Genomic DNA, 46,377 nt, shown 5'->3' with positions numbered 1-46,377 from the left:
GCCTTTTTTAATCCAGAGGGAATTCTTCTTCACTTTGATTAAAAAGATCAAGTAATTCTGTTTTTGGATCGAGTATAAAATGCTCTAATTGTTTTAAGGCTTTTTCTTGGATTGCCCCGAAACTTTCATACTCTAAAGATCCAGCAGCAATATAGTCTTCATCCAAATCTAGCACTTGAGACAAATAAGTATCATCTTCACCATAATAATAAATGATAGCATCAGAGCCTAAAATATTAAGCTCTAGTGAATATTGAACATGCTCAAAATGCTCTTTAGTGAAAAATTCGGGTAATCTAAAAGATATTGTTTTGCTTGATGGATCAAACGAAAGAATGGTAGGGATATAGAGTTTTCCAAGATCAAACATCAGATTAAGTGTTTTCAGTTCATCTTATACTAATGTACTAAAAGAATCGTATACCTAAACCAGTTTTGGCCATCTGGAAATCTAATTTTAACGTTGATTTAAACTCACGATTAACTCACAGCTATAATGAATTGATTCTTAGAAATCTTTAAATAAACCTAGATAAATTAACAAACCTCCATATAGTCATTTTACATAGATCATTCCTCCATTATATTCACTAGAAATATTTCCTTCTGTAGGTAAAAAAAGGGTTATAGCGTATTTGTCATCATAAGTTTGAACTATAGATGGATTTGCGAAAGATTTAGAACCTCCAGGAGTAGAAATTAAAACTTCTGTATAGAATCCGTCTCGACCTAACATAATTTTCCAAGCGCTCCAATCTCCTTTTACAAGTTGAGCCTCTTGTAAAGTCAAATCCGTCTCGTAGTAAAGAAAACTTTTTCTACTTCCTATATTTCCTTTAAAATTCATTTCTCTCAAATTGTATTCGGATATAGCGTCTTTCCATGCTTTCCAGTTAATACCATTTTTTAAAATACCCATTGCTATTCTATCTATATCTCCATCATAGTAATGAAATCCAATTTGAATATTACCGTTCATCGGAGAGGTACCTGAAACTGCCCTAATATCCGGAGTACCCTCGACACCTAAATCATTGACAGAGGTTTTTATACTTTTCCGGAAAGAACTTGTATTTAAAGTCAAGTCTTGATAGTTATTATAATATTTAAATGCAATATTGTTTTTACCTTGGTGTTTGTCTTCTTCATATGCAATAAGATATCCTTGGCCCCATTTTATAATGTCTCCTTGATGAGCATCATGGTCTAATTCTATTAAATGGATCCAATTGAATAAATCATTTGAGCCAGCTAATTGTAGATTGTAATTATCATTTGATGTTCCTATATGATAAACTCCCAAATATTTAAAATGATTTTTGGAAGTTTCATTAGTTTTAGCAATTTTAAGGACATCCATATTTTTTCCTTTGTTGTCTTTCAATTTAAATTTATAGGGAGAAATAATTTTTGATAATTTACCATCGCTATAATTAATCAATGAATCAAACTCTAGTGGTAAATACCAGCTATATCCCAGTTGAACTAGTTTTTCCGTAGGTAGTTTTTTAAGATCGCTTATATTTTGATTTTGTAAATAATTTGCATTTTCCACAATTATAGTATTCCTGAGATCATCAAGACTCATATTTCGTAATTCCGAGGGTTTACGTATTGATGCCTTATTTAAAAAAGTATATAACAGACTATAATTAGATAATTCCAAATTAGACATTGCCTGCAAGTTGGAGATACTTTCAGAAGTTTTAGTGTTAAGTTCTACTATTAAGGTGTTCCTAATATCCTCATCTGACATATCAACAATAGAATTAAAATCTCTCCAATGTGTATTTAAAATTGTTGGTATGAGAATTTCCTGATTATGTGTAGAGCTTATTTTTTTTGGCGAATTGGATGCAGCAAATAGGGATGTCTCAGAATTAAGAATCTTTTCATCTAGTTCAAAATCTTCTTGACAACTAATAAGAGTTAGTAAAAAAATGAACAGTAAAATGCTTGAATTTCTCATACCGTTGTTCTTTAAGGATTAGTTTTCATTACGAAGTATCTTGAAATTCTATGATATACTGCCTGAGAAGTTTTTATATTTCATTTTCAGATATAAAATAGCTTTTACCAATACATTTTTTTTGATCTTTTTGAGCTCTCTTTGGTTTCTATGAAATTCATTTAAAGAGTTCAAATATTGATTTCTGAAATAATTTATTTTACACTTGAAGCCTTTAAAATATTCCATATTATCGTGTATAAAATGAAATCTATTTTCGATTATTCGCCCAACATTTTCGTAAGATAAATGCTTGGCGATATCCTGTTTTGCAATCTTTCCTTTTTGAAATGCTAATTGTTGATTTGAAAACACCTCTACTATACAATTAACAGAATTTTCTTCAACTGGATTTCCCCAAATTGTGCTTTTATCAAAATGATTATCGATAGTAGCGTTTGCTTTAACCATAGTCTCTACTAAAAAACTATTTGAAGAGCTCATAAATTCGGTATTTCCCGAATAATTGGTGGCGATCACTGGTTTTCCATATGCCATAGCTTCAGCTAAAGTGAGTCCAAAACCTTCAGCATGATGTAACGAGATATAACAATCGCAATCTTGTATTAATTGCTCCAATTCTTTCCGATTTATATATTCATTTATGATTTTAATATTTTCATAATCTTCAATGAGTTCCATCAATCTTTGATAGTCTTTTTTATGATGATGGGAGTTGGAAGTTTTTAAAACTAATTCAATTTGGTGATTGACTATTTTACTCGCTTTTTTGAAAACTTCAATTAAAAAATAAGGGTTTTTTCGCAACGCCGAGCTATTGAAATCAAAAACGAATAAAAAACTAAATTTTTCTTCATTATAAATAGATAACTTAGTTTTATTGAATTCATTACGTATAATAACTTCTATCGGATGAGGCACTACCGTAATTTCGCCTAGAAAGAATTTTGAAAAAATGGACTTACAATATCCTGAGGCAGTCCATATTTCATCAAAAAAATTAATGCTAGAATGGTTTTTTTCCGGTACAATCTCAGATTCCCAAACCAGGTAAAGTATATTGTATTTATTTTGAAAAAAATCTAAAGGTACAATATGAAACACTTCGTTTACTTCATGAAGCGAAATTTGAAAAAGATTGCAGTCGTAAGCCAGTTCATCTAAATTGGTCTTGGCTATTGTTTTATAATCGTAGATTTTAAAAGGAATAGTGGTTTTCTTTAATGCTTTTATATTTAATTGTAATGCTTTTCCTAAACCAAAGTTTCCGTTTACATGTCCAATGACGTTTATTCCTTTCATATTATATTCTCGTAGGTTCGTTTATTATCTTGATAGCCCGATCAAATTTATCTACTATTTTATTCCATGTATAGTTTTGTTGAATATATGTTTTTGCATTTTCGGCGTGCACATTTAAATCATCAGTAGACATATTAGTTACGGCATCAAGAGTTCTAAATAAATCATGATCGGAATGATAAAAGAATCCAGAATTACTATTTATAATATGATCTTTTAAAACTTCACAATCACCGTTTGAAATTACAATTTTGCCACGACTCATAGCCTCCAGAGCAACCATAGATAAACTTTCAAATTTTGAAGGAATGATAAGGGCTTTCGCGTTACTTAACAGATTAATTTTATAATCTTCATCCACAAAACCAGTAAATAGAATATCACTGGTAGGTTGCAGTTCGGTATGATTTTTTCCTACAAAAATCAGTTTAAGATCGGAAGAGTTTTTCTCTTTGTAGTCTAAAAATTGCTTATAGAGGGTATGGCAATTTTTAACTGGATCTATCCTCCCAATATATAAGAAATAATCGCCATCCATTTTTGCTTTCATTCTCTCTATTTTCTCACCTATTACGGGATCGATACCAATACCTGCAACATCAGAATATGGTGTTAGATTTTTAAAAGTTGATTCCACCAATTTTTTTTCGGAAAGCGTATTGTACATTATAAACCTTGCCGATTCGAAAACACTCTCATAGGTTATAGCAAATAATTCAGGTTCATTATGAGCGGTTGGAATAAAAATACTTTTCTCCTTAACTTCTTTCATGCCAACAGCAGTTGGATAATATAAATACGTAAAAAAAATAAAAGCATTATATTCCTCTTTATTATTCTGTAAATACGTAATCATATCCGGACAATAAGGTCCCTGGGCATTGAGCCAATTTTCACTTTGCTTGGAGCTAGCGCTTATTAGATGAAATCTTTTATCCAAATAGTTTACAAGAGAATGTTTATTTAATAAACGCTCGTATCTCTTATTTTTTAAAATTTTTCTTCTAAACTTTCTTAATTTTTCGTGTTGTCTACCATAATCTGTTTTAAATCTCTTAACGATGACATCATTGATTATTTCAATATCGTTTTTATAGTAATTATCCCAAGAGACATAATCTACCGATTTTGTAGTAAGCACAGCAACATCATACTTTTTCTGAAGCTGTTCGGCTAGAATTCTAGCATGATATTCTGCTCCGCCGTTTACTTCAATTCCATATCGCTGGACGATTATTGCAATTTTTGACATTATGAATTTTAATGATTAGAGTGAAAAAAATAGAAAGGATTTTTAAAAAATAGATAATAACAGTTCATAACTTATATCGTTTAAGAATTTTAAAACTTGATCATTTTTTATAATATTCCAACCTAACAATATTGAGGTGCATAAACCATCAAAAGGTTGCTTAAGAACAAGCAAAACTTTATATGACAAATATAGAGTTTTGAAAATTTTGATCATTATAAGTTTAACTTTAATAATAGGGAATAGAATTTTTAGAAGTATGAAATTCGATTTTGTACCTATTAATCGGATGAAAAATGAATAGCAAGAGGATAACACGCAGAGCGATGTTATGGAATTATAATTAATTGTAATTCAGTAAATTAAATATTTTTATCCTATTGTTTTTCACAGAATTTGCGACAAATGCTCTAGAAAGCCCTATAAACAGGCAATTTCTTACAGCAAATTTCACGGAAAAATGAAAATTAAGCTATGATTTGGATAGTCCTCACCATATTTCCTTTCACTACGCTACAGTCAAAACGGTTCGTCAAAATGATCTTGAACATAAGCCAAAAGCAAATAAAAACACTAATAGATTGAAGTAGAAAATTTGCTTTTGACTCACGTTCGCTTTAGCAACATTCTGGTAAAATTGACCGATCTATATTTCATAGGTATAAGCTTACTTTGAATGTTACAGCCTTACCTTTTTGATCTCCAAAAGAACAGTATTTAGCATTAGCGGGCGCATAAACCGGTCAGCTACGCTTTTCTATTTATAGCCCTTTCCTAATCCTAAATCCTGTAGATAAATAAATATCAAAAAGGTAATGTGACGGCTCTAAAAGAAGTAAATGGAGTTAATAACGTTTCCCCTTAAACATCTCTTTTTTTAATTGCGACCGTGGGGAGCAATCAAGATTGTGTCCACAGACACAAATCTTGAAGTTCCCTAAAAGCCTCGTAAATTTTATTATAAATACGATCTAAGGACTTGTTGACTTGCAGGCTTTATTCAATATAGCCTTTTAATAGGCTACGTTTCTCATTCCAGAGGTTTAAAGTAATTCTGCGTTTGAGGCTGAGTTCAATTCGTTCTCCATTGACGGTAATTCGTATATAAAGGGGAGCAAAACCATTTTTGGTTTTGGATGATTTTGGAATAAAACGAATTCCAAAGCTTACGGCATTTTTCATAGTGTTTCGTTTTCAAATTAGACAAAAGGCGTGAAAACAAAAGTCAAATCAATATAAACAACAAGATAACCAAAAAAAGGTCACCGAATAGGACTAATTTTTTTCAATATTAATTAAGCCATTTGATATTAAACTAATTTTTTTCTGATTTGTATACTACAATATCACTTTAAAGAGATTAAATTCATTTTCAACTTCTTAAAGATCCTTGTATTTTTGTTTAAAATTAAATATTTCCAATAATACATATGAGAAATACAAAACATCAAGAAGCCGTTTTAAATTTTTTAAAAGAAGCAGAAAAGGCCGTAACCGCAGATCAAATACGTGAAGGTATTTCAGAAAAAATTAATAAAACCACGGTTTATCGAATGCTCGATCGTTTTGTAGAAGCAGATAAAGTACATTTTGTTACTGGTCAAGATGGTAAAGCTTACTACGCACTTTGCCAACATCAACACAATTCTAAAGAAAATCATCTTCATAACCACCTTCATTTTCAATGTAATCAATGCGGAAAAGTAGAATGCTTACCCGAGAAAATTCAGGTTCCAAGACTTAAAGAATATCACGTAGAAGAAACTCAACTTTTACTTATCGGGACTTGCAAAAGATGTAAAATTTAATTCAATAAATATATTGCAACTTTGTTGCATTAATAAGGTTTTTTGTAATTTTGTTTTTTAAAGCAAACAAAAAATTCTATGAATAAACTTCCTGTGACAGTACTTAGTGGTTTTCTAGGTGCTGGAAAAACCACCTTACTTAATCATATCTTACACAATAAATCTGGACTAAAAGTAGCCGTAATTGTAAATGATATGAGTGAAGTAAATATCGATGCTCAGCTAGTTGAAAATGAAAATACCCTTTCTAAAACCGAAGAAAAATTGGTAGAAATGAGTAACGGTTGTATTTGCTGTACACTGCGTGAAGATTTAATGATAGAAGTTGGCAGACTAGCTAGAGAAAACCGTTTTGATTACCTACTAATTGAAAGCACCGGAATTTCAGAACCCATTCCGGTGGCGCAAACCTTTACTTTCGAGAGTGAAGAATTAGCCACTCAATTAAGCGATTTTAGTTATATAGATTGCATGGTAACGGTGGTAGATGCTTTTAATTTTATGAAAGATTTTAGCAGTCCAGAGTTATTGCAACAACGCGGTATGGGCAACGATGAATTTGACGATAGAAGCATTGTAAATCTCTTAACAGACCAATTAGAATTTGCCAATGTAATTTTAATCAATAAAACGGATTTGGTAAACAAAGAAGAATTGCAACAGGTAAAAGCTATAATTCGTGGACTTAATGCAGAAGCAAAACTTATTGAAACCGCCAACTCTCAAGTAGATCCTAAAGAAATTATAAATACCGGCTTATTTGATTATGAGAAAGCCGAAGCATCAGCAGCTTGGATAAAGGAATTAGAAGAAGAACATACCCCCGAAACTGAAGAATATGGTATTAATTCATTTGTATTTAAAGCGAAAAAACCTTTTCATCCAGAACGATTATATGAATATTTAATGAAAAACTTTCCTCCCAGTGTGATTCGTAGTAAAGGCTTATTTTGGATGGCTTCTCGACCGTCACAAGCACTTATATGGAGTAGTGCAGGAGGATCGTTTAAAACAGATCCTGCAGGAGTTTGGTGGGCATCAATGCCTTTTCAAGAACGAATAAATTATGCAGCTTTTGTAAGTAATCAAGAGACGATCGAAAGTGATTGGGAAATAGATTTTGGAGATCGAAAAAATGAATTGGTTTTTATAGGCTTTCATTTATCGGAAGAAAAAATCACCCAACAGCTAGAAGCGTGCTTATTAACTACAACAGAGCTTCACCTTTGGGAAAAAGAGATGATAAAATTCGAAGATCGTTGGCCGATCTAATTGAAAAACAATCCCTTGAAGGTTTAATTTTCATAGGGATTGTTTATTTTTTTGCTTAAAATTTATCTTCTACTTCTGCAGCTTCTAATAAAAAATGATGAAGTTCGTAATTTTTAATAAACGGATTTAGGTTTTCACTTCCGGGACCATAAGCTGCTAATTCTACATAATCTCCAGAATGATCCATACTTATCCAACCTATAGAGGTGTATTGTTCTTGCATTTTAGCTAAAGTAGCAAAAGGTAAATTTCCGGTATTATATAAACCGCCATTGTTACTATTATAAAAAGCCGCTAACTCTTCAGCTTCTATTTTATGAAGGGTTTTCCCATTATTATTGCTTGCAATAAGATCTCTTATTTGTGCTGGTCGAGAAGAACCGTTTAATTGAGAAAGTATCCATTCATTGGTATGCTTAAAACCCAGAAGGTTGCTAAAGTTTTTATCTACCACATCACTTTTTATGAGCCCGGGATTAGCATTTCCGTGATCGGTAGTAATAATTACTAAAGTGTTTTTATCTTTTTCTGCAAAATCTATAGCTTCTTTTACCGCTTCATCAAAAGCAATTTGATCGTAAAGTAATGCACCGGGATCGTTTCCGTGGGCAGCCCAATCTACTTTGCCCCCTTCAATTTGTAAAACAAAACCTTTAGGATTGTCTTGTGCTAAATGCTGAATGGCAAATTTCGACATCTCTGCCAACGAGGGTGTTTGTTCTTTTAATAGAATATCGTTTTCTCGGTCTAGTGCATAAGGAAGTGCATGCTCAGCAAATACACCTAATATCTTTTTATTGCCTTGATAATTTTTCATTTGTTTACGCTCCCTAAAGATTTGATAGCCTTGCTGTAGAAAACTGTTGTAAATATCTTTTTGGTCAGCCCTTTTAGAAGCTTCAAAATGAATATTACCGCCACCCATCATCACATCAAATTCAATTTCAAGATAATCCTCTGCAATTTTATCTTGATTACCACGATCTTTTTGCATTACACAAAAACCAGCAGGCGTAGCATGTGTGATTGGCACTGTAGTAACGCACCCCACTTTTTTACCAGATCTTTTGAATTTTTGTAATATAGGAAGATTTTTTTCTCCAGTTGCTGACACATTTAAGGAACCGTTTGGAACTCTTTTCCCCCCACCCCAGGAAGAACTTGCAGCGGCAGAATCTGTAACCATAGAGTCCGCAGAGGCTGTGTCCATAAGAGATCTGCTAATTTTTCCATCACGGTATAAATTTAACCAATGGCTCCCATTACCAGTTTTTAATTGTAAAAGTCGATCGGCCATATTTAAAGTTCCGGTACTCATACCATCACTTACCATAAAAATTATATTTTTGGCTTTTTTTGATCCAAAATCATTTTTTTGATCTACCCATAAATTGGAATGAAAGTCACTTACTAATCCCCCAAAGGCAAAAAGACTACTATTTTTAAAAAAATCTCTTCTCTTCATTTAACGCATATTAGTTGCGTTAAAAATACTAGTTATTATAAGATAGTTTTTTATGTTAATGTTAAATTTTAATAAGGATTTAGACATATCTATTTTTTATTTCTTAAGAGAATATTTTATAACTTAATAAGTCAAAATAAAAAACAAGGACTAAAATTTATTCGGATAGTTTCAAGTTATTATAACACAGAATCGTTAATTTAATTAAAAATCTCTATTAAAGTTTTTAATATGAAAATTATAGTATCGATCGATTTTGAGAATTCTATCATTATTGAAAATATTTTAAAAGATTAAAATGTTGAAGCAACTCTATTTAGATTATACAATCAAAGTAGTCGATGTATCCCTAAATCATCTAGATAATTATATCTTTATTACTGCAGCAGATTAATAAATAGACAACATAATATCACTTGATTGAATAACTCTTTTAGAAGTATATTTATATAAAGCCCATTTCATTGAACATCTAAAATTATCACTAGACTGTATGTAATATCCTGAATTATAATATTGCATATTACCAATATAATGCTCATTCAATATTAAACAATTATTAAAGATGCTTTACTGATTTAATCGCAATTCAGCAGATATTCCACCGTCGGAAATGCAGGTTGAAAAACAATCAAAAATGCGAATATTGGCAACAAAATTTTAGGCTGCAAATATATAAAACCCCACATGTTTTTTTAAAGATGTAAAAAATTTGATCAAAATTAATATCTAAAAAAAACAGTTTACAAAGCAGATTTCTAGTTATTGGTTGTGATCCATACCCATTTTATAAAACTTATTATCTTTCTAATAGTTTGCCGTCTTTAATATGATAGATCCAATCTTCGGGATTCGTATCATTATATGAAAATATCCCCACCAGGCTTATATATTGATCTGTTTTTAAAAGAGGGGTATCATTTTTAAATTGAATTCCCATAACAGATTCCGGTCCTGCCATACCGCAGAAAAAGCAGGCCGACATCACATTACTGCTTAAAGCGTATGAATTTTCATCCATAGGGACGACATATCCTGAAATTTCTATATAATGATTTTTTAAATTTTTTAATTGAAAATTGATGATAGGGTTTAAAACACCACCTGGATAATCTTCTGTTTTCTCTTCAACATAATCAATATTAGCCAATAATTGCCAGCTCAGCTTTACCGTATCACCAGATATCTCAGATGCTTTGTTTGCTGTTTCAGAAACATCATCAATTGTTTCTGAAGAATCAGCTATAGTTTTATACCCCAATTTATTCGTTTTATTCGGAGTAAAATATACATATTCCACTATAAATAAAACACTGATAACCAAGACTAATAGCACCCATTTAGTTTTATTCATAAGACAATATTTTAGGAATATTAAGTTTATAGGCTTTTATAGCTGGAATTAAAGCTGCCAGTACCCCCAAAATAAGGCAGGCACTCAACAAGTAAACCTCTTTAGTTAAAACAACTGACATCGGGTCTATACTTAAATGAAACTCATTATCGGTATAATGCCCAAAAAACAGGATTACGAATCGTGCTAACAAGCTTCCTACTATATAACCTGACAGACATAAAAACAGACTTTCCTGCACCACCAGCCAAAACAACTGAAATTTATTACCGCCACTCACCCGCATCAACGCAAACTCTCTCTTACGGTTATTTAAACGAGTATATAGTGAGATAAATATGCTTAAAGCCGCAAGAATCATGATCCCATAAGCCAGATAACTAAGCATAGCTATTCCAAGACCCATTAATGAAAATAGCCGATTTATTTCTATAGCAGGTGAAGCCACCTGCATATCCGTGGCATTGGCTATTAATCTTGGCCAGGTAACTAGGCCCATTTTATTTTTTAATTTTAAAAGTACAGCAGTGGTCTCTTTACCTTCCCCTTCCTCTTGCTGAGAATTATGTTCACTATGATGCTCGTCATTTAAAGAAACACCGGATGTTTCGCTGTGATGTTCTTCCATTTCATGCTCTTGATGCTCCTCATGATCAGCATCATGGTAGTGCATCTCCCAAACACTGTCGATATTACATAAAATCAGATAATCTAAAACTTTACCTGTAGGATTAGCTATCCCCACAATTGTATAAGGATGTTCGTGGTGAACATGACCTTCGGCATTTTGTCCGTGAGCACCGTAAAATTGATCTCCGATTTTAAGGTTCAATTTTTCTGCCAGGTTCTTCCCTATTACGACTTCAAAATCAGCATTAAAAAAACGCCCGCTTTCTAAACCATTTCCATAAAACTTCATATAGTCTTTGGTAGTCCCTACAATTTTGTATCCCTGATAGTTATCGCCGTAAGCTAAGGGTACAGCATGTTTTACAAAAGGATGTTCCATCCATTGCTGAGCTTCTTCATAAGTTATATTCCCGGTAGGCGCATCAATTTGATAGACCGCAGATAAAATAAGTTGTAAAGGACTTCCTTTGGCTCCAAGCACTAAATCGATATTATTTAAATTAGCAGCATAGTTGTTTTCAAATTTTTCCTGAACGATAATAAGTAATGATATCATCGCTACGGAAAATGAAAGCAACATCATACTTAATGCAGTACTCAGTGGGTTATGCCAAATATTTTTCCAGGCTAGTTTACTTATCATATTATAATTTAATTTCGCTACTAAAAAAATGTTTTAAGCGCTGATCGTGAGTAACCACCACCAGGGAAGTATTAAAACTTAGTGTACAGTCCAACAATAGTTTTGCAACCTTATCTGTGTTTATATCGTCTAAACTGGCTGTGGGTTCATCGGCTAGTAGAAGTGCAGGTTTATGCACTAAAGCCCTTGCGATACTAACACGCTGGCGCTGACCGGTACTAAGCTTTTCAGGAGATTTATGCGCGATATCGTCTATTCCCAAATAGTATAAAAAATACATAATTTCATCTTTTCGTATTTTCTTCTTACTGGCCAACCAACCAGACAATTGAACATTTTCATAAACACTTAAACTCTGAATAAATGACGTGCTTTGAAAAACGACCCCCATTTGCGTTCCGCGCAGGCGATCACGTTCATTTTCAGATAATGATGCAATAGAGGTATTCTTAAAAGTTATTTCCCCTTTCGAGGGTTTCAACAAACCGCTTAATAAGTATAACAATGTAGATTTTCCTTTACCCGAAGCGCCTGTTATCAATAAAGATCCTCCCGACTTAAGATTGATATTCGGGAAATACTGTTCCTCATGTTTAGGATATTTGAACGATACATTTTTGGTTATTAGCATAATCGCTCTTTTGATAATTTAAAATCTTTGGTTTTATGACGATATGCATTGATCACATGAGAAGTGATCAAGCCTAAAGAACCCAAATGTATAAGCCGACTATGATAGTTTTGAAAAAACGACAGTAAAGCACTCACCAGGATTACCGATATAGAGAACCATAATGCAAATTGTAAATTTTTTGAATCTAGGTTTTTAGAAATCTGTAAGACGATTACCAAACCGATCATCGCAAAGGCAAGATCTATCCAGTGATTATGCTGCCATTGGATAGGGATAATTGTTATAATTGGCAACGCTAAACAATGTATGGAACATAAAGTAGCTGCCGAGACCCCAAAATAATCGAACATAGACTTTTTCATCACTCTGACTTTTTTATAACAAAACTAGTATATTTTACTAAAGCAACAAAGTTGCATTTAATAAAATTAATTCTATTTTTGCCGAAAATTGAACTGATGAAATTTCTGCTAGTGGCAGTAGTTTACTTTTATAGTATCGTCCCTATTTTATCTCAGGAAAATAGAATGAACGGTAGTATTCGAAATGCAGAAAATGAGCCTTTAGTAGGCGCATTAATTTTGGAGAAGAATACTAACTATTCTACCATTAGTGATATAGATGGAGAATTTTCGTTAAAAATAGATCCTACTAAAAACGAATATGCTTTAAATATATCCCACATAGGTTATGTTAGTTTAGATACGATTATTTCAAGCAATAATAGCTCCCATATTCAGATAGCACTTCAAAAGAGAAATCTTGAAATTGATGAAGTAATTGTCACTGCTAAAGAAAATCGAAATGGATTGGGCACACGTTCACTAATAGAAAAAACGGCTATCGAACATGTACAGCCTTCCAGCTTAAGAGATGTTTTACAGTTATTACCAGGACAACTCGCCATTAATCCCGATTTAAGTTCCCCTCAACAAATCCTGCTACGGCAAACTTCTACAAATTCAGAAGGGAATGCGGTTGCGCAACTGGGAACTGCTTTGATTATGGACGGTAGTCCGATTTCAAATGACGCTAATCTTCAGTATAATGTGAATATATTGAACTCAGGCCCCGGCTCTTCACCTCCATTTCAGTCGGTAGTAAACCGCGGATTTGATTTAAGACAAATCCCTGCTGATCAGATTGAATCTGTAGAAGTTATTAGAGGGGTACCTTCTGCCCGTTACGGAAATTTTACAGCTGGTGCCGTTTTGGTAAATACCAGAATCGGCGAATTTTCACCCAACCTAAGACTAAGAGCCAATCCAAACCTATTTCAATTTGCCGCAGGATTTGGCACAAAACTTAATTCATCACAGCAGGCTTTAAGTTTCGATTTTGATCTTACCAATTCAAAACCAGATCCCAGAGATGTTTTAAATGAGTTTAATCGAATCTCTGCATCCGTAGGACACAAATTTAGCCTATTAAACGATAAATCACTGCTTATAAAAAATAAGCTAAATATCAGCAGCAATATTGCAACGCGAGGGCAGGATTCTGAAAATGAGCCTTCCCAGCGAAGTTGGGACTCTAAAGATTACAGGTTTAGATGGAATACGGATATCTCTTATACTCCCCAAAATAATAATATTTTTGATCAATTAAATATAGACGCTTCCTTATCTTACGGTATTCAGGATTCTTATTTTGAAGAATTTATTACAACCAACGTAGGTCCAAGACCAACCTTCTTGAAAGACACTATTGGTGAAGTACCTTATGGAACCGCTAGATATAGAAACGAAACTACAGTAAAAGGTCGCCCACTAAACTATTATCATCGTGTTGAATTCAGTAAGTTTTTAAATTTTCTAAATAGCACTCATAAACTACTTCTGGGTACTGAATTCCGTTTGGATCAAAACAACGGCCCCGGCAGACAATTTGATTTACTTACCCCTCCGCGACAAAATTATAATGCGGGTGACCGGCCACGAACTTTTGATGATGTTCCTAAACTTAACCAATTCAGTGCATATTTGGAGGACCAGTTCTCTTTTAATATCGCAAACAAAAATTGGATATGGCAGCTTGGAATAAGAGCAGATCGTTATTTTTTATCAGGATCAGAACATCGATTAATAGCACAGGATATTCAACCTAGAATTAATAGTGCTTTTGAAATCATTCCTGAGCTTAAAATTAAAGCGGGTTATGGTATCAACTCAAAAACACCGGGCTTAAGTTACCTATTTCCCGGACCAAGATTTTTTGACCTTATCAACTTTAATCATTATGCCATAAATCCCAATGAAAGGCTGTTGATTGTTACTACGAAAAAAATCAACGTTAACACAAAAGATATCTCCAGTTATACCTCCAAAAAATTTGAAATCGGCTTAGATGGAAGGCTTCAGGATATTGATTTTCTATTGACTTATTTTAAGGAAACGACTAAGAATGGCCCTGGCTTTATACGCTATCCTTATATAGCAAATACGCCAATTTATGATATAAAAAAGCGTGTTGATAATTCTCCTCCTATTTTAAATGATACGCCAAGTCGATACGAAAAAAGATTTTTAGGTTACGATGCGCCTACGAATAATCGGGATATTGAAAATTCGGGGATTGAATACACGATAAACTTTCCTGAATGGGACGCTATTAATACTGCTTTAAACATCAATGGTGCCTATATAAGATCTAAAAGTTTTACAAATGGAGAGCAGGTAGAGCCCAACTTTATTTATCAGGATCCCAACTCAGAATTTATTCCATACTTTCAGGCGGGGCAGGGAATTTTATCCAGCCAGTTCAACACTTCTTTCCGATTCATCCACCGTATTCCAAAAGCAGGAATGGTCATTTCATCATTAGCTCAAATCACATGGTTGAAAACAGAAAAAATTATTGGTTTCAGTCCTTACCCAACAGCACTATTAGACTATAAGGGCAACAAAACTAATTTGAGTTTGGAAGAAGCCCAAAATATTAAATATGAATCCTATTGGAATCTTCTTGCTGAGGACTTGTTATTACAGGAAAAAATGCCGCCTCTACTCTTGTTCAATATAAGATTAAATAAGGAGTTTCAACCGGGTCGTGGCTTTGCCTTTTATGTAAATAACCTTAACAATCACAGGCCGCTATATCAAAGCATAAGAACTGGAAATTATACCGAAAGAAATCTTGAACTTTTTTTTGGAGCCGAAGTTTTTTATCAATTCTAATTTAATTTTTAATCACAATGAATCACAAAACAAACAAATCAATGATCTTTCTTTTATCTTTTCTATGGCTATTTACGGCCTGTAGTTCTGATGATAGTGAGCGTTTAGAACCATTAGCACTAAGTATGCATGTGCTGTACCCTGAAGATTTCCAAACTCAATCTGCAGCGGGGGTAAATGTCACATTAACGGATAATGCCTCCGGACAGGAATTTCAAGCAAGCTCGAATGCTGATGGTGTAGTGACCTTCTCTGATTTGGTTCCAGGAACGTATAATATTCAGGCTAACAAACTACTAAATGGACAGGAAGCGCTTGAAATTATTGGGAACGAAGTAAAAATCAATTTAAATTACCTGAATACTAGTTTTAATTTAAATCGCGAAACCTCGAGTGATATCTTAGATATCAAACTGGCAGGATCGATTACAGGAAACCTGGTTATAAGTCAGTTTTACTATTCCGGTTCTAAAACTCCGGAAGGTTCAAATTATTTCTTTGATCAATTTTTAGAAATCTATAATAATTCTAGTGAACCAATTGCTTTAGACGGACTTATAATTTCTGATGTATATGGGACCTCTGGATTAATTAATCCTGCAAATGAGCCAACCCCTTTCGCCGATGATGAATCATATGTCTATATTAGAACCGCATGGCGAATTCCAGGATCTGGAGAAGAGCATATCCTCGAACCCTTTTCTAGTATTACTATAGCTCAACAAGCTATTAAACATCAAAGCGAAGAGGCAAATCCCGGCAGCCCAGTTAATTTAAGTGATGCTGATTGGGAATTTTTCGTACAAGGATCTACACGTGATATTGATGCTCCGGATGTACCGAACTTAGAAATGCTTTACCATCCGTTTAATTCAACATTTTCACTGGTTTCTGTATTTGGACCCGGAACGATCATATGGAGAGGAGAAGATATAGCTGATTTAGAGCGCGCAGCCATTCCTGATGAAGGCCCTAATTTTCCTGAAGTTCTTAAAGTTCCGGTAGGTGATGTTATCGACGCCGTAGAAGCACTGAGAAGTCCAGAAGACAGTAATTTTAAACGAATACCTTCGAGCTTAGACGCTGGCTTTTTCAATGTTTCCAATATATATAGCGGAGAATCTATCATTAGAAAATCAACAAGTGTTGATGGCAATATTTTGCTTGAGGATACCAATAATAGTAGTGCTGATTTCGAACTAAGCACAACACCAGAACCAGGCTCTTACTAATTAATAATAAGGATGAGAATTTTAAGTACTATTTCTATATTGGTCTTCTGTATTACTGGTAAACTAGTTGCTCAACATACAAATGAGGAATGGTCTTTTTATAGCAGACAAAAAATACTGGAATGGAATCATTCTCATCCTTATTTAATGGCATCAGGATTCCGAGAATTTTACCTGGCCAATCTTGGCTATAATTATGGAGAAGGAGATTTACACAATGTATTTGCCCCTTCAAAATTTAGTACCCTACAATTTAATTCGCAATCTCAAAAATCTATAGGTGAGTGGTCATTTAATGGATCGTTTGATTATCAGAAGAACTTTAAGAGTGTACGATCTTATTTATTACAAAGTAATGATAATATTCAAAACCCATATCAGTTAGCCGATATTAACAGTGGACCATGGTCTGGAGATAGGGTTAATTTTTCTATCGGAGCATTAAGCCCTTCATATATTGGAATCACCCAGTCATTTCTTAAAGTCGATTATATGGTTGGGAGTTCTAATAGAAACAGTGAACCCCGACCTCTATTTAGAAACAATCATATTTTTATTCAATTTGGGCAATTAGTTGAAATTAAAAATTGGCTTGCCCTTGGAGTAGCTGGCTTTTACAAACAAAGAAAAGAAGAGAATCTTATTGGAAATTATGCTACGCAGGATTTACAGCTCTACCAATTTCGTGGTATCAGTACATTTAGTGAGAACACATTTAGATCTTTTCAGCGAAATCAGCAATTTGATACCTACGGAATTCATCTTTTCTCCACAATAAACCGAAGAAAATATACGAGCTTTATTGATATTTCTTTTGCGCAAGGAAACTTTTCTGCTAGGAATGCTATAGTCAGTCCTGTAGATTCAGGCAAATTAAATATTCTCGAAAACCATATTACTGTTGGCAACAGGATTGTCCTCAATGAAAAAAAAGAGTGGCAATTTGACCTGAAAATCGACTATGAAAAAATAGAGGGAACTGACCCTATATTTAAGTCTATTAACTATGAATCAGAAAAACAGGAGCTTACTTTTTCAAATCTATTTTTATTCAAGAATAAAAATCAACAACTTGGAGCTAATGTCTCCTACAGTAATGATGAACGATTAGATTTAGCCGGTAACGATGAGATAAAATATCAGTTCTTCGAAACAGAAGTAAGCTATTTACTCCCTATAAAAAAAATATGGAATCAAAATTTATATCTAAAGCCTATGATAGGCTACCGAAAGGCGATTCATACTTTTCTTTCAACTTCGGCTAATGGATTACTCAACGAAATACGCTTTAGGGAACTGGATTTTGTAGGGGTCGACTATCTAAAAGGAGCTCTGGAATTAGAATGGAAAATGCCACTACACGAAAAAAGCTTTTTTATTAATTCTAAAATAACAAGAAACCAAAGTGAGGATATCGCCTACTCCTCTTTTCATTTCAAATTAGGCCTGATCTTTTAATATCTATTCCATGAAAATAACTAAATATATTATTTTAAGTTTTGTTCTCCTTCTTACAAATTTGGTATTAGCACAGGAAGGCACCCAAAAAGATATACTATCCTATGCCGATTCCATTGCGAAACAAGTACTTGAAAAAGAAGGCTTACATACCGTTTATAATGGACTAAAACCTATAAGTACGGTACAATATCTCGATTTTAAAATTGACTCTGTAACTACGGAATTTATTGCTCCTAAAAAAGTAAAAGAACAATTAGAATTTATTCAAAAAACTTTAGATCTATTAGAAAATGAAAATATAGGCTATGTACTTTTACCCTTCAAAGCCGTTTACGGAACTACAAGAAACTATGAAATTTTAGTATATCATCGAAAATCTGTGGAAGAACTAATAAAGAAAAAATCTGATTTTTTTCTAAAAAGAGGAATTATTGAATCTATTTCACCAGAAAGGCTTCTCACATTATATGAATTTGAAGAAAAATCAGATAGATTTAGGGCTTATGGCTATTTCTTTGGATATCCAGATCATGCGGTAGATTTTTTCGTTGAAGCTTCTAAATCTTTTCAGGAAACTGGTAATTTTGTAGAAAGAGATTTTTATCAATTACCCGTAGCAAACGGAGAAGATGGAAGGTTTGTATACGCCGTACCCAAAGGACTTATCCCCAACGAAATAGATAAAGAAATTAAAGAAGCGGCAGCTAAAAATGTGGAGCAATATCTAAAATTAAAGAATAAAGAAAACATTCAGTCATCACAATATCCGTTTTTAGCACTTTTATTATCCTTAAATCGATAACATTTGACTGCTAATCAGCCCTTATTATTTTAACCATTCGAGTAATTCGAGGTCTAAGAATCAGTAGTACTATTCCAAAACTTATAATCAAAAAGCCAACTATAGCTCCCCCAACCTGAATAATGTATACTAGCATAAAAAAGGTACAAACTTGAGCAGCAAAATAAAAATGGTAAAATAGGATATAAAGGAACCGAAAATGGTCGCGCTACTTTTGGTTCCTTAATTCTTAGTATAATGAGTGATAGCCCAGTCATAAAAAGAAAAAACCAAAATATCGGAGCAGTATAATCTATCATTGTCTCAAAACCATTTCTGGAATATTGCCCCAAAAATACGAGTAAAAGAGCTAATACTGCCTGTAAATAATAGGATTGAGTGGACTTCTGGATCTTAGATTTAGGCCTCGTTAGTAAAAAAGATATTTCTAGATCCTTCTTAAATGATCCTAGAGATTTAGCGCCGGTGAAAATTGTGGCGTTCGTTGAAGTTATCGTTGCAATAGTAACAATAATAACTATAGCCCATAACCCTATTGAATCGAATGCCAGGACTGCCAGGTCTACGGCAACACTTTTAGAGGCGCCCATATTCGCCAAACCAAGCCCCCTCAAAAAGGATAAGTTTACAAGGAGATAAAGTACTGCAATACTCATAAGGCTAAAAATAAAAGCTAGTACAAATTTTCTTTTTTTCTTACTTACAACTCCAAACAAATAAGCTGCTTCATTCCAGCCCCCGAATGTCAATAAAACTAAAATTAAACAATATCCCCAATTCGTATCAATATCAGTCTTTTGGTGAACTAAGTATTGAGCTTTAAAAGAGGGCAGATAAAATAAACCTAATATTATAATTATTGCAATTCCTAACAAAAATGCAAGTAATGCTATTGATCCTGTTTGTATCACGCTAATCCTACTCCAGGCATAAACAAATGCAAAATCCCTTCCAAAAGCCTTTTTTAGGAAGAAATAGTCTCCTCCGTCGCTAGGATAAGTTGAAGAGAGTTCAGCGTAGCACAAACCTCCTGCCATTGAAATTAAAGCGCCCACCTCCCAGATTACTAACATATCAATTCCAGAAGCTACACTATGAGCTACCAGGGCAGGTGTTTTAAAAATACTAACGCCAATGACCATTCCAATAGTTAAAGAAATGATATCGTAAATTCCTAAAGGAGTTTCAATCTTAGAACCTTGCATATTCATTTTCATGATGGTTTCCATAGCAATAGTTCATAAAAATATGCTGATCAACCTGAATGAAGTTCATATATTTTGCTCAAAATTGATACTAGTAGCGAAGCCGGTGAAGATAAAATACATTTGAAATAGCCTATTCTTTATAAGCGGGCAAATATACACTAATTACTTTAAAGCAACTTTGTAGCGTTATAATAATTTAATCACAATTATTTTCTGGTATTAGTATAAGCTTTGGATCTTAACAAAACTGGAATAAAAATCATACTTCGACCAAAGAAAAAAGGTGATTTGATGGTGTTAGATCCAAAACTATCAGTGTTTTTGCAACTATATTGTATTAATAAAAACACCTCAATCTACGAAGTCATTGATCAGAAAATTGGTTTTTAATGCCTTAGACTTCGTATTTCTTTTTGTTTCGCTTTTAGCAATTTACTTTACGATAAAAAAGTCTACCAAAACATGGGTAAAAAAGGCGCATTCAAGTTTCTAATCCCACAATTGTAGCCATTTTGGTTAAGTCTAATTTATAAAAACTTATCCGGTATTTAGTTTAAAAGTTTTTTAGGAGATTTATGAGTAATGATTTTCTAGGCCTGTTATCTCGCTGGTAACTTAAGCGAACTGCTTTTCGGGACTTAATATCGTTTTTTCATGTTTCTAAGGTATTTGTTTGCTAACAAATAGTCTTAAATTTTATGTCCGAGTAAAGGTAGTAACTCCACGTTCATTGACTTCAAGGTTATTTAAACAGGCTAATTTTAATTCTGTTTATAAAAAATATAAATCCAAATTGTTCTTGATAGTTTAAAATTGAACTTACTTAATAATATAGTTATACCTGCAATAATTAAATAATTTGTCATTAGCGAAAAGCTTAATAGAAAATACCCTATGATAAACCAAGCAAAACCTTAAGCCACAGTTAAAGCATAACTAACATACATCTCACCATAAAAAAAGCCGGTTTTTTTTTCAAATTTAAAACCACAAGAAGGACAGTTCTTATTTATTTTGAAGATTTTCACACCACCTATTTATTAATAACAATAGCAGATCACACTTTATCCTTTTCATAAAAACATACTTGCATACATATTTTTTTTTAAAATATTGCTTTAAATAAATTAAAAAATCAAAAGAATACTTAAAGTTTAGTATATTTAAAAAGAATTCTTCTATTTAGCTAAAACTTCAAAAGGAAAATTTTTTATGAAAAATCCTCCAATACCTGAAAATGACTTAAAAAGATCTGAAGAAGCTCTTACCTATAAAAAATATTCATTAGAAGATAGTGATCTTGATTTTTTGAGTGCAATGGTGGCTGAAATATGTAAAACAGATAGCGCACTAGTTACAATTATTGGCAGCGATAAGCAATATATTCAATCTTCTTTTGGAATTGAGTTAGAAGTTAGAGAATTTCCTAGAGAATTTGCCTTTTGCGCACACACTATAAATAATAAAGAAGAAGCTACCGTTGTGCCTGATACTAGAAAAGATGAACGTTTTAAAGATAACCCTTTTGTTACTGGAGAAAATCCTATTATATTTTATTCAGGCTATCCCTTAATTAATAATCAAGGATTTGCATTAGGAACTATATGTGCTATAGATGGAAAACCAAAGCAGCTAAATGAAGAGCAAAAGAATAAATTAAGCATGCTAGCTAAGCAGGTTATGAATTTGTTAGAATTAAAGAAAAAATCTGAGATTTTAAAAAATACCAATGCAGAACTTTCTGAACTTAATAAAAGATTTAAATACATTGTAAATAGCACAAATACCGGAACGTTCGAATTTAATTTAAAAGGGAATTCTCTTATATTTAATGAAGAATGGTGGAAAATAACAGGTTTTTCTAACACAGAGAATGACTACTATAATTTGAGCACTTGGGAAAACTTGATTCATCCGGAAGATCTATCTAGTTTAAAAAATAAAATTAGCAGGTATTACAATTCTAAAAAACGATTTATACACCAATTCCGTTTACTAAATAAAAACAATAAATATATATGGATAAGTGCTCGTGCTCAATTTAATTTGAATAACAGGGAACCCACCCATATTTATGGAATGCTACAAGATATAACAGCACAAAAAAACAAAGAATCTGAAATATTATATCGGCAAAAACTTTTGCAATCTCTTTATGAATTATCGCCAATGGGAATCGCCTTAAATGATTTTGAAACTGGAGATTTTTTAGAAGTAAACAATAAATTACTAGAATCTATAGGTTATACAAGAGAAGAGTTTTTAGAATTAAGTTATTGGGAAGTAACACCAAGAAAATATGAAAACCAAGAAGCTATACAGCTAGAATCGTTAAATTCAAAAGGTACTTATGGCCCCTATGAAAAAGAATATATTAATAAGAATGGAAAAAAATATCCTGTTCTTCTTAGAGGCATTTTAACTGAAGATACCGATGGAAATAAGAAAATTTGGAGTTTTATAGAAGATATTTCTGAACAGAAAAAAGAAGAAATAGAAAGAGCAGAGCATTTAGAAAAAATCCAAAGCTTATTAACTATTAAAAACAGTCAAAACGAACGTTTAAAGAACTTTGCTCATATTGTTTCTCATAACCTGCGATCTCATTCAGGAGCGATAGATATGCTCATACAAATTTTAAAAGAAGAAAATGAATCTTTACATGAGCAAGAAGCCTTTAAACACTTAAAACAATCTTCCTTAAATTTAGAAACTACAATACAAGATTTAAACGAAATTGTTGAAGTAAATTTATCCGATTCTAAGGATTTCAAGCATATTAATATTGTTCCATTAATTCAAAAAAACGTAGAAAGTGTATATCCTTTAGCAAAGAAAAACGAAGTCGATATCATTGTAAATACAGATCCTGAAATTTATGTTTTAGGAGTACGTGCCTACTTAGAAAGTATTATTCTTAATTTTATAACTAATGGTATAAAATATAGTGCTCCAAACCGAAATAGTTATTTAGAAATTTCCACTAAAAAAAATGGAAACTATACCGTTATTGAATTTAAGGATAATGGTTTAGGTATCGACATGGAATCGTACGGACATAAATTATTCAAAATGTATCAGACCTTTCATAACCATAAAGATTCTCGCGGAATTGGTTTGTTTATTACCAAAAATCAAATTGAATCTATGAATGGTACTATTGAAGTAACCAGTAAAATTGACCAAGGCACAACTTTTAAAATAAGTCTACCTAATAGTAAAAATAAATTTCAAATAAACTCTTTCAATTAAAGAATAGTAATTAATCAGTCACAAAATCTGGATCGCTTAAGGTTTTCATAAATGCTATAAGCTGTTCTTTTTCTTCTTCTGAAAGCGGTATACTATTGTTATTATCTTTTAAAATAGGATCTAAATTATCAGCATATATAACTCCTGAATCTAAATAATCTAAAATATCTTTTAAAGTAGCAAACTGACCAAAACTTCCGTAAGGTGCCGTATATTCTATATTTCTTAAAGTCGGCACTCGAAAACTCATATAATCAGTTTCTATTCCGGTTACTCTAGCTCTTCCTGCTTCATTTGAATCGTTATTTATAGGAAAACCAATATTTCTAAAACTTTGGTCGGTGAATAGTGCGGTACTATGACAACTCACGCATTTTTCTTGAAAAACCTGATAGCCTAGGGCTTCATTTTCAGTAAACCTTACTCCTTCATTTCGTTGAATTTGATCATATTTACTATTATTAGAGATTAGTGTATATTCAAATTGTACAATACTCTTGTATATTCTATCTGGGGTAACTTCTTCATCTCCGAAAGCTTTTAGAAATAGTTCTTTATAATCTTTTTCCTCTTCAATTTTACTAATCACTTCTAAAATAGATGAATCCATTTCCTCATGGGTAATAATAGGAACTAAGGGTTGATTTTCTAACTGAAGTTTACTTCCATCCCAGCCATAAAACTTCATAAAAGCAAGGTTTTGAATTGGTGGTGTATTTCGTATCCCAACACGACCCTCAACTCCAATTGCCTGACTATGTGTATCTGCAAAAGCATGTTCTTGAATATGACAGCTGGCACAAGAAATAGAGTTATCTGTACTTAATCGTTTTTCGTGAAATAGCTTTTCACCCAATTCAACCCCATATTTTGTAGGCATATTGGTATCAACCGAAGAATTCAATTCAGGAAATTCTGGCGGAATAGTTAATCCTACTTCTGGATTTTCATAATAAATAGACGATACATCATCATTACTACAGCCTATTAAAAAAAATCCCAATAAAATAATTACTAGTACTTTATTCATTTTATGATCAATTAAAAATAAAAGCCGCCTAATTAAAATTAGGCGACTAAAAAGTTTAGTTTTGTACTGAAATAATTGAGAACATTCCTTTCGTATCAGTTTCTCCATTACCACCAAGGTTATCGACAAATTGCACCATACTATTAGCGGTATGAATGTTAGGAGTTGCATTATCCCCCATACCTGTTCCTGTTGATAGTGTAATAGTATTGGAATTTCCGCTCAATAATTTGTTAAAATCTGCTTTAATAGTAATTGTAGGCGCACTATTACCTACAACTGCGTTGGTAGGAAGATCTAATGTAATATCTCTATAGGCATCAACCCCTTGCGTATAATTACCTTCTTCTCCTTCTACTGTACTCCCGGTATGAATCGACATTTCTTTATTATCAGTGTCATAAAAGCCTTCAATTTTTGTAAAACGGTAACCGGTACCCCATTCCCACATCATTTCAGTATCGTTTGCTCCTGCGGTAGCATAAAATTTTGGGAATCTTGTTTCATCTAACGTATTAATATCACTACGTACTCCTAATCCAAATTTAATTTGTGTGTACTCAGTGGTAGGAATATCAGTTAGCTCGTAAGTAGTGGTTTCAGGTTTTGCATGATTTACAACCGTAGCTCCTTTATCCAAATCGTTCACATGGTATGGAAATTCTGTACCATCTTCTTTTATCAATCGAATGTTACTAATTACATATTTCAATTCAGAAAAATGGTGTACTTGTCCTTCTGCAGAAGTATTTACCGTTGCAGCTGTGGAAGTTGCATCTCCAAGTACAATCGTCTCATCACCAAAGGTGTTATTAAACTCTAATTGTACATTGTTTGCAACAGGCATGTCATCATCACTGCTACAAGACATAAACGCTAATGAAATAGCTAATAATAAAAGTGGTTTTTTTGATAGTTTCATTTGTAAAAATTTATTTGTTAAAGATTAATTTGAATTAAAATTTGAATTTTAAAGACGTAAAAACATTACGCCCCATTCTGGGGATATTTCCCCAATCGGCATAAGTGCTATAATATTCGTTGAATATATTTTCGGCACCTACCTCAACAACTGCTTTATAGTTGTTGATATGAAACGTATAATTTGCTGAAAGGTTCCAAATGCTGTATGATGGGGTTTGATCTTCTCCGTATTCCGGACTATAATTAATTTGTTCAAAATCGCCATTAACAGAAGTCTGAAATTCAAACTTCTGATATGAATAATGAAGAGAAGTCTGGTAACTCAATGGACGGATAAATGGTAAATTACCATCATTATCATCTTGAGCTCGTGCATAAGTAAGTGTTCCACTCCAATGTAAATCTTTCAAAATGCTATAATCTGCATTTATAGAAAAGTTGAATAAAGTGGCATAGTCTAAGGAAGTATAACCTTTTACCCCTATTGATTGGTAATTCATAGGGCTTCCCATGCTCAATACACGACCAATAATGTAATTGCGGATATAGAAATAATTGACCTTCGCCTGAAGACTCATTTTCTTATTTTTAAAACCTGCACTTGCATTTAACTCATAAGACGTTTCGTTTTCTAAATTAGGATTCCCTATATAATCATACCGGTCAAAGCTATTATAGATATAATACCCATATCCCTCAGAAACAGATGGAGCTCTTTGCCCATAACCACCACCTAACGAGAAATTAAATTGATTAAGATTTAAGGTGTATCCCCCATAAAGACTAGGTAAAAACCTTGTTTTTTCTTGGGGAGCACCTGGATGAAAAATCCAGTTAAAATCTACATATTTAGAATGATTGTAATTGACCCCTAAAGAACCTCCAAAGTTTAAACTGCTCTTTTCAGAAATATCCCATCGATTATTTAAAGAAAGTCCTGCATAACGTGTGGTCACCCATGGCCAGCTATAGGCAAACATGGTCCTCTCACTTCGGTCTTGTGGATACATACGCATTTCTGCAATCGATAAATTATTGTATGCATTTAGCTGTGCTTCTAAAGAATAATTTGCTTTATGCAAATTTACTTTTGAAACCAAACCATAAGTAGTACTCCAACCTGGCATATCCATATGCACTAAATTTTCTGGTCGGGTAGTATCATCCATATTATGCTCTACTGCATTAAAATAGACCTTGGTATCCCAAACCCTGAGCATACCTTCCTCAAAAAGCTGCTTATAAGATGCTGAGGTAATAATAGCTCTAGAAAGGGATAAATCCATAGGCAGCGCAGGGTAACCTACATCTTTTGCCATATCGAATATGGCATCTACTTTTAACGATGATAGCTCACTGGTTTTGTAGGCCAGTCCTAATGAAGTATTAAACTTTTTAAATTGAGAATGATTAACTTCATTGTTATTACCATCTGAATAATTTTCTGCTTTTCGATAAGAGATGCTTCCTTCTGCTACTAACTTATCGCTAGAATAAGCTACATTCCCAAGGTTAAAAAATTGTTTATTATTAAATTCAAAGCCGGACTGATAGTTTCCATTCCATTTTTTAGCAAGTCCAAAAGGAGTACTTTTTCTTTTTAAATCTATACTTCCGGCAACAGTTGCACCAGATTGTCCACCAGATTGTCCTGATTTCACATCTATCTTAGACAGATTATTACTTTCTACATACGAGGTTACCGGATCCATCTTATCGGTGCAAGCACCAAAAATATGCATACCGTCAATAGTTATAATTGAACGTTCTGTATTCATATTATTAAGCAAAGGCTCCCAAGCATAAGCGCCTCGTTTTATAAAACTGATATTGTCTGATGAGGCTAAATATTCATCTACAGAAACCGACATTTTCATTTCTGTTTCTAACTGCTTTTTCAGTATTTTTATTAAGTGTACTTCACCCAATAAAACCGGGATACTGTCTTTCTCTTTAGGGGTATCTTGAGCATTTGCTAGAAGCCCTATGAATAGACATATTAAAGTGAGTTGCTCCTTCATTTTAAAATAAAGTATCAATATATAATTCACCTTTTTCACCTTCTATTCCAGGAGTAAAAGCTGTAGAAACTTCGGTTCCTCTTACAACTTCACCTTCGCTATTCAGCATAATAAAATTTAAAGTCCAAGCACCAGTCATGGTATAATTAACCACCCCGTGATACAAGCCATCACTCCCTTGAGTCAAGTCTTGATTGTTTGGAGTAGAATGATTACCCATAGAAGGTTCTGGCATTCTGGGATCTAGCAACAAGGTATAACCTTCAACTGCTGAATATGAAAATTGTAACGGATCAGGAAAATCTCCCGCAGGTGTTGTTGGTTCATTGTATTTATAAATACCGGCAATCAAATCATTTTCTGCAACTTTTGGTTCTCTAGGAGCTATTAAAGCAATAACATATTCCTGATTATCTGCACCTGTAAAACTTGTCATATTCAGGTTTTTATTCAGTTGTTCTTCAACAGAAATCAGTTGATCTGTTTGATGAATTTGATTATTCTCTGTAAAACTGAAATATAATTTCCAATTCGCTAGAGAAGTGCTTTCCTTAGTAAATACAGCATAACCTACATACGCATTTTCTATCTCGTCATAAACTAAATCATAACTATGTGGACAAGAAATTGCTACATCATCACTTGTAAGAATAGGCAATAACGTAACTTCTGTACTAGTTACATGTTCATCGGTTTCAGCATCTGTAAGCTGTAAATGAATTTCATTGTATCCCTTATTAAAGGTTCCGTTTAAAGATTCAACACTAATTTTATAATCTCCAGTATTAAAGGAAAGTGCCTCCTCAAAAATATAGTCTTCAGTAACTGTTGTTCTTAATTCTGCTTCATAATCGGTTTTGTCAATAGTGCATGACAGGGTTACTGCAAATAACATTGCAGCTAACCAAAAAATATTACGCTTCATTTTTATTGAATATGAATATTAAATGGATAAGTACATGAAAGGCAGCAAAAAGTGTTACCCATAAAACACCATATCATTTCAAAAAATAACACATCGCGTTTTATAAGGGTTTTTGCTGAATGAGAGGAAACTAAATGTTAGTAGTATGAACAAAAATTCACAATAGTTTATGGAGATATTAAATATAATATCCCTCTAAAACTAAGCTCTAAAAACATGTTAGTTGTTATACAATGGGAGGTCTAAAAATAGAATCTTTCTCTAAATAAGAATAGATGTCGCTGTATTCTGAATTTATTTTTGGCTTTAAAGTATAGGTGAAAGATTGAATACCAAAATCATCTTCAATTTTCTGAAAGAACACCAAGCTTGTTTCAGTAGAAAAATGTTTTTTTTCTTTTTCATCATCGGAAGCTTTAGAGAGCTGCCTCATCAAATAACACTTACCATTACAGGCAAGCTCAGGTTTGTCTCTATTAACACAAAGCTCCGTTTTAATATAATCGTAAAAGACCACATATTCCAATACAGGAATGATTGGCTTCGCAAGCATTAAAAAGGATACGATGTATATAAACTGTTTCACGCTGCAAAAATCGTTATTTTATTTGTAAATAACAACAGCTAAGTACTTTTATAGTTATTCTCAATTAGTTACAGCTATCATTTACTAAACATTACCTGTGTTAGTATTTTTACTTTCATAACATATATTCTTTAATTGAGATTTGTATCTTCATCTTTTTAAATTATACCCGTGAAATTTAATCCACAAGATCTCTTCAATTACTTTAGAGACTGCTACCAATTAGATTATAAAGAGTTTACCATAAAAAATATTTTTTCTTCCAAATATGCCTATAAATGGTTTGTAAAAAAAAGAAGAACTACTTAACAAAAATTTACCCTTAATACCATATACCAATAAAAAAGGTTTTGGCTTTAGAGAAAGAGATGACACTCTATAATTTAGAGAAAAAACTATTTTATAGTTGCTTTTTTATTTTAGGTAAAAACGAAAACCTGTTAAGTAAAGATAATCATATTTCCACTCCTCTTCTACTCTTTCCTGCTAGCATAGAAACTTTAGACGAAGATAAATTCTTGAAAATAGAACATAAAAATTTCGAGATTAACAAGTCTGCTCTTAGCTTATTACAACTAAAAGAAGGGCTTATAGATAAAGATGAGTTTCTTTATTTACTTTCTGAACGTATTTCGAATCAAAATTTCATTGGCTTAAAAAATATAACTTGTGGTTATCCCGTAGCAGGAAGCTTATTGGATATTTTAGTTACACACCAAGGGAAAAATTATTTTATTGATTTAATTGGTTACCCAGGAAAATATCGAGAAGTTTTAGTTTAGAACGCTACAAAACCTAAGGAAGAACAGGGATTAAGATTTTACCGCTACATTATAGTTTTTGGAAAAAAGATTCACAAAAAGCTATTGACAAATTGATGGAGTTTATTTTAAATTCCTAAACTCAACGCACAATTAATAGATAATCTAAATTCTATTTTATACAAAAAGCGTCTTAAATTAATTCAAGACACTTTTTTATAATTCAACTAATAAATAGTTTTATAATGTATAACGGCCACCTGTAATTTCTATAGTTGCACCAGATTTATAACTGCTATCTTCACAAGCAAGCATTACATAAGCCGGAGCTAGCTCTGCAGGTTGTCCGGGTCTACCAAATGGCGTTTTCTTTCCAAAATTTTTAACTTTTTCGGCCGACATAGTTGCTGGGATTAGCGGTGTCCAAATAGGTCCAGACGCTACAGCATTTACCCATATACCTTTTTCTGCCCATAATTGTGCCATACTTGCAGTAAAGTTTTTAATAGCTCCTTTAGTTGCTGCATAAGGCACTAAGTTATCACTTGGCGCATATGCATTTACCGAGGTAGTATTAATAATACTGCTTCCGGGTGCTAAATGTTTTTCAGCTGCTTTACACAAATAAAATGGCGCATAAATATTGGTTTTGAATGTTTTATCCCATTCTTCTGCAGAAATATCTTGAATACTTTCTCTAGCCATTTGGAAAGCGGCATTGTTAACAATTACATCAACTTGACCATATTCTTCAATAGTTTTATCTATAATTTGCTGACAATGTTTTTCTTCTCGAATGTCCCCATCTATTGAGAAGACCTTTCCTTTTTTACTTCTGATAACTTCAGCCATTTCTTCTGCGTCTTTATGTTCATTAAGATAAGAAATTACTACTTTTGCACCTTCTATAGCAAAAGCATAGGCTACTGCTCTTCCTATTCCAGAATCACCACCGGTAATAATAACTACTTTGTCTTTTAATTTATCTGATCCTTTATAGGTATTTTCTCCATAGTCGGGTAACGGATTCATTTTAGATTCAATTCCCGGTTCTTCTTGCAATTTTGTATCGAATGAAGGTTGCGGATATTTTGTTTGTGGATCTTTCATGATTCAATTTTTTATAAAAGTAAAAGCACGAAATCTATTTACGGGTTAATAAAATCTAAATTGTATTTCATTTAATGAATTCAATAGAATTTCTAAAATGTTTTAAAAATTAAACTAAAACTCAATATTATCACTATTAATTATTGTGATCAGTAAACATTATTTCTTCTTAAAAACAGATTAAATAGTATACTAAAATACTCTTAATCAATTTTTAAGACTCAAGTAAACATCTCTAGTTTTGGTTAAAATTAGAAATATGATAAAGGAAAATTAAGCGTAGAAGCTCCTTTAAATTCCACTGAAAATTATATACTTTTTAAAGCTGAAATGGATTTAATTGTTGCATTGACCTCCTGTTCAGCAAAAGATAGTAATGGTGGAACACTTAAAGAAATAGAATACAAAATGATCTAGAAAATCAAGAATATAAAATTTCAAGCCTAATTTTAGTAATCTATATTTAATATACAAGAGCTATATTTTAAATTCTGTTAAAGGAGTTTATCTATAAATATAGTATTGTTGCGCAATAAACTAATAAGCAACTTATTTTTTCAAAAAATAGATAAATTACTAATGGGATACTATAAAATTAAATTAATAGGAACTGGTTTTAGCCTCTTTTTAAGTTTATTCAGTTGTAAAAATCAAGAACAAAAAAAGCATACTAAAAATAGTGATAATGAATTTATAGTAGCTACACCCAACGTAAATTATCCCCTCCCGCTAATCGATAATATCTCAAATAACTGCGATGATGTAAAGAAAAGAAGTATTGAAGAAAATCCTTCTGTTTATATTCTAAGAGGAATAAATGATATATGGCAAGGAACTACAGATACTTATCAAAAAAAATCGTTAGCTAATGGTCCAAACCTAAATAATTATATAGACGGAAATCCTATTAAAGATTCGGTAGTTTGGAAAAAGAACATACAATACGTGATGAAGGTTACTCAGAATAGAACAGAAGATGAAACCATTTTAGCCTTTCTAGATGATGTCCGTTCAAAATTTTACAGTGTAACTGATGGCTTTGGTCCTTTAACTGAAGTTTATATAAAAAATTCAGGTGCATATGTCGATTTACCACCGATAACGAAACTACAAGTTTTAAAAGACTCACTCTATCAAAGTGAGTATAATAATGATCAAAAATATGCGGGTTTTGAAAATAGTCCATTAGGAGCTGTTGTTAAACTAGCTCGAAGTTTTCAAAATACATGTTCTAGTACCAGTGCTCCAAAATATTTATATTCTACTCCCAGACCTTGGCGTATGAATAAAAATGGAGAGGTAAAATTTAAAGGAACTACTTACGATAGTGTTTCGCATAACCCTACTTATGAAGTTACTAATTATGCTGGCAAAAAGGAATTAAAAATTTATGATATTTATGAAAGTGAAGTCCAAGTAGTACCGGGTTTAATGAGCTCCCGTAAAAATCATAAATACATTTATAATGATGAAAATCCCACCGATAAAGACTTATATACAAATACCACCGAAAATATAAGAAGGGATAATGGTTACCCTAGCGGGCATACAAACGCAGCTGCTTTAATTTCCTTAGCTTACGCCTATGCTTTTCCAGAAAGATTTCAAGAATTAGTTTATAGAGGCTCTCAGTTAGGAGAAGATAGAATTATTGCTGGAATGCATTCTCCGGTAGATGTTATTGGAGGAAAAACAATGGCGCTAGCAACTGCTTGCGCCGCTTTAAATAATTCAGAAATTGCTAATTATGCAGAATTAGCGGTAGAAACGAGTTATACATTTTTTAAAGCCAAAGCAGATAGTTTGGATATAGATTTATACGATTATGCTCACCAAAAAATTACTAATCCTACTGGTTATAGTGCAAATGAAAACATAAATGTATCTGTTTTCAATAATAACATTTATGATAATATAGATTCTTTAAAACAAATTTTTAGATATCGATTAACCTACGGTTTTCCAAAAGATTCTACCAAAATAGATGACGAGCCAATTGTACCCAAAGGAGCTGAAGCCATCTTAAAATCTCGTTTTCCCTATTTAGATAATCAACAAAGAAGAGCGGTTTTATATACAACAGAAATTCCCTCAGGTTACAAAATAACCGATAAAACAAATGGCTGGGGTAGAATAGATTTAGTAGCGGCTGCCGATGGTTATGGAGCTTTTGTTGAAGATGTGCATGTGAACATGGATGCTTCTTTAGGTCGTTTTAATGCAAAGGATTCTTGGAAAAATAATATATCTGGAAAAGGTGGTTTAGTAAAAAGTGGCACAGGTAAACTTATTCTAACCGGTAATAATTCGTACCAGGGAAATACCGTTATCAATGAAGGTACAATAGCTACTACATCAAAAACAGCTTTAGGTATTGGTCAAGTAACAGTAAATAAAAATGGAAAGCTTGACGTTAAAGCTCCTTTAACTATAAAAAATACTTTAAAATTAAAAGGTGAAATTTCATTAGCTATTAAAGCAAATAAAGAAATTATACTTACCTGTGAAAAAGTAATTTTAGATAATGGCAAACTCAATATAACCTTCGATAAAAGTTTACAGCCTAAAAAAGGTGATAAATTCGAAATAATTCAAGGAGATAAAATTGAAGGACAGTTCAAAACAATAACTATTGAGGGATACCAATATCATTTAGAAAATAAGAATAGTACAATATCCATCATTCTCGATTAATTTAATGTGAAAAGCAAAAAACTATTCTATCGATTATATTTTATTCGAAAATAGGTGCCGGTACCAACCAACTAAGTATAGTAATAGAAAGCAATGCTATTAAAAGTACTATCAATACGTATTTTCTCCGTTCCAAAATATCTAATTTTAATTGTTTTATATTAGGTTAGGTATTTATATAATTTGTTTTTTAATTGTTGATAATACTGAATTAGAGAAAAGTATTTTTCACGATGCTGTTCATGCAATACAATATTAGACTCATCGTACTTATTCTTTCCATACTCTAATTCATTTTTCAGATTTTGCTCATACCTACATAAAGAAGCACTACAAAGAATAATTTTTCTGCGTAAATCCTGAATTTTAATTCCCAACTCATAATTATTAATCAGCTTCTTTTCGGTTTGTAATAAATAGCCAATTTCTTCATTAATCATTTCTAATATTTCACCCCAAAGTGCTATCTCTCGCATGTCCTTTTTTAAACATAATTGACGGTACGAATACACATGCTGAAAAAATGTAGTTTTCAATGATTATTTTTGATTAGTTATACACTAAATTGATTTTTTTACTGATCATTTAGAATATACCACTCAAAAGCTATTCCTACATAAATTGAAAGTAAACAGGAAAATCAAAAAATACTGAAAATCAAATATTTAAATATTTATTAATTAAATTGAATTACTTATAAAGTGGAGAAAATTGCCCCACTGAACAATATTTACTCGATAATTAACATGAGAAACTACATTATAATATATTGATTTTTAATTGTTTAAAATAATATTTTTAATTATAAATATTTAATATTAAAAATTGCCTGATTTTGGTAGGTTTACTATCATCATTTAAATTCCTAAGATGAATACAGATTTTTCACTAGAAGATCGATTAAAAGAACGGGTAAAAGAACTTTCGTGCTTATACAGTATTTCAAACGTATTCCGAAAACAAACCGGAAATATTAAAGAAGCGCTAAGTGAAGTTTGCCAAATTACAAAAAAAGCATGGCGCCATCCGGAATCTGCCATTGTTCAGTTACAATTCAATACTATATCGCTACTCACCTCTCCTATTCCTTCTTCTAAAATTGAACAACAAAGCTTTATAAACGATAGTAATGGTAATACCGGAACGATAAGCGTATTTTATAATGCTGAAGAATTTAAGCAATCCGATTTCTTAGTAGAAGAACAACAATTATTAGATCAAATAGCTATAGAAATTAGCGATTTTCTAGAACGACAAGCCATAAAAAATCGTGAAGAATTACTACGAAAAAAAGCAGAATCAAATCATCGATTATCGGTTTTAGGGGAAATAACTGCCGGTATTGCTCATGAATTAAATACTCCGCTAGGCAATATTCTAGGTTTTGCCGAATTAATTCAGTCCAGCAGCCAAGAAAACCAGACTAAAGATGATATTGAAAAAATTATTAAGGCTAGTATCTATTCTCGAGAAATAGTAAAAAAATTGATGTTTTTTGCTTGCGAAATGCCGCATAACAGAGCTTTAGTTTCAGTTAAACCTATTATCGATCAGGCCTTAGCTTTATTAGCTCCAAACCTTAAAAAAGCACAAATAGATTGTGAATTTATAATTGATAATCCTGAACTTAAGCTTCCCATAGATATGGTTCAGTTCACACAAGTCATTTTTAACCTTGTAATTAATGCCATCTATGTTTCAGAGCCCAACACAAAAATTGAAATTATCGTAAAAACCAATCATCAAGAAATGATAATGGAAGTTTACGATGAAGGTCCCGGTATTCCGCAAGAATTAAAGAAAAAAATATTCAATCCCTTTTTTAGCACCAAACCTGTTGGTGAAGGTTCCGGCTTAGGATTAAGTGTAGTACACGGAATTATTAAAGCACACCAGGGTGAAATTTGTATATTTGATAATAATCCTAAAGGAAGTATTTTCCAAATAATAATACCGTTGTAAACTATTGCTATGGCTTATAAAAAAGCAAACATTTTAATTGTTGATGATGATTATGATATGCTGGAGCTTATCCAACGTCAGCTTCAAGAACAAAACTTCCATGCTTATAAAGCTGCTAGCGTTGTAGAAGCTATCAGTATTTTAAAATATAGCAGTATTAATTTACTGATTACTGATTTAAAAATGCCTGAAGTTAATGGTATTGAACTTCTAAAATATGTAAAAGATCATTACCCTAAATTACCGAAATTAGTAATTACCGGATTTCCTTCTTTAGATGGTGCACTACAAGCTATGAAATCAGGTGCTTTAGATTATTTAACCAAACCTTTTACTAAAGAAGAACTTAAAAAAGCTATTACCAAATCACTTCCCTCGTCACTTCAACAATCGAAAACACAAGCTAAACGCACCGAAAGTATTTCTTACGCAGGTATCATAGGTAATTCTGAACCTATGGAAAAACTAATCGATTTAATTGAGCGTGTTAAAAATAACCGAGCTACCGTTTTAATACAAGGAGAAAGTGGAACAGGAAAAGAATTAATTGCCCGAGCAATACATTATAAAGGTTCGTTCGCTGCACAACCTTTTATAGCAGTAAACTGTGGTGGAATTCCTGAGGATTTATTAGAATCTGAACTTTTTGGTTACAAAAAAGGCGCTTTTACAGGCGCTAACGAAAATCGTCAAGGTTTCTTTCAAGCAGCAGCAGGCGGTACTATTTTTTTAGATGAAATAGGAAATGCACCTTTAAACGTACAAACTCGACTTTTACGAGTATTACAAGAAAAAGAAGTCCGTCGAGTTGGTGAACAAAAATCAGAAAAAATTGAAGTTAGAATTGTTGCCGCCACAAACAGCAATTTATACAAAATGGTAAAAAGCGGAAAGTTTAGAGAAGATTTATATTATCGACTAAATGTGGTTAATATAGAAACACCTTCACTTAGAGATCATAAATCAGATATTCCGCTATTAGCTGAAAATTTTCTTCGAAAATATGGTTCAGAATACGGAAAGCGAGTTAAACTTACTGAAAAAGCAACCGATTTATTACAACGTTACAATTGGCCCGGAAATGTTAGGGAATTAGAGAATATTATTCAAAGAGCAATTATTTTAAGTGATAATGAAATTACAACCGATCAATTACCCGAACATTTAAAATATTCAATTTCCACAACTAATACGCCATTAAAATCGCTATTAGAAACAGAGAAAGACTATATAAAACAAGTTTTAGCGCACACCAATCAAAATAAAAGTAAAGCTGCTGAAATTCTTCAGATAGACCGAAAAACGTTACGTAATAAACTAAAAGACTAAATTGGAGCAAGATTACCCATTTGGGGAACTTCGCCTAAGCCTCCTTAAAACTTAAAAAATAGTTTTAACTAGTAAAACACTTCATTACAACTACTTATAATTTTATTGTATTCAACATCTAATATTGGGTATAGCCTTTGACTTTAGGCTATTTAATAATGCCAATAAAAGGAGATGAATACAATTGAAGAAAAAACAAAACAACCTATAATTGCTGCTCAATTACCTCAAGATGTCATAAAAGGACTTTGCTTTAATTGTGATCATCGACATAATTGTTCTTGGAAAGAAAACCGTAAGGTGTTTTGCGAAAATTTTAAATAGTATACCAATGGAGAAAACTCAAGTGAAAAAACAATCTATGCATGCTACTGTATTGAATCAATTCAACAAAACAGCAGCTATAATGCATTTAAATGAAAATATCCGAAAAATTCTATGCATTTCTAATAATGAAATTACAGTAAATTTTCCGGTAAAAATGGACGATGGGAATGTTGAAATTTTCACCGGTTATCGCGTACAACATAATAATGCTTTAGGCCCTTACAAAGGTGGATTACGATATCACAACACTGTAGATGTAGATGCTGCTAGAGCACTTGCTATGTGGATGACATGGAAAACATCATTAGCCGGTTTACCATTTGGTGGTGCTAAAGGTGGTATAGAAATAGATCCGAGAGACTACTCTATATCAGAACTTGAACGAATAACTAGACGGTTTACCTATGCGCTAGGAGAAAATATAGGTCCCGATCACGATATTCCTGCTCCAGATGTTAATACTAATGCCCAAACTATGGCTTGGATTGCCGATACTTATATGTCTACCATCCCTTCATCCGAGCGATCTCAAAATAAGCATATTGTCACCGGAAAACCAATAGGAATTGGAGGGTTAGAAGGTAGAGACCGAGCAACTGGTTTTGGTGTATATATATCTGCTAAATTGTTTTTAGACACTAAAGGTGAAAGATTAGATGGTAAAACCTTCATTGTCCAAGGATTTGGAAATGTAGGCTATTGGGCTGCTTATTTTATGATTCAAGATGGCGCTAAATTTATTGGTGTGCAAGATGCTCATGCTTCTTTATACAAAGAAGAAGGAATAAATATAGAAGCTTTAGCGGAACATTGTAAACCAAGAAAAGGATCTATTGAAGGTTTTCCAGAAGCTGTAAATATAGATGCTACTGATTTTTTCAATATAAATTGTGACATTATAATTCCAGCAGCTCTTGGTAACCAAATAACAGCAGAAAATGCTCCAAGAATTACTGCCTCACTTATTCTAGAAGGTGCAAATGGACCAATAGATCAAGAAGGAGAAGAAATATTACTAGAAAACGGAATCACTATTATTCCAGATATCTATTGCAATTCAGGAGGAGTTATTGCTAGTTATTTTGAATGGCTTCAGAATAAAAACGGAGAGTTATGGAGCCGTAAAACGGTACTGAAAAAATTAGAAAAAAAATTAACCGAGAATTTTAAAAATATACATAACGAAGTTAATAATAGCGATTTAGATTGGCGCTCGGCAGCCTATTTAATTGCTATTTCCAGAATTGAAACTGCTTATGAACAAAGAGGAATTTTTCCTTAAAACCATGAATTATGAAATATGGAAATTTAATAATCGAAGAAAATGAATTGTATTTATTTAAGCAATTAATAAGCTGGGCTAAAAACTATAAGGACCAACAATATAAAATATCAATTTCTAAACTTTTAGAACAACTAAAACAAGCCGATATTCGAGAACACTCTGAAATGCCGAGCGATGTAGTTCGATTAAATGCATCAGTAACCATAAAAACGCCATTTCAGGTTGAACGAACCTATCAAATTGTTACCCCTGATAAAAGTGATATAAAAACAAATAAAATTTCAATTTTGGCTCCAATGGGACTTGCGCTATTAGGATATGCTGAAGGTGATACTATATTATGGGAATTCCCTGTTGGACAAAAAGAGATTAAAATTAAAAAAGTGAAGCAGCTTTTAAGTAGAATTGATACAAATATTAAATCAAAAGCATCATAAATTATTGTTCAACAGGATTAATTGCTAAATAAGCTATACCGCAAGCTTATAATATTGCTGCTTATTCAAAATTGATAAACAACTAGAACTTTAATTACTGTTTGATTTCTGCTCCGGGCATCCGACTCTTTTTTTCTTAGATTTATTTTAACATAGGATGCCCGGTTTTTTAAAAATTATTCAATTGTGAAATTTTCCTGCCATAAATTATTTTTAGTTTTACTATGAATTACTAATCGGTATTTTCCTTTTGGGAAATAAAAAGAAAAAGAATCTTGATCGGCAGCATTTACAATTACCGAATAAACCGGAATACTCTTCAGCTGATGTTCAGCAAATTCATTTTGAAAATACACCGATACCAATACTTCTGTATTAAAATTCGATAAATTTACCTCATATTTCTTCAATTTTTGATTTGAGAATAATGCTTCTTGAGAAACTTGATAATTATTCAGTATAAAATAATCAACATTATTATTCGATATTGAATCTTTAACTACAACCGAAGCCGGAAATAAAGTAATAGCATCAGCAGACTCTCCAACAAGTATGGTCTGATCTGTAGTTAAAGGATTTATACCAGATTGTTGCCGTAAATAAAAAGCCATTCGCTTTTTTCGATTTTTAACTAGTTTTTCATGAATATGTGCTAAACCCGCATACACAAAAACTTTAGCATTCTTTTTCTTTTTAAATACTTTTAAAATATTTTCGGCCTGTGCTTTTTCTCTATTTTTTGCTGAAAAATCATCGTATTTAATAATAGTAAAGCCTAATTTTTTAGCTTCTCTAATAAATTGAGCAAAAAAGGGTTCTCTAACATAATAACCGGAGGAATAAGTTAGGTAATCTTGATCTTCATTAATTTTATTATCATTATACAAAGCTTCTATCGCTAAATAGCTATACCCAGCTTCTTTTAAAGGTTGTAATAAATTGGTCGCCAATTTTCGGTGTTTTGGATACCAATGGTTTTCATTCAGCATAAAAACAGTAGTCTTTTTAGCTTCTTCAGCTAAAAACTGAATGGACTTTTCGTTTTTCCACTTTGTTTTTTCAACATCTAATAAATCCTGTAATCTTTTATTAATTTTTTGTTTACGGTTATGCTCAAAACTATTTAGTAAACTATCGTATTCCTTATTATTTTGCATAAACGAGTTTACAGTTAATAAATACTGAAGTTGAGCCCAATTATTTGCTTTGGTTTTCGGAATTGAATCATTCTTTAATTGTTCCCGAAAGTTTAAATAGTTATAAGTCTCTTTATTTTCTGAAAAAATATCGGAATAATTAAATCTCTTTGGGGTAAACAGCGGAATAATTTTATTGGTTATTGACTGTCCGTCTTTTAATACAGATTTCAATGTTGAATTTGGTAATTTAGGCTGAAGCATTACATAATACGTGTTATTTTTTAGTACTTTTTTATAAATAACACTTTGCTGTATTGTATCTGCTTTCACCAGTTGAGCCTTATTACCCGAAACTTTCTCATTACCTAATTCATTATTTTCTTTAGCAAATACATAAAATTTATAAAGTGGTGCAATGTTCGATTCTCCTACTATAAACAAATTTTGAGTTTGTAAAAAGGAAATATTTTTAAGCAATTTCCGAATGTTTTTTTTCCGAACTTCTTGCAAATCAGTAAAAATATTATCTCCAAAAAAATCAATCTCAATTCCTAAGTGATCGTTTTTAAAAGTACTGCCTTTATATGAATTGTATTTTGAAAGCGGATGATAACTCTGGCAAGATGCCAATACTAGTAATAATATAATAATGAATTGAATTTTTGATGATTTTACCATTGATGAATTTTTTATCAATATATAACTAAATATTTAGTTTAATAAAGATGTCATTAGGAAAAATAAAAAAGCAGCCTTAATTAAAGCTGCTTTCGTCTAAAAATAAAATACTAAATGCTGAAGTTTAGCTAATTCAAAAAATTAGTTGTTTTATTTTTTAGATACTTGTCAAAAAATGATTGCATCCGTAATGTCCAATCCTTTTGATTAACTTCTTTACTTAATGTATGCCCTTCTTCAGAATAATTTATTAACCAAGAAGGTTTATTATTTCGCCGTAGTGCAAAAAACAGCTGCATTCCCTGTTCAAATGGCACTGCTCTATCTTCTTTATTATGAAAAATTAAAATTGGAGTAGAAACATCTTTCACGTTAAATACAGGAGAATTTTTAATGTAATCTTCTTCATACTCAAATAATGAACCTTTCATTCTGTATTGATCTACTTCATATTTAAACATTGTAGCTATTCCATTACTCCGATAGCTTAAATAATTATTTGTAAAATTTGAAACTCCCGAACCTACAATAGCACAGGTAAAAATATCAGAATGTGTTACTAAATAAGAAGTTTCGTAGCCTCCAAAACTGTGACCTTGAATACCTATTTTGCCTTTTTCGGTTATTCCTTTTTTTATTAAATATTCAACTCCGCTAACTACTGAATTGTAGGCACTTTCTCCAGGTTTATTATATGCATAATGTACATCTGGCTGAAAAATGATATAATTTTTACTTACATAAGTTGGTATATTGATGTTGCTAGAACTCCATTCTGGCATAAGATAATGATGCAATTCGAAACTATGTTTTTCGTAAAAATGAACAATTACTGGATAAGTTTTAGATTCATCGTAATTATCTGGTAGGTAAAGAAGCCCTTGGTTTTTTTTATTTTCAAAATTTTCCCAAGAAATTAGCTTAGCATTTCCCCATTTATAATTTCTCAATAGAGAATTAACATCGGTTAGTTTTTTCTCTTTTTTAAATTTTGTATTTGCGTACCATAAATTAGGGAATGTACGATAACTCTGCTTAGTGAAAAGAAAATCACCGTTACCGGCAACCTTAGTTATATTGATGTTATAGTTTTTATTAAAAGCTAATACTTCTATTTTATTTTTTACTAAACGATACACCCCACTAGATTTAGTCTCATGATTAAATCCATTAAACAACAAGCTATCGGAATCTAAATTTTGTTTATAATCGGCACCTTGTAATCTAAGACTAACCTTATGTTTTCTGCCGTATCCATTAGTTAATGAATAAACCAATCCCTTTTTTTCTCCTTCTAAATGTACTGCCCAAAGATCGTATTTACCATAGAAAACAACTGTAGTTCCATTGTTTAACCAACCTGCAATTCCATAAGGTTTTTTGGTATTACCTATATCACTATCAAGATCTGTCAATGAATAGGGTATTTCTTTGGAAATAGTTTTAAACTGAGGTTTATCTGAACGAGCATCTAAAACTTTCCAGATTCCAGTTTTATTATCAAATAACACCGCTAAAGTCCCATTATCGTTCCAAGATGGTATTAATTTTGTATTTTCTGCTAATTTGAATTTTTCTTTTGTTTTTAGTGATATCCCGTAAATATCGTTATGCTGACCAAAGGTCCAGTCTACATCTTTGGTATATAAACTTTCATCGGTATACAAAATAACATTTCCTCCAACATGCGACGGTTTTAGAATATTATCATACGCATCCCCGTCTAAAATTTTGATTGTTTTTTTATTTAGTATATCATAAAAATAAACAGGATCATTAGGAATCTCTTTTTCACCCCTTAATTTCCATTGTCTCCTTGCCATAGCTCCTTCATCCCATTTCCAAATATCTATCGTGTTATTTTTTTTGGGTCTATTGCCGTATTTATTAAAATTTGGTTGTAGCTGTAATTGGATATATTTATCGCTACTATTTATAGAATATGGATTTCTTGAAATATTATAATCAGGGTTATTAATAGAAATTTCTTCAAAATTTAAAACTGGCTTTTTAATTCCCTCTTTAAGATTAAAATAATATAATATTTCTTCTCCATTATCATTTTTTGTAGTAAAAGATCCTTCATTATCATTTACAAGTGTAAAGTTTCCAAACTTGTCTTTTTGTTGTTGATAGAAAATTTTACTTTCTTCTTTTATTTTTCCATACTTTAAATATATTTTTTCTCCTTCTTCTTGAGAATAGAGAATAGTATTCTGCTTCAATAATTTGAAGTTTTTTATATTTTCAAGCTGTATACTATCATTGGTTTTTAAATTATAAAAAACTAATGTTTGGCTACCTTCACCTCCTCCTGAAGTTGATGGCTTAAATTTCGTATAAAACAAATAATTTGTACTCTGTAAATTTTGAGTAAATGCTGTAACCTTCCAAGGACGTTTCTCGTTAGTCTTTAAATTATATAGTAATGTTTCTTGTTGTGTTGTATATTTTACCCAATCTCCAGTTCCTAAAAATTCAAAATCATAAATTCCATTTAACTTTTTTTCTCTCTTAGTATTTGTATTAACAATCGATAAATCAGAGCTATTTTCTAGAAACGGATCTTGATAAACAGTCCGGTAAGCTATCCAACTACCATTATCCGAAATTTTTTCATCTTCAATTCGTTTCCAACTTCTGTAAGCAGTGCTATCTACCTCCATTTTTTGAGAAAAAAGAGATTGTAAACTAAGCAATAATATAGAAATTATAATAACTTTTCTTTGCATGAATTTATTCATTTTCAAGAAGATAAATTATATTGTTAATTTCATCGGTAAGCTCACTAGGGTTTCCACTGTATCCTTCTGAAGTATATCGGATTTGTCCGTTTTTAATTATTACCTTTCTTGGAATTCCGCTGGAACTAAACAGCGTTGAAAATTTCGAAAATGTAACATTATTTGGTCCATTCTGGCTTTTAATATCAAATAAAAGTAGTGAATCTGAATATGAATTGTTTTTAAAATACTCCACAGCCTTCTCTTTATAATTTGAAGTATTTTCTGAAGTATTTACAAAGTAAAACTGTACATTTTGGTTTTCACTATAACTTTCACTTAATCTATGCATTGCTGGAAACGATTTTTTACAAGGAGCGCACCAATTTGCCCAGAAATCTAAAATGATTATTTGATCTTTTTTACCCATTATAGTTTTTGAATTTCCTGAAGCATCTTCAAAAACTAAACTTGGTGATTTTACGAAAATTAAATCTTCAGTAGTTAGTTCATTTTTATTTGCTGATTTTAATGCTGCTAAATATTCATTAAAATCTGAATTAACATGTGCTTCTTTATTATATTCATCTTCCAGCAATTTGGTAAGATGTGGCGTTAAAGCATTAAATTTTGCAGCTTCCTCTAATACCGGTTTTATATCTTTATTAAGCTGCTGCAAAAGACTTACGTAAAGTTCATTTAAATCTGAATCGGTATATCGTTGATTTGTAGATAATGTACTAAAGGCTTCTAATGCTTCTCGATATTTCCCTAAATCATTTAAGATTTTAATATGTACTTTTAATTTTCTATCTAACTCATTATTTGCATTTTCTGTCGCTTGATTAGGAGACCAATATAAGCCAGACATATAAGAAAGATCATTATTTTTTTTTCTTAATTCAGCAATCATTGGTGTCGATAGCTTTAATAGATTTTCTGTAGATACACTTTTAAAATGATATGCTTTAGAAACTGTAAAATGATAGCTATCGTTAATACTTACAAAATTCATTGCCGGAAGCAAATCAATTGCTTTATCAAACTCTTTTTTTACAAAAAAATGTTCAAAAAGAACTGAATAAACTTTATTATAGATAAAATACTGGCTTTTAGGCACCGAATTATCATTAGGAAAATCTTTTAAAAACTGAACTAACTTATTAAATCTATTCGCCTCATCTCCTAACTGATTTGCCGTCATAAATGCTTGAGATCGCATTTCGATACCTTTAGGATAACGATTTGCAATTACTTGATGAAGAGAATCAGAAACCTTAGTATTCTTCAACTCAAATTGATAAATATTTTTTAACGTAATTAATTGGCTTTCGGAAAGATCTTTAAAATCATTTAAAAAATTATCTAATATTTTATTAGCAATTTTAGCAAATTTTTCAGGTTTTCGAACTTTTAAGATATTGATATACGTATCTATAAATTTCGGTAGATTCCCCGGATTATCCTTCACTTCCTTTTTAAGCCAAAACTCAGTGGCTTCATTCGACGCAGAAAATTCTTTAAAATAATTTCCAAAATTACTATTAAAGTTTTTGTTACGGAATGTTCCCCATGCTAAACTACTACCAGGCATTCTACGATATTCAGAAGATACTGGCGTATACATATATCCATTATCAGTATTAGTATCGGTTACTATTCCGTTTTCGGTATTTGTATAGAATTTAAAAGCTAAAAATGCACAATCTTTAGGAATTTTAAAGCTACAATTCCACGCTCCTTTATCTTTTTCTATATTAACATCTTTGATATGCCATTTGAAGTCTTGATAGGTATAAGCAAGCCCATTGATGTTTTGCTTATTTTTTAAATCGCCTTTTGGGAAATATCTAAAGTGCAACGTTTTTCCTGCTATTACCGGTAATGTAATACCCGGTAAAAGAGTATCTTTTTTAGTTTTATTTGGAGCTGCTAAATTTATAGTTTTACTCTGTTGCTGATTACCCGTATTAGTTTGGGCTTTACAGTTAATTGTTGACAAACTAAAAAATAGTACTACCAAAATAATTGGTAGTACTTTTAATTTTTTTTCTAATTTCATAAATAGATTTTATAGGTTACTTACCTAATTCTGGGTTTAAATCGATATAATTTTCGAAGATTGGGAATACATAGCCCTCACTGTTAGGCTCTAAAGTATAGGTTTGCCCTTGAAAGGTTCTTGTATAAGTTTTTCTGAATTCCGAATCTAAATTTAGTCGCTTTTGGTCAAACCAACGGAAACCTCTACCGATTAGTTCTTTTTTTCGCTCTTCTAATACTAAATTTAATGCTTTGCCTGCATCAGTTGCTGTTAATTGATATTCTGAATCCGTTACATAACGCTTTTTGCGTAAAGTATTTAAATAGTTTACAGCAGTTTCAGTATCTCCTAATCTTGCTGCACTCTCTGCAGCTATTAGATACATTTCAGGAACAGATGGACCTACGTTAATTGCATTGGTATCACTATAGTAACCTATAGCATAGGCTCTTCCGTCAAACGGTGGATAAAAATTAGATCCTTCAACAGTATAAATTGAATAACGTAAATCAGTCTCATCAAAACTTGCTAATAATGATTGTGACAATGGTGCTCCCTGATAAGTATTAAGAAGCTTTTTAGAAAGAATAATTTCAGGATTTTCAATAAGAACTGGATATTCAAAACCACTGGACAATGAATTCAAATCTAGTAGTGTATTTTGTATAGCCAAAGCATTCTGTGAATTGTTTAAACTTTGCTCATAATCTCCCATATACAAATAAGTTCTAGCTAGCAAAGCATAAACAGAAGCCTTAGATGGTAATACATTAAATTCAGGTACTTCTACAATGTTATTCTCAAGCGCATATTGCAAATCAGAAATAATCTGCTCATAAACTTCCTTTACGGTATTTCTTTCAAGAGAACTATAAAGATCTGGAGTTAACAATAAAGGTACTGATTTTTCACTATTATCCCCTTGTGGATCGTATTGATGAG

General features: G+C 31.9%; 35 protein-coding genes (1 of these 35 cut by a window edge). 13 read left to right on the top strand and 22 right to left on the bottom strand.

Going from position 1 to position 46,377, the window contains the following annotated elements; translation table 11 throughout:
* Window positions 1-7: 7 nt before the first annotated feature.
* The 5 genes from ACN0WI_RS11775 to ACN0WI_RS11755 all read right to left on the bottom strand — a co-directional run bounded on the left by ACN0WI_RS11775 (window position 8) and on the right by ACN0WI_RS11755 (window position 5,705).
* A complete protein-coding gene (locus tag ACN0WI_RS11775; RefSeq protein ID WP_417887080.1) occupies window positions 8-370 on the bottom strand; it encodes a hypothetical protein in 363 nt (120 codons plus the stop codon).
* 186 nt (window positions 371-556) lie between these two features.
* Window positions 557-1,969 (bottom strand): hypothetical protein, encoded by a 1,413-nt coding sequence (locus ACN0WI_RS11770; RefSeq protein ID WP_417887078.1) that lies wholly within the window; start codon window positions 1,967-1,969, stop codon window positions 557-559.
* A 48-nt stretch (window positions 1,970-2,017) separates the two neighbouring features.
* Entirely contained in the window at window positions 2,018-3,271 is a 1,254-nt protein-coding gene (locus ACN0WI_RS11765; protein WP_417887076.1) for a glycosyltransferase family 4 protein, read from the bottom strand.
* 1 nt (window position 3,272) lies between these two features.
* Complete coding sequence (locus ACN0WI_RS11760; RefSeq protein ID WP_417887074.1) at window positions 3,273-4,523, bottom strand: glycosyltransferase family 4 protein; 1,251 nt, start codon at window positions 4,521-4,523, stop codon at window positions 3,273-3,275.
* Between the two features lie 996 nt (window positions 4,524-5,519).
* Complete coding sequence (locus ACN0WI_RS11755) at window positions 5,520-5,705, bottom strand: Arm DNA-binding domain-containing protein (RefSeq protein WP_417887072.1); 186 nt, start codon at window positions 5,703-5,705, stop codon at window positions 5,520-5,522.
* Between the two features lie 248 nt (window positions 5,706-5,953).
* Here ACN0WI_RS11755 and ACN0WI_RS11750 point away from each other — a divergent pair, with 248 nt between their 5' ends.
* Window positions 5,954-6,331, top strand: a complete 378-nt coding sequence (locus ACN0WI_RS11750; RefSeq protein ID WP_417887070.1) for a Fur family transcriptional regulator — start codon at window positions 5,954-5,956, stop codon at window positions 6,329-6,331.
* A gap of 78 nt (window positions 6,332-6,409) precedes the next feature.
* Window positions 6,410-7,603: a GTP-binding protein gene (locus ACN0WI_RS11745; RefSeq protein WP_417887068.1), complete on the top strand. Its 1,194-nt coding sequence runs from the start codon at window positions 6,410-6,412 to the stop codon at window positions 7,601-7,603.
* A gap of 55 nt (window positions 7,604-7,658) precedes the next feature.
* On the opposite strand, the gene ACN0WI_RS11740 is transcribed toward ACN0WI_RS11745, so the two are convergent.
* The 5 genes from ACN0WI_RS11740 to ACN0WI_RS11720 form a co-directional block, all read right to left on the bottom strand.
* Complete coding sequence (locus ACN0WI_RS11740; RefSeq protein ID WP_417887066.1) at window positions 7,659-9,068, bottom strand: alkaline phosphatase; 1,410 nt, start codon at window positions 9,066-9,068, stop codon at window positions 7,659-7,661.
* Window positions 9,069-9,867: 799 nt separating this feature from the next.
* A complete protein-coding gene (locus ACN0WI_RS11735; protein WP_417887065.1) occupies window positions 9,868-10,329 on the bottom strand; it encodes a hypothetical protein in 462 nt (153 codons plus the stop codon).
* A gap of 85 nt (window positions 10,330-10,414) precedes the next feature.
* Complete coding sequence (locus ACN0WI_RS11730) at window positions 10,415-11,695, bottom strand: ABC transporter permease (RefSeq protein ID WP_417887063.1); 1,281 nt, start codon at window positions 11,693-11,695, stop codon at window positions 10,415-10,417.
* Window position 11,696: 1 nt separating this feature from the next.
* Window positions 11,697-12,326: an ABC transporter ATP-binding protein gene (locus ACN0WI_RS11725; RefSeq protein ID WP_417887061.1), complete on the bottom strand. Its 630-nt coding sequence runs from the start codon at window positions 12,324-12,326 to the stop codon at window positions 11,697-11,699.
* Window positions 12,320-12,691, bottom strand: a complete 372-nt coding sequence (locus tag ACN0WI_RS11720) for a MerC domain-containing protein (protein ID WP_417887059.1) — start codon at window positions 12,689-12,691, stop codon at window positions 12,320-12,322. Before ACN0WI_RS11720 ends, ACN0WI_RS11725 begins: the two co-directional genes overlap by 7 nt.
* 96 nt (window positions 12,692-12,787) lie before the next feature.
* Here ACN0WI_RS11720 and ACN0WI_RS11715 point away from each other — a divergent pair, with 96 nt between their 5' ends.
* From ACN0WI_RS11715 to ACN0WI_RS11700, 4 genes are read left to right on the top strand one after another with little or no spacing between them, the layout of a single operon-like run.
* Window positions 12,788-15,505, top strand: a complete 2,718-nt coding sequence (locus ACN0WI_RS11715; RefSeq protein ID WP_417887057.1) for a TonB-dependent receptor — start codon at window positions 12,788-12,790, stop codon at window positions 15,503-15,505.
* A 41-nt stretch (window positions 15,506-15,546) separates the two neighbouring features.
* Window positions 15,547-16,737, top strand: a complete 1,191-nt coding sequence (locus ACN0WI_RS11710) for a DUF4876 domain-containing protein (protein ID WP_417887055.1) — start codon at window positions 15,547-15,549, stop codon at window positions 16,735-16,737.
* Window positions 16,738-16,749: 12 nt separating this feature from the next.
* Window positions 16,750-18,195, top strand: coding sequence for a DUF6850 family outer membrane beta-barrel protein (locus ACN0WI_RS11705; protein ID WP_417887053.1), 1,446 nt, complete (start codon window positions 16,750-16,752; stop codon window positions 18,193-18,195).
* Window positions 18,196-18,205: 10 nt separating this feature from the next.
* The gene (locus ACN0WI_RS11700; RefSeq protein ID WP_417887051.1) at window positions 18,206-19,000 is read left to right on the top strand and encodes a hypothetical protein; all 795 of its coding nucleotides are present in this window, start codon (window positions 18,206-18,208) and stop codon (window positions 18,998-19,000) included.
* Between the two features lie 53 nt (window positions 19,001-19,053).
* On the opposite strand, the gene ACN0WI_RS11695 is transcribed toward ACN0WI_RS11700, so the two are convergent.
* Window positions 19,054-20,229: an APC family permease gene (locus tag ACN0WI_RS11695; protein WP_417887049.1), complete on the bottom strand. Its 1,176-nt coding sequence runs from the start codon at window positions 20,227-20,229 to the stop codon at window positions 19,054-19,056.
* Window positions 20,230-21,420: 1,191 nt separating this feature from the next.
* Here ACN0WI_RS11695 and ACN0WI_RS11690 point away from each other — a divergent pair.
* The gene (locus tag ACN0WI_RS11690; RefSeq protein ID WP_417887047.1) at window positions 21,421-23,460 is read left to right on the top strand and encodes a PAS domain S-box protein; all 2,040 of its coding nucleotides are present in this window, start codon (window positions 21,421-21,423) and stop codon (window positions 23,458-23,460) included.
* Between the two features lie 10 nt (window positions 23,461-23,470).
* Here the strand turns inward: ACN0WI_RS11690 and ACN0WI_RS11685 are convergent, their stop codons facing one another.
* The 5 genes from ACN0WI_RS11685 to ACN0WI_RS11665 form a co-directional block, all read right to left on the bottom strand.
* A complete protein-coding gene (locus tag ACN0WI_RS11685; protein ID WP_417887045.1) occupies window positions 23,471-24,490 on the bottom strand; it encodes a cytochrome-c peroxidase in 1,020 nt (339 codons plus the stop codon).
* A 55-nt stretch (window positions 24,491-24,545) separates the two neighbouring features.
* Window positions 24,546-25,412, bottom strand: coding sequence for an MbnP family protein (locus tag ACN0WI_RS11680; RefSeq protein WP_417887043.1), 867 nt, complete (start codon window positions 25,410-25,412; stop codon window positions 24,546-24,548).
* A 34-nt stretch (window positions 25,413-25,446) separates the two neighbouring features.
* Window positions 25,447-27,435, bottom strand: coding sequence for a TonB-dependent receptor domain-containing protein (locus ACN0WI_RS11675; protein WP_417887041.1), 1,989 nt, complete (start codon window positions 27,433-27,435; stop codon window positions 25,447-25,449).
* 1 nt (window position 27,436) lies between these two features.
* Window positions 27,437-28,360, bottom strand: coding sequence for a hypothetical protein (locus ACN0WI_RS11670; RefSeq protein ID WP_417887039.1), 924 nt, complete (start codon window positions 28,358-28,360; stop codon window positions 27,437-27,439).
* A 226-nt stretch (window positions 28,361-28,586) separates the two neighbouring features.
* The gene (locus ACN0WI_RS11665; RefSeq protein ID WP_417887037.1) at window positions 28,587-28,946 is read right to left on the bottom strand and encodes a hypothetical protein; all 360 of its coding nucleotides are present in this window, start codon (window positions 28,944-28,946) and stop codon (window positions 28,587-28,589) included.
* A 350-nt stretch (window positions 28,947-29,296) separates the two neighbouring features.
* Between ACN0WI_RS11665 and ACN0WI_RS11660 the strand changes: the two genes are divergently transcribed.
* Window positions 29,297-29,728, top strand: a complete 432-nt coding sequence (locus ACN0WI_RS11660; RefSeq protein WP_417887036.1) for a hypothetical protein — start codon at window positions 29,297-29,299, stop codon at window positions 29,726-29,728.
* A 219-nt stretch (window positions 29,729-29,947) separates the two neighbouring features.
* Here the strand turns inward: ACN0WI_RS11660 and ACN0WI_RS11655 are convergent, their stop codons facing one another.
* Complete coding sequence (locus tag ACN0WI_RS11655) at window positions 29,948-30,817, bottom strand: SDR family oxidoreductase (protein WP_417887034.1); 870 nt, start codon at window positions 30,815-30,817, stop codon at window positions 29,948-29,950.
* A 579-nt stretch (window positions 30,818-31,396) separates the two neighbouring features.
* On the opposite strand from ACN0WI_RS11655, the gene ACN0WI_RS11650 reads away from it, so the two are divergent.
* Entirely contained in the window at window positions 31,397-33,511 is a 2,115-nt protein-coding gene (locus tag ACN0WI_RS11650) for a phosphatase PAP2 family protein (protein ID WP_417887033.1), read from the top strand.
* 161 nt (window positions 33,512-33,672) lie between these two features.
* Here ACN0WI_RS11650 and ACN0WI_RS11645 read toward each other — a convergent pair whose 3' ends face one another.
* Entirely contained in the window at window positions 33,673-34,047 is a 375-nt protein-coding gene (locus tag ACN0WI_RS11645; RefSeq protein WP_417887032.1) for a hypothetical protein, read from the bottom strand.
* 334 nt (window positions 34,048-34,381) lie between these two features.
* Between ACN0WI_RS11645 and ACN0WI_RS11640 the strand changes: the two genes are divergently transcribed.
* From ACN0WI_RS11640 to ACN0WI_RS11625, 4 genes are all read left to right on the top strand, one after another.
* On the top strand, window positions 34,382-35,473 hold the full coding sequence (locus ACN0WI_RS11640) for a sensor histidine kinase (protein WP_417887030.1): 1,092 nt from the start codon (window positions 34,382-34,384) through the stop codon (window positions 35,471-35,473).
* 9 nt (window positions 35,474-35,482) lie between these two features.
* On the top strand, window positions 35,483-36,802 hold the full coding sequence (locus tag ACN0WI_RS11635; protein WP_417887029.1) for a sigma-54-dependent transcriptional regulator: 1,320 nt from the start codon (window positions 35,483-35,485) through the stop codon (window positions 36,800-36,802).
* A 331-nt stretch (window positions 36,803-37,133) separates the two neighbouring features.
* Window positions 37,134-38,411 (top strand): Glu/Leu/Phe/Val family dehydrogenase, encoded by a 1,278-nt coding sequence (locus tag ACN0WI_RS11630; protein ID WP_417887028.1) that lies wholly within the window; start codon window positions 37,134-37,136, stop codon window positions 38,409-38,411.
* Between the two features lie 11 nt (window positions 38,412-38,422).
* A complete protein-coding gene (locus tag ACN0WI_RS11625; protein WP_417887027.1) occupies window positions 38,423-38,851 on the top strand; it encodes a GreA/GreB family elongation factor in 429 nt (142 codons plus the stop codon).
* A gap of 176 nt (window positions 38,852-39,027) precedes the next feature.
* On the opposite strand, the gene ACN0WI_RS11620 is transcribed toward ACN0WI_RS11625, so the two are convergent.
* The 4 genes from ACN0WI_RS11620 to ACN0WI_RS11605 all read right to left on the bottom strand — a co-directional run.
* Window positions 39,028-40,668 (bottom strand): hypothetical protein, encoded by a 1,641-nt coding sequence (locus tag ACN0WI_RS11620; protein ID WP_417887026.1) that lies wholly within the window; start codon window positions 40,666-40,668, stop codon window positions 39,028-39,030.
* Window positions 40,669-40,796: 128 nt separating this feature from the next.
* A complete protein-coding gene (locus ACN0WI_RS11615; protein WP_417887025.1) occupies window positions 40,797-43,334 on the bottom strand; it encodes an alpha/beta hydrolase family protein in 2,538 nt (845 codons plus the stop codon).
* A 70-nt stretch (window positions 43,335-43,404) separates the two neighbouring features.
* Window positions 43,405-45,453 carry a TlpA family protein disulfide reductase gene (locus tag ACN0WI_RS11610; RefSeq protein ID WP_417887024.1) on the bottom strand — a complete coding sequence of 683 codons (2,049 nt, stop codon included), beginning with the start codon at window positions 45,451-45,453 and terminating at the stop codon, window positions 43,405-43,407.
* Window positions 45,454-45,469: 16 nt separating this feature from the next.
* A protein-coding gene (locus ACN0WI_RS11605) for a RagB/SusD family nutrient uptake outer membrane protein (protein WP_417887023.1) crosses the window boundary here: on the bottom strand, window positions 45,470-46,377 show its 3' portion. 451 nt of this gene lie beyond the right edge of the window; 908 of the gene's 1,359 nt are visible here — the last part of the coding sequence; its start codon lies off the right edge, out of view; its stop codon occupies window positions 45,470-45,472.

Source organism: Zunongwangia sp. (assembly GCF_048269745.1).
Taxonomy (GTDB): domain Bacteria; phylum Bacteroidota; class Bacteroidia; order Flavobacteriales; family Flavobacteriaceae; genus Zunongwangia.
Note: the sequence above shows the minus strand (reverse complement) of the source record. Positions and strands in the feature narration are given on the sequence as shown.

What these genes read in the sequence shown, in the direction of transcription:
- ACN0WI_RS11725 (WP_417887061.1), bottom strand. Translation starts at nt 12,326, where the DNA reads ATGCTAATAACCAAAAATGTATCGTTCAAATATCCTAAACATGAGGAA.
- ACN0WI_RS11760 (WP_417887074.1), bottom strand. Translation starts at nt 4,523, where the DNA reads ATGTCAAAAATTGCAATAATCGTCCAGCGATATGGAATTGAAGTAAAC.
- ACN0WI_RS11750 (WP_417887070.1), top strand. Translation starts at nt 5,954, where the DNA reads ATGAGAAATACAAAACATCAAGAAGCCGTTTTAAATTTTTTAAAAGAA.
- ACN0WI_RS11710 (WP_417887055.1), top strand. Translation starts at nt 15,547, where the DNA reads ATGATCTTTCTTTTATCTTTTCTATGGCTATTTACGGCCTGTAGTTCT.
- ACN0WI_RS11690 (WP_417887047.1), top strand. Translation starts at nt 21,421, where the DNA reads ATGAAAAATCCTCCAATACCTGAAAATGACTTAAAAAGATCTGAAGAA.
- ACN0WI_RS11730 (WP_417887063.1), bottom strand. Translation starts at nt 11,695, where the DNA reads ATGATAAGTAAACTAGCCTGGAAAAATATTTGGCATAACCCACTGAGT.
- ACN0WI_RS11640 (WP_417887030.1), top strand. Translation starts at nt 34,382, where the DNA reads ATGAATACAGATTTTTCACTAGAAGATCGATTAAAAGAACGGGTAAAA.
- ACN0WI_RS11770 (WP_417887078.1), bottom strand. Translation starts at nt 1,969, where the DNA reads ATGAGAAATTCAAGCATTTTACTGTTCATTTTTTTACTAACTCTTATT.
- ACN0WI_RS11655 (WP_417887034.1), bottom strand. Translation starts at nt 30,817, where the DNA reads ATGAAAGATCCACAAACAAAATATCCGCAACCTTCATTCGATACAAAA.
- ACN0WI_RS11765 (WP_417887076.1), bottom strand. Translation starts at nt 3,271, where the DNA reads ATGAAAGGAATAAACGTCATTGGACATGTAAACGGAAACTTTGGTTTA.
- ACN0WI_RS11715 (WP_417887057.1), top strand. Translation starts at nt 12,788, where the DNA reads ATGAAATTTCTGCTAGTGGCAGTAGTTTACTTTTATAGTATCGTCCCT.
- ACN0WI_RS11650 (WP_417887033.1), top strand. Translation starts at nt 31,397, where the DNA reads ATGGGATACTATAAAATTAAATTAATAGGAACTGGTTTTAGCCTCTTT.
- ACN0WI_RS11610 (WP_417887024.1), bottom strand. Translation starts at nt 45,453, where the DNA reads ATGAAATTAGAAAAAAAATTAAAAGTACTACCAATTATTTTGGTAGTA.
- ACN0WI_RS11705 (WP_417887053.1), top strand. Translation starts at nt 16,750, where the DNA reads ATGAGAATTTTAAGTACTATTTCTATATTGGTCTTCTGTATTACTGGT.
- ACN0WI_RS11675 (WP_417887041.1), bottom strand. Translation starts at nt 27,435, where the DNA reads ATGAAGGAGCAACTCACTTTAATATGTCTATTCATAGGGCTTCTAGCA.
- ACN0WI_RS11695 (WP_417887049.1), bottom strand. Translation starts at nt 20,229, where the DNA reads ATGGAAACCATCATGAAAATGAATATGCAAGGTTCTAAGATTGAAACT.
- ACN0WI_RS11620 (WP_417887026.1), bottom strand. Translation starts at nt 40,668, where the DNA reads ATGGTAAAATCATCAAAAATTCAATTCATTATTATATTATTACTAGTA.
- ACN0WI_RS11700 (WP_417887051.1), top strand. Translation starts at nt 18,206, where the DNA reads ATGAAAATAACTAAATATATTATTTTAAGTTTTGTTCTCCTTCTTACA.
- ACN0WI_RS11745 (WP_417887068.1), top strand. Translation starts at nt 6,410, where the DNA reads ATGAATAAACTTCCTGTGACAGTACTTAGTGGTTTTCTAGGTGCTGGA.
- ACN0WI_RS11720 (WP_417887059.1), bottom strand. Translation starts at nt 12,691, where the DNA reads ATGAAAAAGTCTATGTTCGATTATTTTGGGGTCTCGGCAGCTACTTTA.
- ACN0WI_RS11775 (WP_417887080.1), bottom strand. Translation starts at nt 370, where the DNA reads ATGTTTGATCTTGGAAAACTCTATATCCCTACCATTCTTTCGTTTGAT.
- ACN0WI_RS11625 (WP_417887027.1), top strand. Translation starts at nt 38,423, where the DNA reads ATGAAATATGGAAATTTAATAATCGAAGAAAATGAATTGTATTTATTT.
- ACN0WI_RS11635 (WP_417887029.1), top strand. Translation starts at nt 35,483, where the DNA reads ATGGCTTATAAAAAAGCAAACATTTTAATTGTTGATGATGATTATGAT.
- ACN0WI_RS11615 (WP_417887025.1), bottom strand. Translation starts at nt 43,334, where the DNA reads ATGGAGGTAGATAGCACTGCTTACAGAAGTTGGAAACGAATTGAAGAT.
- ACN0WI_RS11670 (WP_417887039.1), bottom strand. Translation starts at nt 28,360, where the DNA reads ATGAAGCGTAATATTTTTTGGTTAGCTGCAATGTTATTTGCAGTAACC.
- ACN0WI_RS11755 (WP_417887072.1), bottom strand. Translation starts at nt 5,705, where the DNA reads ATGAAAAATGCCGTAAGCTTTGGAATTCGTTTTATTCCAAAATCATCC.
- ACN0WI_RS11685 (WP_417887045.1), bottom strand. Translation starts at nt 24,490, where the DNA reads ATGAATAAAGTACTAGTAATTATTTTATTGGGATTTTTTTTAATAGGC.
- ACN0WI_RS11740 (WP_417887066.1), bottom strand. Translation starts at nt 9,068, where the DNA reads ATGAAGAGAAGAGATTTTTTTAAAAATAGTAGTCTTTTTGCCTTTGGG.
- ACN0WI_RS11680 (WP_417887043.1), bottom strand. Translation starts at nt 25,412, where the DNA reads ATGAAACTATCAAAAAAACCACTTTTATTATTAGCTATTTCATTAGCG.
- ACN0WI_RS11630 (WP_417887028.1), top strand. Translation starts at nt 37,134, where the DNA reads ATGGAGAAAACTCAAGTGAAAAAACAATCTATGCATGCTACTGTATTG.